This window comes from Comamonas nitrativorans (assembly GCF_042654765.1).
GTDB classification, from domain to species: Bacteria; Pseudomonadota; Gammaproteobacteria; order Burkholderiales; family Burkholderiaceae_C; genus Comamonas; species Comamonas nitrativorans.
This window is the reverse complement of record NZ_JBHSEW010000007.1, coordinates 112,708-169,232: the sequence shown is the minus strand read 5'-3', so window position 1 is coordinate 169,232 and position 56,525 is coordinate 112,708. Positions and strand designations below refer to the sequence as shown.

Genomic DNA, 56,525 nt, shown 5'->3' with positions numbered 1-56,525 from the left:
GCTGGACTTCCGCATGAGTACCACCTGCTTGTACTCCGACATCGTGCTGCCCACGGCCACCTGGTACGAGAAGAACGACCTGAACACGTCGGACATGCACCCCTTCATCCACCCTCTGTCCGCCGCCGTCGATCCGGCCTGGCAGGCACGCAGCGACTGGGAGATCTACAAGGGTTTCGCCAAGGCGTTCAGCGAAGTCTGCGTGGGCCACCTGGGCGTGGAGAAGGAAGTCGTCCTCACCCCCATCATGCACGACACGGCGGGCGAGCTGGCCCAGCCCTACAGCGTGAAGGACTGGAAGAAGGGCGAGATCGACCTGATCCCCGGCGTCACCGCCCCGCAGATCACCGTGGTCGAGCGCGACTACCCCAACACCTTCAAGCGCTTTACCGCCCTGGGGCCATTGCTGGACAAGGTGGGCAACGGCGGCAAGGGCATCGGCTGGAACACGCAGACCGAGGTGGAGCAGCTCGGCGACCTCAATGGCCGCGTGCGCGAAGAAGGCGTGACGCAGGGCAGGCCGCGCATCGTCAGCGACATCGACGCCACCGAGGTAGTGATGATGCTGGCCCCCGAAACCAACGGCCACGTCGCCTGCAAGGCCTGGGAAGCCCTGGGCAAGCAGACCGGGCGCGACCACGTGCACCTGGCGCTGCACCGCGAGGACGAGAAGATTCGCTTCCGCGACATCCAGGCGCAGCCGCGCAAGATCATTTCCTCGCCCACCTGGAGCGGGCTGGAGAGTGAGAAGGTCAGCTACAACGCCGGCTACACCAACGTGCATGAGCTGATTCCATGGCGCACGCTGACGGGCCGCCAGCAGTTCTACCAGGATCACCCCTGGATGCGTGACTTTGGCGAGGGGTTTGTCAGCTACCGCCCGCCGGTGCATCTGAAGGCGCTGCACGAGGTCGAGGGCAAGATGCCCAACGGCAACCCCGAGATTGCGCTGAACTTCATCACGCCGCACCAGAAATGGGGCATCCACAGCACGTACAGCGACAACCTGCACATGCTGACCCTGAACCGGGGCGGCCCGGTGATCTGGCTGTCCGAGGACGACGCCAAGCGCGGCGGCATCGTGGACAACGACTGGGTCGAGCTGTTCAACGCCAACGGCGCAATTGCCGCCCGTGCGGTGGTCAGCCAGCGCGTGAACAACGGCATGGTGCTGATGTACCACGCGCAGGAAAAGATCGTGAACACCCCCGGCTCGGAAATCACCGGCACGCGCGGCGGCATCCACAACTCGGTCACGCGGGTGGTGCTGAAGCCCACGCACATGATCGGTGGCTACGCGCAGTACAGCTACGGCTTCAACTACTACGGAACCATCGGCACCAACCGCGACGAGTTCGTGCTGGTGCGCAAGATGCGCCGCGTGGACTGGATGGATGCCGAAACCGAAGCGGCGGCCCAACACGCCTGAAGCGCCTGAGAAAGAAGGAGAACACAATGAAAATTCGTGCCCAAATCGGCATGGTGCTGAACCTGGACAAGTGCATCGGTTGCCACACCTGTTCCGTCACCTGCAAGAACGTCTGGACGAGCCGCCCCGGCGTGGAATACGCCTGGTTCAACAACGTCGAGACCAAGCCCGGCATCGGCTATCCCAAGGAATGGGAGAACCAGGACAAGTGGAACGGCGGCTGGACGCGCCACGCCGACGGCTCCATCGCCCCGCGCCAGGGCGGCAAGTGGAAGATGCTGATGAAGATCTTCGCCAACCCCAACCTGCCGCAGATCGACGACTACTACGAGCCGTTCACTTTCGACTACGACCACCTGCAATCGGCCCCCGAGATGAAGGCCGCGCCCACCGCCCGCCCGCGCAGCCTGATTACCGGCCAGCGCATGGAGAAGATCGAGTGGGGGCCGAACTGGGAAGAAATCCTGGGCGGCGAGTTCGCCAAACGCAGCATCGACGTGAACTTCGAGCAGGTGCAGAAGGAGATGTACGGCCAGTTCGAGAACACCTTCATGATGTACCTGCCGCGCCTGTGCGAGCATTGCCTGAACCCGGCGTGCGTGGCGTCTTGCCCCTCGGGCTCGATCTACAAGCGCGAGGAAGACGGCATCGTGCTGATCGACCAGGACAAATGCCGTGGCTGGCGCATGTGCGTGAGCGGTTGCCCGTACAAGAAGATCTACTACAACTGGCAGACCGGCAAGGCCGAGAAGTGCATCTTCTGCTACCCGCGTATCGAGGCCGGCCAGCCCACGGTGTGTTCCGAAACGTGCGTGGGCCGCATCCGTTACCTGGGCGTGCTGTTGTACGACGCCGACCGCATCCAGGAAGCGGCCAGCGTGGAGCGCGACCGCGATCTGTACCAGGCGCAGCTGGATATCTTCCTCGACCCCAACGACCCGGCGGTGATCGCCCAGGCCCGTGCTGACGGCATTGCCGACAACTGGATCGAAGCGGCGCAGAAAAGCCCGGTCTACAAAATGGCCGTCGATTGGAAGATCGCCCTGCCGCTGCACCCGGAATACCGCACCCTGCCCATGGTGTGGTACGTGCCGCCGCTGTCGCCCATCACCTCGGCGGCCAACGCCGGCCACCTGGGCGTGAATGGCGAGATTCCCGACGTGGGCCAGCTGCGCATCCCCGTGCAGTATCTGGCCAACCTGCTGACGGCGGGCGACACCGCCCCGGTCATCCGGGCGCTGGAGCGGATGCTGGCCATGCGGGCCTACCAGCGCGGCGTGCATGTGGACAAGGTGCAGAACCTGTCCGTGCTGAAACAGGTGGGCCTGACGGCGCACGACGTGCAGGACATGTACCAGGTGATGGCGATCGCCAACTACGAAGACCGCTTCGTCATCCCCAGCACGCACCGCGAGTACGCCGAAAACGCCTTCGACGTGCGCGGCGGTTGCGGCTTCTCGTTCGGTAACGGCTGCTCGGACGGCAGTACCCCGGTGAGCATCTTCGGCAGCAAGAAAAAACGCACCATCCCCATCAAGGCGACGGTGTAGGAAAGGAGCAGCACCATGTTGAAAACCACCTCCACCCCTGCCAGCCTGCGCGTCACCCTGCGCGTGCTGGCCCGGCTGCTGGACTACCCGGACACGCAGTTGCGCCCCCAGGTCGGGGAACTGCTGCAAGCCCTGGCGGAAGAAAAAGTCCTGACCCGCGAGCGCCAGGCCGAGCTGCACGCCCTGGGCCGCCAACTGGCGCAGCAGGACATCTATGCCCTGCAGGAGCGCTATGTGGAAACCTTCGACCGGGGGCGGCAGACCTCGCTGCACCTGTTCGAGCATATCCACGGTGATTCGCGCGAACGCGGCCCGGCGCTGCTGGACCTGGCGCAGACCTACGAAAAGGCCGGTCTGGTCTTTGACGCGGCCGAGCTGCCCGACCACCTGGGCGTGGTGCTGGAGTTCGCCTCCACCCAGCCCGCCGCACTGGCGCGGGAGTTTCTGGGCGAGATGACGCACATCCTGAACGCCCTGTTCACCGCCCTGCTGCAACGGCACAGCCCGTATGCCAGCGTGATCGCCGCCATCCTGGAAGCGGCTGGCGAAAAAGCGCAGGCCGTGCCCCTGGCTCCCGAGCCGGACATGGACGAGGCCTGGGCCGAGCCGGAAGCCTTCGACGGCTGCACCAACCTGGGGCAGAACCGCCCCATCCCGCAATCGGTGCGTAAAACACGTTCTCAATCTTCCCAAGGAGTTGCGCCATGACCGCCTGGCTTGATAACTTTTTGTTCGGCCTGTACCCCTACATCTGTCTGGCCGTGTTCTTCATCGGTAGCTGGATTCGCTTCGACCGCGACCAGTACACCTGGAAAAGCGACTCCTCGCAGCTCCTGCGCCGGGGCAGCCTGCGCTGGGGCAGCAACCTGTTCCACATCGGCGTGCTGTTCCTGTTCTTCGGCCACAGCGTGGGGATGCTCACCCCGCACTTCATGTACGAAGCTTTCATCAGCGCAGGCAACAAGCAGCTCATGGCCATGGTCAGCGGCGGCATCGCCGGGCTGATGGCCTTCGTCGGCGTCAGCCTGCTGCTGCACCGGCGGCTGACGGACGCACGCATCCGCGCCACCAGCAAGACCAGCGACATCCTGCTGCTGTGGATTTTGTGGGTGCAACTGGCGCTGGGGCTGGCAACGATTCCGCTGTCGGGCCAGCATCTGGATGGCTCGGTGATGATGCAACTGGCCGGCTGGGCGCAATCCATTGTCACCTTCCAGAGCAATGCCGTCGGGCTGCTGGCGGGGGTGAGCTGGGTGTTCAAGCTGCACATGGCGCTGGGCATGACGATCTTCCTGATCTTCCCTTTCACCCGGCTGGTACATGTGTGGAGCGGCTTTGGCACCCTGGCCTATATCGTGCGGCCCTACCAACTGGTGCGGGCAAGGCGGATGAATTTGCCGGCCGGCCACAACCACCCCCGCGTCTGAAGCTGCGAAGCAAGCGAAGAAGCCCCGCCCTTCACAGCGCATCCATCAGGGTGTGGTCCCCATAACAGGCAAGCCGCATCCCATCTGACTCGCCGTGGCTGTCCGAGCGGAGCGCCCAAAGGGCGCAAAGCGAGTTCCACGGCGTAAAAGCTGCGCAGCACGCTTTCTTTGCCTCCTTTCTTGCGCGTGCAAGAAAGGAGGTCGCCCGCCGGGGCGAGACCCGGCCAGCAGAACCAGAAATTCGCAAGACCGAATTTTCAACAAACACTCTGAAAAAGTAGCTGTTACCGTATATAAACAAACAACTTCAAATATAAAACCACCTAAAACCGTTTATTTACCAGCGGTAAAAGCTATCAATAAAGGATTTGTCATGCCAGAAGCCACCGCCACAGCAGAACCCGCAAAAATCAACGGCATCCCCCTCCACGCCCCCGGCGAACATCTCCCCCAGGAATTGCTGCGCCAACGCGCCTGCACCGAATTGCTGCGCCAGCAGGCCCAGCAGCAAGGCCTGCTGGCGCAGGACGACCCGCAGCCCCAGGACGGGGCCACCAGCGCCGCCGCCACCGCCGCCATCGAGCAGTTGCTGGAACAGGCGCTGACGGTGCCCGAACCTTCGGAAGACGCCTGCCGCCGCTACCACAGCGCCCACCCCACCATCGGGGCGCGGGGCGAGCGTGCCCATCTGCGCCACATCCTGTTTGCCGTCACGCCAGGGGTGAACGTCACCCTGCTGCGCCAGCGGGCCGAGGCGCTGCTGCTGGAGCTGCGCTGCGCCGACGAGGGCGGCCCGGCCTTTGCCGAAGCCGCCCGCAAGTGGTCGAACTGCCCCAGCGGCGCCGAAGGCGGCGACCTGGGCTGGCTGACCCGCGAGGACTGCGCCCCGGAATTTGCCCGCGACGTGTTCGAGGGCCAGGAAATCGGCGTGCTGGCCCGCCTGGTGCATAGCCGCTTCGGCCTGCACGTGGTGCAGGTCTGCGCCCGGCAGAAGCCCGAAACCAAACCCTTCGAGCAGGTGCATGAAGCCGTGGCCCAGCAACTGCGCCACCAGACCTGGCTGAACGCCCTGCGCCAGTACCTGCAACTGCTGGCCGGCGAGGCGGAAGTGGTCGGCATCGACCTGGACGCCGCCAGCAGCCCGCTGGTGCAATAAGCGGCAGGCGCGTATGCCCGACGACGAGCTGCTGGAGCGCCTCCAGCACTTCCACCACAACGCCTTTCCCCAGTACCGGGCGCAGTTCCAGGCGCTGGTGCAGGATGGCCAGCACCCGACCACGCTGTTCATCGGCTGCTCCGACTCGCGCCTGCTGCCCTATCTGCTCACGGGCGCGGGGCCGGGCGAGCTGTTCCTGGTGCGCAACGTCGGCGCGTTCGTGCCGCCCTACGACGGCTCGCACGGCCACCACGGCACCACGGCGGCCATCGAGTACGCCACCCTCACGCTGAACGTGCAGCGCATCGTCGTCTGCGGGCACAGCCATTGCGGCGCCGTGCAGGCGCTGTACCAGGGCGTGCCGGACGAGGCCGTCAACCTGCACCGCTGGCTCGACCTGGGCCGCCAGGCCGTGCTGCCCATGCAGCCCTGCCCCGAAGTGCTGCGCCGCACCGAGCAGCGGGCCGTCGTCCTGCAACTGGAACGCCTGCTCGACTACCCCATGGTGCGCCAGCGCGTGCAGCAGGGGCGGCTGACCCTGCACGGCTGGCACTATGTGATCGAGGAGGGGCAGGTCTACGTCTTCGATGTGGCCAGCGGCGGCTTCATTGCCGCCTCCCTGGCCGAACACAGCGGTACCATGCCGTGCCCGCCCTATCCCCCCTATGTCGAACACGACGGCCAGATTCCCGCCGTGTAAACCGCGCACCCACCCCCACTGCCATGAACACCACCACCATCGAACACTTCGACGACCTGCTGCGCATCGCCCGCGCCCAGCCCGAGCCGCAGCGCCTGCTGCTGGTCTTTGCCAGCGCGGGCCTGCCCGACCAGCCCAGCGCCCGCCAGCAGGCGCAGTTCACCCAGGCCCAGGGTGGCACGCTGGAGCCGCTGCTGTGCGTGGATAAAAAGCCGGAAGAAATTGCCTCTTTTGCCGCTCTGCTGGAAGAGTCCCAAGCCCTGGAAGCGCCCTTGTCCCAGCCCTGGACGCTGGTCTTCGTCGCCGCCCTGGGCGGGGTGCTGCACGAAGAGCCCAGCGATGCCCAGGTCGATGCGCAACTGCACCGCATGGTGGAGTCGATTCGCGGCGGCATGGTCAATGCCTACCTGCCCTTCAATCGCCAGGGCCAGCCGGTGCAGTTGCAGCCGGGTTAGTGAGGCCGTTTGACTCTGCCATCATGGCAAGCCTTACAGTTGCCGGATGACTGAAGGAAGCACTGCCATGAATACCGCTGCCAGCACGGTGGCCCGCCCCCCTGCCGCCGTCACCCTGCCGGTGCAGGGCATGACCTGCGCCTCGTGCGTGGGCCGGGTCGAGCGGGCCTTGAAGAAACTGCCCGGCGTCGCCAGCGTCCAGGTCAATCTGGCCACCGAAAGCGCCACCCTGCGCTTTGACGGTCCGCCCGACGTGGCAGTGGCCATCGCCACCATCGAAAAATCCGGCTACGCCGTGCCGCAAGCCAGCATCGAGCTGCAAGTGCAGGGCATGACCTGCGCCTCGTGCGTGGGCCGGGTCGAACGCGTGCTGCGCCGCGTCTCCGGCGTGCAGGACGTGGCGGTGAATCTGGCCACCGAACGCGCCCGCATCAAGATGCTGGCCGGCACGCCCGTGCAGGCATTGGTGGCCGCCGTCATGAAGGCCGGCTACGAAGCGGTTCCCGTCGTCCAGGAAGCCAGCGCCCAGGCCAGCGATGCCCAGGCCGAACGCCAGGCGGCAGAGCGCCAGCGCCTGCAACGCAGCCTGTGGCTGGCCCTGGTGCTGGCCCTGCCCGTGTTCATTCTGGAAATGGGCGGGCATCTGTTCCCGCCGCTGCACATGTGGATCGACGCCACCATCGGTATGCAGAACAGCTGGCTGCTGCAATGTGTCCTGACTAGTGCCGTGCTGCTGGGGCCGGGGCGGCAGTTCTACCGCCTGGGCGTGCCCGCCCTGCTGCGCGGTGCGCCGGACATGAACTCCCTAGTGGCGCTGGGCACGGCAGCGGCGTTTGCCTATTCCGTGGTCGCCACCTTCGCCCCCGGCCTGCTGCCTGCGGGCACCGTACACGTCTATTTCGAGGCGGCGGCGGTCATCGTCGCGCTGATTCTGCTGGGCCGCTTTCTGGAAGCGCGGGCCAGGGGCCAGACCTCCGAAGCCATCCGCCGTCTGGTGCAACTGCAGGCCAAGACCGCCCGCGTGCAGCGCGGCGATGGCGCATGGCAGGAGGTGGACATCGTCCAAGTCATGGCCGGCGACCGCGTGCAGGTGCGCCCCGGCGAGCGCATCCCCGTCGATGGCACGGTGCTGGAGGGCGAGAGCTTCGTCGATGAATCCATGATTAGCGGCGAACCCATTCCCGTCACCAAACGCGCCGGGGCCGAACTGGTCGGCGGCACGGTGAACCAGAACGGTGCCCTGGTCTTCGAAGCCACCAAGGTCGGCGGCGACACGCTGCTGGCGCAGATCATCCGCATGGTCGAGCAGGCGCAGGGCGCCAAGCTGCCCATCCAGGCGCTGGTCGACAAGGTGACAATGTGGTTCGTCCCGGCCGTCATGGCGGCGGCGGCGCTCACCTTTCTCGTCTGGTGGCTGTGGGGGCCGCAGCCTGCGCTCAACTTCGCGGTGGTGAATGCCGTGGCCGTTCTCATCATCGCCTGCCCCTGCGCCATGGGGCTGGCCACGCCCACCTCGATCATGGTCGGTACGGGCCGCGCGGCGCAACTGGGCGTGCTGCTGCGCAAGGGCGAGGCGCTGCAACAACTGAAGCACACCCGTGTCGTCGCCGTCGATAAAACCGGCACCCTGACCCTGGGGCGGCCCGAACTCACCGACCTGGCGCTGGCCCCCGGTTTCGACCGCGCCCCGGTGCTGGCCGCCATTGCGGCGGTGGAAGGGCAGTCCGAACACCCCATCGCCCGCGCCATCGTCCAGGCCGCCGAGCGCGAAGGGCTGGCGCTGCCCGAGGTCACGCAGTTCGACGCCATCACCGGCATGGGTGTTCGCGCCCAGGTGGGCGGCCAGCGTATCGAGATCGGCGCCGACCGCTTCATGCAGCAACTGGGCCTGGACGTGGCCCCCTTTGCCGCCGCTGCCGAGCAGCTCGGCCAGGAAGGCAAAACCCCGCTCTACGCGGCCATCGACGGCCAACTGGCCGCCATGCTGGCCGTGGCCGACCCGATCAAGCCCAGCACCCCGGCAGCGATTGCCGCGCTGCACCGGCTGGGGCTGAAGGTGGCGATGGTGACGGGCGACAACCGCCACACCGCCCAGGCCATCGCCCGGCAACTGGGCATCGACGAAGTGGTGGCCGAGGTGCTGCCCGGCGGCAAGGTCGATGCCGTGCAGCGCCTGCAAAAAAGCCACGGCACCCTGGCCTATGTGGGCGACGGCATCAACGACGCCCCGGCGCTGGCGCAGGCCGACGTGGGCATGGCCATCGGCACGGGCACCGACATCGCCATCGAGGCGGCGGACGTGGTCCTCATGTCCGGCGACCTGGGCGGCGTGCCCAAGGCGATTGCGCTGTCGCAGGCCACTATGGGCAACATTGCGCAAAACCTGTTCTGGGCCTTTGCCTACAACGTGGCGCTGATTCCGCTGGCCGCCGGGGTGCTGTACCCGGTCAATGGGACGCTGCTGTCGCCGATGTTTGCGGCGGGGGCGATGGCGTTGTCCAGTGTGTTTGTGGTGAGTAATGCCTTACGGTTGCGGCGGTTTCAGCCGAAGGGGTGATTGAAAAAGAGAGCTTTTTCCGCTTGTACTTATTGAATTTCAAGTAGTTTTTATCTTGAAATTGTTTATTTATCAGCGGTTTCAGCTATTTATTTAATGTTCTTTGGGTTTTGGGTTCTGCTGGCCGGGACTCGCCCCGGCAGGCGACATCCTTTCTTGCACGCGCAAGAAAGGACGCAAAGAAAGCGTGCTGCGCAGCTTGAATACCCGCCGTGGAACTCGCTTCGCGCCCTTTGGGCGCTGCGCTCGGACAGCCACGGCGAGTCAGACGGGAGGCGGCTTGCCTGTTCTGGGGGCTGCGCTCTGACGGATGCGCTGCGCTGTGGGGTGGGGGCTTCGCTTGCTGCGCAGCTTCAGCGGGGGTGGCTCAAAGTGTCAAGCGCCTTGACCATCGGGGGGGCCTTCTTCCTCGGGTTCTGGGCTGGCGACGCGAAATTCTTCTGCTGCCCAGGCGCCCAGGTCGATGCGCTTGCAGCGTTCGCTGCAAAAAGGCCGCCAGCGGTTGCCGGGCGCAAACAGGGCAGGGCCGCCGCAGGTCGGGCAGGCAACGGTCGGGGCGGTTTCAGCAGGCATGGTCAATCAGGGGGCGCGGTGCGGGGTCAGGCGCACAGCGTCAGCTCGAAGTGGGCGTTGTCGGTGCTGGGCACCAGGCTGTAGTGGTCCCCCTGCAGCTCGGCGTGTTGCAGCCGTACCGAGACGATCAGGCGGTTGCCGCTGATTTCCGGCACCAGGTGCAGGGCCGGGTCGATGCGCAGGCGCAGCAACTGGTAGGCCTTGGCCGACGGCAGAGCCTGCTGGAAGTGCCCGTGGGTGGCGGCCACCTTTTGCGGTGTGCCGGTATCGCGCAGCAGCCCCAGCAGCAGGAAGACGGCATCGGCCAGGGGCTTCAGGCACTGGCCCCAGCGGCGCAAGTCTTCCTGGCGCTGCTCGGTGGGCAGGTGCTGCCAGTGGAAGTAGGCCGGCAGGTCAAAGCCGTTGGTGCCCCCGGGAATTTCCAGGCGGCTGCGCAAGGCGTTGAGCAGCTCGCCCTCCAGCAGGATCTGTCCGGTTTTGCCCGACTGGGCGTGCAGACTGGCATAGCGCTGGTTGAGCTGGCCGATGATCTTTTCCAACATGTCCTGGGCGATGTCGGGGTTGTCGCGCAGGCCGTCGAGCAGGTTTTTCTGCCGCTCCAGGTCGCGCATCACGTCCGATTTCAGGTCGGCGCGAGAGGCGACTTCCAGAATCTCGAACATCGTTACCAGTGCGAAGTGGTGGTCGATGGCCGCCTCGCGCGTCATCAGCTCCAGCAAGCGGCGAAACAGTTGCTCCAGGCGCAGATAGGTGCGCACACGCTCGTTGAAGGGGTATTCGTACAGAATCACGCGGGTAGTTTTCCGGGGGTGAGGACAGGCACCGGCCGGTTTTTACCGGCAAGAGCATCAATCATAACGGCAACTTTTGTGAAATTGATAGCACTTGCGTCTGCAATTGCTCCAAAGTGATTCCATCGTTGCCGATGATCCAGTCGGCGGCCGCGCGGCGTTCCTCCCGGCTGGCCTGGCTGGCGATGATGCTGCGCACGGCGGTTTCGCTCAACTGGCTGCGCTCCATCACCCGGGCGACCTGGGTGGCCTCGCTGCAATCGACGACCAGAACGGCATCCACCTGATCGCGCCAGTAGGGCGACTCGACCAGCAGGGGAATGTCCAGCACCGCCACCTTGGCCCCCTGCGCCCGGGCCTGCGCCAATCGGGCGGCCATGGCCTGCTGCACCAGGGGATGGACGATGGCCTCCAGGCGCTGGCGTTCGTGCGGCTGGGCAAACACCAGCGCCCGCATGGCAGCGCGGTCCATGCCCCCATCGGGGGCGATCATCTGCGGGCCGAAAGCCTGCGCAATCGCCGGGATGGCCGCACCGCCCGGGGCCGTCACGCTGCGGGAAATGGCGTCGGCATCCAGCACCGTCGCCCCCAGGTCGGCCAGCATTCGGGCCACCGTGCTTTTGCCGCTGCCGATACCGCCGGTCAGGCCGAGTTTGAAAATATTTGTCATCACAGCCCCAGCAAGGCCAGGAAATTCTGCAGCATGGCCTGCGCCCCGAAGAACAGGGCGGCAAAACCGGCCCCGGCCAGGAAGGGGCCGAAGGGGATGTAGCCGCCAGGGCGCAGGCGGCTATTGATTTTCAAAGCGATGCCCACCACCGCCCCGATCACCGACGAGGCCAGCAGGATCGGCACCAGCGCCTGCCAGCCGAACCAGGCGCCCAAAGCCGCCAGCAGCTTGAAATCGCCATAGCCCATGCCTTCCTTGCCTGTGGCAAGCTTGAACACCCAGTAAATGCTCCACAGCACCAGATACCCGGCGGCCGCACCCCAGACGGCATCGGCCAGGGGAACCGCCGTCCAGCCCACCGCAGCGGCCAGCAGCCCGGCCCACAGCAGCGGCAGGGTCAGGCTGTCGGGCAGATAGGTGGTGTCCCAATCGATCAGGGCCAGGACGAGCAAAACGGCGCTGAAGCCGCACCAGGCCAGGCCGGTTGGCGTGGCCCCCCAATGGGCAATATTCCAGGCAAACAGCAGCGCGGTGGTAATTTCTACCAGCGGATAACGCACGCCGATGCCGTGCTGGCACTGACTACAGCGCCCACGCAGCGCCAGCCAGCTGAATACGGGAATGTTCTCGAACCAGCGGACGCCATGCCCGCATTGCGGGCAGCGCGAGCGTGGGCGGGAGAGGGTCAGCGCTGGTGCGGGTGGGACAAAATCCTCCTGCCCTGCCTGTGCCGCCATGTGCTCGGCACATTCTGCATCCCATTGCGCTTCCATGATTTTGGGCAGGCGGTGGATGACCACGTTCAGGAAGCTGCCGATCAATAAACCCAGAATACCGGCCAGCACCACGGCACCGGTGCCCAGCGAAGCAAAAAAATCCATCAGCCCACCACCTGACCGAGTTTGAAAATGGGCAGGTACATGGAAACCACGATGCCGCCGATCAGCGTCCCGAGAAACACGATGATGATTGGCTCCATCAGGCTGGACAGACCGGCCACCATTTCATCGACTTCGGCCTCGTAGAAATCCGCCGCCTTGCTGAGCATGTGGTCGATCGCGCCGGATTCCTCGCCGATGGCGCACATTTGCAGCACCATGCTGGGAAAGACATTGGCGTCGGTCATGGCCACGGCCAGACTGGTGCCGGTGGATACGGCGGTCTGGATTTTGTCGGTCGCTTCTTTGTACAGGATGTTGCCCGAGGCTCCGCCGACCGAATCCAGGGCTTCGACCAGCGGCACGCCAGCAGCGAACATGGTCGAGAGGGTGCGTGTCCAGCGGGCGACGCAGGATTTGTCGATCAAGGCGCCAAAGACCGGAGCCTTGAGCAGGGCGCGGTCCATGAAGTGCTGTACCTTGGGGCTGCGTTTCCAGGCCTGCAGAAAAAAGTAAATGCCGCCGCCGAGAATGCCGAAAATCAGCCACCAATAGGCGACGAAAAACTCGCTCATCCCGATCACGATCATGGTCGGGGCGGGCAGGTCGGCGCCAAACGAGCTGAAGACCTCTTTGAATGCCGGAATCACGAACAGCATGATCAGGGTGACGACGATAAACGCCACGATCATGACCGAAGTCGGGTACATCAGCGCCGATTTGATTTTTCCCTTGATCGCCTCGGTTTTCTCCATGTAAGTGGCCAGGCGATCGAGCAAGGATTCCAGAATACCCGCCGATTCACCTGCTTCGACCAGATTGCAATACAAATCGTTGAAATACATGGGATGACGCCGGAATGCCGTGTTCAGCGAGGTGCCGGTTTCCACATCCTGGCGAATTTCGTTGAGCAGCTTGGTCACGCTGGGATTGGGGTTGCCACGGCCCACAATGTCAAACGATTGGAGCAGGGGAACGCCGGCTTTCATCATGGTGGCCATCTGGCGGGTAAACAGCGCAATATCCTTGGGCTTTATCTTTTTGCCGGCGCTCATGCGGCGCTTCTTGATTTTGGTAATCAGAATGCCCTGGCGGCGCAAGGCATTTTGCGCGGTGGCCTCGCCGACGGCCCGCACTTCTCCCTGAACCACCCGTCCCAGCCGATCCTTGCCAACCCATTCGTAGACGAATTCTTTATTGTTTTTTGTGGCCGTTGCCATAAATTCCCCTCGGTTGTTGTTCGGTTTTTACAGGTTGGTGACGGCCAGCACTTCTTCGAGGGAGGTGACACCCTGCTTCACTTTGTGCAAGCCGGACTCGCGCAAGGATTTGACGCCTTCCTTGCGAGCCTGGTTGGCAATATCCAGGGCCGTCCCATCCTTGAGGATGATTTCCTGCATGGTTTCCGTAATCGGCATGACCTGGTAAATACCGACGCGGCCCTTGTAGCCGTTGTTGCAGTCGGCGCAGCCGACCGGCTTGTAGGGGGTCCAGCCTCCGTCCAGATCGTTTTCCTGAAAGCCTGCCTCCAGCAGTGCCTCATGCGGGATGTCGGCAGGTTCCTTGCATTTCGGGCACAGCCTGCGCCCCAGGCGCTGGGCGGTGATCAGAATGACGCTGGAGGCGATATTGAAAGGGGCAATGCCCATATTGCGCATTCGCGTCAAGGTGGTGGGGGCGTCGTTGGTGTGCAGGGTGGAAAGCACCAGGTGCCCGGTTTGTGCGGCCTTGATGGCGATGTCGGCGGTTTCCAGATCGCGGATTTCCCCGACCATGATGACGTCCGGGTCCTGGCGCAGAAAGGACTTGAGGGCTGCGGCAAAGGTCAGTCCGGCCTTTTCATTCACGTTCACCTGATTGACCCCGGGCATGTTGATTTCCGAAGGGTCTTCGGCCGTGGAGATATTCACGCCGGGCTGGTTCAGCAGGTTCAGGCAGCTGTACAGGGACACGGTTTTCCCCGAGCCGGTCGGGCCGGTGACCAGAATCATGCCGTAGGGGCGCTGAATGGCCTTGAGCAGGCGCTCTTTTTCTTCTGGCTCGTAGCCCAGGGCATCGATCCCCATTTTGGCGCTGCTCGGGTCCAGAATACGGATGACGATTTTTTCGCCGAACAGGGTGGGCAGGGTGGAAACACGAAAATCGATCACCCGTTCCGGGCCGATTTTCAATTTCATGCGCCCGTCCTGAGGAACCCGTTTTTCCGAAATATCCAGCCGGGAAATCACCTTGATGCGCGAGGCGAGCTTGTCCTTGATGGCGATCGGAGGGGCGGCGATTTCGCGCAGTTCGCCGTCGATGCGAAAGCGTACGCGGTAATGGTGTTCATAAGGTTCGAAGTGCAAGTCCGAAGCCCGCATGTTGAAGGCGTCGATCAGCATCTTGTGCAGGAACTTGACGACCGGGGCATCTTCGACGTCGGAGGCTTCGGAATCGTTCTTGTTGCTGGAATCATCGACATCCTTGATGTCGTCCAGGTCGAAATCTGCGGCACTGGTGAATGAATCCAGGGATTCCTTGGTGCTTTTGGTGAGTTTGTCCACCAATGGCAGCAGTTTGTCGTATTCGGCAATCAGCCAGTCCACCCCTAGCTGGGAGGTGAATTTGATTTTCTCTGCGGCTTCCTTGTTGGTGGGGTCGGCAGTGGCCACGACCAGGCGATTGCCGCGCTTGGCCAGCGGTAGAACCTTGTAGCTGGAACATAGTTTGTTATCCAGCAGGTCTTTCGGAATACGGCCGATGTCCAGCGCGTGGATATCGACCAGGGGGATACCGAAAATACTGGAAATATGGTGCGCCAGGTCGTAAGCAGACAGCCCGCCGGAGCCTACCAGCTGGGCAACGAAGTTGGTGTTGCTGGACAGAGCTTTGCGGGAGAGTTCCTCGCCGGCGGAGGCCGAGAGCTTGCCGGCGGCAATCAAGGCCCGGGCCAAACCGGCCAGGGGAGGGGTGCTAGGGACGGTCGTTGTCATTGTGGTGAAGGCAATCAGCCTGCTGGCGAGCAGACGGGAAAACTATCGTCGCCGTAGCATAGCGTTTGTCCAGCCCCTTGCAAGGATGGCCTGTGGCTTATTCCGACTATCCGGGCTTTTGCTCGTCCTGGGGCGCTTCCGGCGCTGCAAAACAGTCACGAAATGTAAATACCGTCGAGGTGAACAGCATGGCCGCCAGGGCCAGGGCCGCTGCCACCATCAGCGCCATGGCGATGTGCCCGACGACCAGGGAAAGCAGCCCGGTGGTCAGCGCCAGTGCGGCGCCTACGACCAGAAACATGACCATCCAGCCCAGGCCGTACATGAAAAATGCGCCGATATTGCGGCTGCAGGCCACGATGCTGAAAAACATGGCCTTGAGTGCCGGGGTGCCATGCCAATGCACCAATGCGGGCGCATGCCAGAAAAGGAAGGACAAAGGCAGGTAGAGCACGGTGGCCGTCCACATGGCCGCCTGGAAACTGGCGTCCTGGGCCAATTCCGGGGACAGCGGCGCCAGCCCCAGGTACACCCGGGCAAAGCCGCCGCCATCGACCAGGCTGGACAGGAACATCAACAGCCCGAACCCCAGGGCGTAGCAAATGCCCAGTACCGCCAGGGCGTGCAGGCGCTCGCGGCCGCCACGCAGAATGCGCCAGATGAGGGCCGGGGTCGGGGTGCGGTTGCCCCAGGTTTCGGCAGCGCCGACCATCATGACCAGGGAGGTGGTCGGCAGCAGCGCCAGGGCCAGGACGGTACCGACGATGGGCACCATGCTGACCAGCGACATCCCGGCCATGCACAGGAAGAACAAAGCGGCCAGCGCGATAGGCTGGCGCCAGAAGGTACGCACCCCCAGTTTGACCCATTCCAGGCCGGTGCTAGGTTTGACGAGTTGCAGCTTCATGCGGCGCTTTACTCCAGGCAGAAGGGCTGCGCTATGCGCTGGCGCAGCACCTGTTCAAAGTGGCGCGGGTCGTGGGGGGTGAGCAGGGACGCCTCGCGCGGCAGGTAGAAATCCCACAGGCGCGAGATCCAGAAGCGCAAGGCCCCGGCCCGCAGCAGCGCGGGCAGCAGGGCGCGTTCGGCGGCTTCGAGAGGACGCACGCTCTGGTAGGCGTCCAGCATCGCAGCGGCCAGGGCGGGGGTGTGGGCGCCGGTGCTGTGTTCGATGGCCCAGTCGTTCAGGCAGACCGCCAGGTCGAACAGCCATGTATCGACCCCGGCGAAGTAGAAGTCGAAAAAGCCGGTCAGCGCCTCGCCCTCGAACATCACGTTGTCGCGGAACAGGTCTGCGTGAATGGGGCCGCGCGGCAGGGCGGCATAGGCAGCGCTGGCGGCGACTTCGTTCTGGTGCGCCAGTTCCGCCTGCAGCAGTTGGGCTGCTTCTGCCGGGATGAAGGGCAATACCGTGGGCACGGTCGCATTCCACCAGGGCAGGCCGCGCAGATTGGGCTGGTGCAGCGCAAAGTCGCGCCCGGCCAGGTGCATCTGCGCCAACATGCGCCCCACGGCGGCGCAGTGCCGGGGCGTGGGCTGCAACTGGCTGGTGCCGCGCAGCTTTTGCACCACGGCGGCAGGCTTGCCGCAGACCGTGTGCAGGATGGCGCCGGTCGTGCGGTCGGCCTGCGGGTCGGGCACGGGGATGCCTTTGCGGGCCAGATGGCGCATCAGCTCCAGGTAGAACGGCAGTTGCTCGGCGGTCAGGCGCTCGAACAGGGTCAGCACCCAGTGGCCCTGGGTGGTGTCCAGAAAGTAGTTGGTGTTTTCAATGCCGCCCTGGATGCCGCGCAGGGCGGTGAGCTGGCCCAGGTCCAGGGACTGGAGCAGGGTGCGTGCGTCGTCTTCGCTAACTTGGGTAAAAACGGCCATGGTCAATAGGCGCTGGGGCTCTTGGCGCTGATAAGAAAAACCCCGCGTGCAAACCCTGGGGGGCGGCGGGGCGCAGGGGGGTGTCGGCAGGCTTAGAACTGGAGGGCTTTCCAGGTGCGGCGGCCATTGGTGCCGTCCTGGGCCGGGTCTTTGCCCGGCTTGGCCGGGGCCACCTCGTAGGCCGGCAGCTTGCCGGTTTTGGGCTGCACGGTGATGGTTTTGGTTTCGCCGCCGACACGCAGTTCGTCGATCTGGCTGCCTTTGTCTTCATGGCGGATGCGCTCGATGCGCTGGTTGTGGCGGTCGTTGGCGGGCGCGGCATCGGTGGCCGCAGGGCTGTCCGGGCCTGCGGCGGGAGCTTGGGCGCAAGCCAAGCTGCTGGCCAGCAGACCGGCAACAAGAAGGGGGAGGGAAGTGGCGGCACGCATCACGCCATTGTAGATGCCCCGCCAGCGCCCGGGTGCCGCAGCGCGGGCACAATCGTGGGCTATGACGAATCCCCCCACCTTGCTGCTGGTCGATGGTTCCAGCTACCTGTACCGTGCCTACCATGCCATGCCCGATCTGCGGGCCGTGCCGGGCGACCCCAGCAGCCCGGCCACGGGCGCCATCCGGGGCATGGTGAATATGCTGCAGGCGCTGGACAAGACGCCGGAAACGGCCCAGGCTGCCTACGCGGTCTGCGTGTTCGATGCCAGCGGCCCGACCTTCCGTGACGACTGGTATCCCGAATACAAGGCCAACCGTTCGCCCATGCCGGACGACCTGCGCAGCCAGATCGACCCCATCCACGAAGTGGTGCGGCTGCTGGGCTGGAAGGTGTTGAGCGTGCCCGGTGTCGAGGCCGACGACGTGATCGCCACCCTGGCTCGCATCGCCGCCAGCCAGGGGGTGCAGGTGGTGGTTTCCAGCGGCGACAAGGATTTGAGCCAGCTGGTCGACGAGCGCATCACCATCATCGACACCATGAGCGGCAAGCGCCGCGACGTGGCCGGGGTGGAGCAGGAGTTCGGCGTGCCGCCCGCGCTGATGGTCGATTACCAGGCGCTGGTGGGCGACGCGGTGGACAACGTGCCGGGCGTCGCCAAGGTCGGCCCGAAAACGGCGGTGAAGTGGTTGCACGAGTTCGGCAGCCTGGACGGCCTGATCGCCCAGGCGGACAGCATCAAGGGCGTGGCGGGCAACAACCTGCGCGAAGCCATTGCCAGCGGCCAGCTGGCCCTGAGCCGCAAGCTGGTCACGATGCAGGCCGATTGCGATCTGACCGCGTATGCGCCGGGGCTGCCCGATCTGGCAGACTTGCAAAAACAGGAGCTGGACGCGCAGAATCTACGCCATTTCTATGACAAATATGGCTTCAAAGGCTTGGCGAGAGCGCTGGCAGCTCCTGAAAAAGAAGCAAAAGCCCCAGACAACGGCAGTGGCGATCTGTTCAGCAGTTTTGACAGCGACGATGCCGCCAGCACCGAAGTGGCCGTGGCCGCCCAGCAGCGCGAGGTGGCCTACCACTGCATCCAGACCCAGGCGCAACTGGATGAATGGCTGGTCAAAATCGACGCTGCAGAACTCACGGCCATCGACACCGAAACCGACAGCCTCAACGCCTTGCAGGCGCAACTGATCGGTATCTCGCTGAGCGTGCAGCCCGGCGAGGCGGCCTACATCCCGCTGGGCCACGAAGGCATCGAGGGGGTGCAGCAACTGCCGCTGGCCGACGTGCTGGCCCGGCTCAAACCCTGGCTGGAGGATGCCGGCAAGCCCAAGCTGGGCCAGCACATCAAGTACGACCAGCACGTGCTGGCCAACCAGGGCATCACCGTGCGCGGCTACCGGCACGACACCATGCTGCAAAGCTACGTGCTGGAAGTGCATCGTCCGCACAGCCTGGAAAGCCTGGCCCTGCGCCACACGGGCCGCACCGGCCTGAGCTACGAAGACCTGTGCGGCAAGGGCAAGAACCAGATTTCCTTTGCCCAGGTGCCGCTGGACAAGGCCTGTGCCTACGCCTGCGAGGATGCCGACCAGACCCTGGACGTACACCGCGTGCTGTGGCCGCAAATCCAGGCCCAGGCGGGGTTGCTGCATATCTACCAACTGGAAATGCAGACCAGCGAGGCGCTTTTCCGCATGGAGCGCAACGGCGTCGCCATCGACGCGCAGGAACTGGCCCGCCAGAGCAACGACCTGGGCACGCGCATCGTGGCCCTGGAACAGGCGGCGTACGAGCTGGCCGGGCAGCCGTTCAACCTGTCCAGCCCCAAGCAATTGGGCGAAATTTTCTTCGACAAGCTGGGCCTGCCAGTGGTGAAGAAAACCCCGTCCGGTGCCCGCAGCACCGACGAGGAAGTGCTGGAAAAGCTGGCCCAGGACTACCCCCTGCCCGCCAAGCTGCTGGAGCATCGCAGCCTCTCCAAGCTGAAAAACACCTACACCGACAAGCTGGCGCACATGGCCCTGCCGCGCACCGGGCGCGTGCATACCCACTATGCGCAGGCGGTGGCCGTGACCGGGCGGCTGTCCAGCAACGAACCCAACCTGCAGAACATTCCCGTGCGCACGCCCGAGGGGCGGCGTATTCGCCAGGCCTTCATCGCCCCGCCGGGCCGGGTCATTGCCAGCGCCGACTACAGCCAGATCGAGCTGCGCATCATGGCCCACCTGAGCGGCGACGAAGCCCTGCTCCGTGCCTTTCACGACGGCCTGGACGTCCACCGCGCCACGGCGGCCGAAGTGTTCGGCGTGGCGCTCGATCAGGTCAGCAGCGAGCAGCGGCGCTTTGCCAAGGTCATCAACTTCGGCCTGATCTACGGTATGAGCAGCTACGGGCTGGCGAAAACCCTGGGGATCGACAACAGCGCTGCGGCCGCCTACATCGACCGCTACTTCCAGCGCTACCCTGGCGTGAAACGCTACATGGACGACACCGTGGCCCTGGCCCACAAGCAGAAATATGTCGAAACCGTGTTTGGCCGCCGCCTGCAACTGCCGGACATCAACGGCGGCAGCGGCCCGCGCAAGAAGGCGGCGGAACGCGCCGCCATCAACGCCCCCATGCAGGGCACGGCGGCCGACCTGATCAAGAAGGCCATGGTGGCCGTGCAGCAGCGGCTGGATGCGGTGCAGCCGGACGTGCTGCTCATCATGCAGGTGCATGACGAACTGGTGTTCGAACTGCCCGCCGACAAGGCCGACTGGCTGCGCCAGGAGGTGCCCGCCCTGATGGCCGGCGTGGCCGCATTGAAAGTGCCCCTGCTGGCCGAAGTGGGCGTGGGCGCGAACTGGGAACAGGCGCACTGATGCGGTGGTGGGCAGGGCACCGGGCCGGGGGGCGCGGGAGGGCAGCGGCGCGAAAGCCGGCCGGGCGAAAATGGCGGGAATCTGCACGGCAGGGGGCTTGACAGCTTGTGTAGGCTGGAAGGATGTGCGGCGACTGCGGCACATGTCGCCGTTGAATAATTTGAATAAGTGAACCTCATCATGGTATTGATCGCAATCATCCTGGCCACTCTGGCCGCCGGAATCGGCAGCGTCTGGGTGGCCAATGCGCTGCTGCACGTCGGCTTTGGCCGGGCCAGCGCGGGCCGGGCGCAGCAGGGGCTGCTCAGCCTGGCCGCCGGTGCCCTGCTGGCCACGGCCTTCATGCACCTGTTGCCCGAAGCCTTTGAAAGCGGGGCCGATGCGCAGCAGCTGTTCACCACCCTGCTGATCGGCATCGTGTTTTTCTTTCTGCTGACCAAGGCCGAGCTGTGGCACCACGGGCACGAACACAGCCACGACCCCCAGGTGCAGAACCTGCACCACGCCCACCATGGGCACGACCATGACCACGCGCACGGCCATACCCATACCCACCGCACCGGCTCGGGCTGGTCGCTGCTGACCGGCGACAGCGTGCATTGCTTTGGCGACGGGGTGCTGATCGCCTCGGCCTTCCTGGCCGATTTGCGCCTGGGGCTGATTGCCGCCGTCTCCGTGCTGGCGCACGAGGTGCCGCACCACATGGGCGACCTGGTGGTGATGAGCCGGGGCAGCCACCGCCGCGTCGCCATGCTCAAGGTTTCGCTGGCCGGGTCGATCACCGCCCTGGGCGGGCTGGCGGGGTATTTCCTGGTCGGGCAACTGCACGACTGGCTGCCCTTCTTCCTCACGGTGGCGTGCAGCAGCTTTATCTACGTGGCCCTGTCCGATCTGATTCCGCAACTGCAAAAGCACCTGAGCGCCCGGCAAACCCTGGCCCAGGTGCTGTGGCTGGCGCTGGGCATCGGGCTGGTGACCGTGGTCAGCGGTCTGGCCCATGACCTGGCCCACGAATCCCATGGCGCCGATGCCTCCCATGCCCACCATGCGCATGACCACGATCACGACCATGACCATGAGGCGCCGCCCCTTTCTCCGCATCACGATGAACCGACCGATTCCCACCGTGCCGACTGACGCCATTGAAGCCACCCCGCCGCCCACTTCCCGCATCGCCATGGCGCTGGCCCTGGCCGTCTGGCTGGGGCTGACCGCCGGGGGCGTGGCCTTGCTGCAGGGCAGCCCGCCCAGCACCGCCGTTCCCCTGCACCACCTGCGGGTGGAGCGGGGGCCGAAGCCGCCGCCCGTGCAGGAATTGCCCGCCCCCGCAGCGGCCCCCGCCGCCCAGCCGCACCCGGTCATCGCCGTGCCGGCCGATGCCGCCGTGCCCGCCGCCGTCTGTGCCCCCTGGCTGGAGCGCTGGCCTGCCCTGCAACGCAAGCTGTGCGAAGCGGCCCAGCTGGCGCCCAGCGGCGCCCTGTCGGTGCGCGGGGCGCCCATTGCCTGGCGCGATGTTGCCCCGCCGGACGCTGCCGGCGTGGCCCAGCGGGTGCTGGTGGTCGGGGCCATCCACGGCGACGAGCTGACCGCTGCCGCCCTGGCCCTGCACTGGGTGGCGCTGGCGCAGCAGGCCAGCAGCCAGCGGCCCGTGCATTGGCGCTTCATCCCCGTGCTGAATCCGGACGGCCTGTTGGCCCGCCCGGCCACGCGCACCAATGCCGCCGGGGTGGACTTGAACCGCAACTTCCCCACCCCGGACTGGGAGCGCGAAGCCGCCGCCTACTGGGAAAAACGCACCCGCCGCGACCCGCGCCGCTGGCCCGGCCCGGCGCCCCTGTCCGAGCCGGAATCGCAATTCCTGCACGCGCAGATGGCGCAGTTCGCCCCCGATCTGGTCGTCAGCATCCACGCGCCCTACGGGGTGCTGGACTTCGACGGGCCGCAGACGCCGCCGCAGAAGCTGGGCGGCCTGCACCTCGACCAGCTGGGCGTCTTCCCCGGCTCGCTGGGCAATTACGGCGGCCTGCAGCTGGGCGTACCCGTGGTCACGATCGAACTGCACCACGCCCTGCGGATGCCGGTGCGCACGGAGATTGCCGCCATGTGGCAGGACTTGCTGGCGTGGATGGACAAGCATCTGCCAGTGCAAAGCGATAAATAAAAAATAGCTGCTTGATGCGGGCGCAATGGCGATCTGCACCAGCCTGGCGCAGGGCGTGTACGCCCCATGCTTGTCGTTATGATGCGGCGGCTGAAAGCTTCCCTTCACACCACGTCGCATCATTCCATGGCCCGCTCCTTACTGGGTATCCAACCCGCCACTGCCATACCGCTTCGGGCGCAGACCGCCACCGCCCCCCGGCTTGCCGGGGCGCAACTGGAGGCGCGGCTGCGCAAGAAACGTTCCGCCGCCTATATCCGGGCCGTCACCCAGCTGGATGCGGGCGGGCATGTGCATTCCCCGGCCAGCGTGCAGGCGCTGATCGAAGCCATCCGCCAGGAGCTGCCGGACGTGCAGATCGACGCATTGCCGCTGGGCATCGTCTCGCGCTGCTACCTGGGGGCGCCCTACCAGGTGCATACGCTGGACTGCACGGGCAGCATCATCCAGCACTACAAAACCTTCGAGCCTTTGCCCAGCCTGCTGGAGCGGGCCCGCAGCGTCGCCCTGCACCCGGGGTATGCCTTTGTCGAGGTGTATTCCAACCGCCTGATCGCCGTCGGCGAATCGGGGCAGACCGCCTTCATCGACCTTTGAACCCCTCCTGCGAGACACCATGAGTACAGAACGCATCATCCAAGTGGCCGACCTCAGCCTGATCCTGGGTTCGCTGCGCAGCCTGCAAAGCGATATCGGCACCGTCTCCGGGCAGGTGGACGTGGTCGGCAGCAATCTGGCGCAGACCCGCGCCGAACTGTCGCGGCTGGAACAGGCATTCAATGAATTTGTGCAATCCGATCTGCGGGCCAAGGAGCTGGCGCTGGCAGAAACCCGGCAGGTCAAAATCCGCCAGGAAATCGAGAACAAATTCGGCCAGTACGCCATCGTGCGCCGCCAGGCCACCGGCATCCTGCAAGCCTCGGACATTCAGCTGGTGCGCCAGGAAACCATCCGCAACGCCACCGAGGAGCTGATGCTGTCCACCCCGCGCTACTGGCTGGCCCCGGCGCTGGTGGCATTGGCCGCCTGGCTGACGGACAACCGCGCCCTGGCCGAACGCGCTCTGGCCGAGGCCACGCGCCGCGACGACGAAAAAACCGCGCTGTTTTTCTCCCTGATCGGCCGCCGCGCCGGGCGCTCCGAGGTCAGCCGCATCTGGCTCGACCGCTATTTCGGCCTGCAGAATCCGTACAGCCTGGATCGGCAGACGGTGGTGATGATCGATGCCCTGGCCAACGGCGTTTTCAACACCGACGCCGCGCTGCTGTGCACCAAGCGCATCGGCGGCTGGATCGAGGAGCTGGCGCAACAGGCCGGTTTCGCCCAGACCCAGCGCGGGCAATGGGGCGATGCGCTGCGCTCCAAAACCCCCAACTTCAATCATGCGCAGCGCTATGGGCACCTGAGCCGGTTCAGCCCGGCGTGGAACGACCTGAACGCGGCGCTGAACGCCGTGAGCATGCAGTCCATCGTGCTGGAGCATTTCCAGGACATCTTTCAGGGCGAGATCAAGACGGCCAGCAGCGTCCTCATCGCCGTGGACAACCTGCTCACCAGCCTGGTGTCCCACTTCGACGATGAGGAGCTGCCGCTGCGCCGCACCGAGCAGCTCAACCAGCTCATCATCGAGGAAGCGGGCGACAAACGCGCCGCCCAGCAGCGGTTCGACCTGCAATCCAAGGCCCAGGAGGAGCGTGTGGACTTCACGCAACTGCTGACCAACGCGGCCATGCACCCGGAGCTTTCGCACGTCACCCGCGCCACCCAGCGGCTGGCGGTGGCGCATTCGCGCGACTGGATCGTGGATGCGCACAGCGACGTGACGGCGCAAATCCGCCAGCAGGCGCCGCAGACGATTCACCTGTCCATCGAAGACTGGCAAGGCCAGACGGCGCAGGGCGACAACGAGGCCGAACTGCAAGACAGCCTGCGCCAGCACATCGAGCGGCGCAAGCAGCAGGCGCTGGAACAGGCCAAGCTGGGGTTGAAGGACTGGGGGCTGATCGCCCTGGGCGTGGTGCTGCTGCTGATGAGTTTGGGCAACGGCATGATCGTCTTCGTCATGGGGCTGGCCGCGCTGGGCTGGGCCTTCCTCAACTACCGGCAGGTGCAGCAGCGGCGCAAGCAGATCGAACGCGACTTTGCCCTGCTGCAAGAGCAATCGGCCCAGGCGCTGCGGGCCTGCCTGGCCGAAACCGTGGAATGGCGGCGTGACTGGGCCATGCGCGATGCCGTGGCTGCCGAAGTGACCAGTCTGCTGGAAAGCATCAGCCCCGAGCAGCACCTGCTGGCCGGGCACAACACCGCCCGCCGCGTCATGCCCGCCGCTGCCGCACAGGCCGCTTGAATTTCGCCAGGAGCTTTTCCCCATGCCACGAGAAATCCTTTCCGCCGCGCCAGAAACCACCGCGCCCAGCGCCCCGCTCGGCCCCTCGCCCGCGCAGCAATCCGCTGCACCCCGCCAGCCACAGCAGCCGCCTGCGCCGCCCGCCAGCCGGGATGTGCTGGCCGGTGCCTTGCCCGCCTGGGATTTGCTGCCCGCCGCGCCGTTTGTGCGCCGTAGCCGCTGATCCGCCGATGTGGAAGCGGCTGTTTGCACGCGGCGGCCAGGCGCCTGCCGCTGGCGGCCAGGGCGCCCCGGCCAGCTACGCACAGTGGAGCCAGTGCCTGGATGCCCTGGCCCGTGGCGACGATGACGAAAACTGCCTGCAAACCCTGTATGCCGGTTCGCTGCACTGGTCGGCGGGCGTGGCGCCGCTATTCGTCCAGCGCCTGTCCGACGAGGTGCAGCGGCGGCTGAACGTCTGCGCCGACCGCCTGCAACGTGACCTGCACGGCAGCGGGCACCGTGGCGGGCAGGAGACGCTGGTGGTGCGGGCCATCGTGCAGGCCCGCACGCAGTTGCACTTCGTCCACCGCCTGTGCCTGCTGCCGGCGCTGCCGCCGGACACCCGCAGCCAGCTTGCCGCCGAAGTGCGCAAGTTCGCCGAGCGCTCGCAACACTCTTTGGAAGACAGCGCCCGCGCCGACCGCAGCGGGCAACGGGCGACCCTGCTGCGCAACAACCCGCTGACCCGTTACGACGCGCTGGCGCTGCCGCCGGACGTTCAGCCGCAGTCGGCGCCTGCATCCATGCCAGCGCAGTCCCCCCGTAAACGTAACATCCTTCTCTGATTACCGCCCATGAGCGACACCGTTGAATTCAAGGCCACCCTCAGCCGCTACCTGAAGGCCCGCATTCCCTTCATCTCCATCCGCAGCGCGGAACGCAGCCGGGTGCTGGAGCTGCTGCGCGAAGTCGGCGCCGAACTGCAAGCGCCGATCTACGTCCACACGCTTTCCCAGGGCACGCGGGAGCTGGGCACCAGCCGCACCGTCAATGACGACCGTTCCGTCACCGGCGCGGTGGACTTTGCCAGCCAGCAGTTTCCCCAGCGGCAGAACCTGAGCGTCGTGCTGACCGAGGTCTCCGACATCGAGGACGACACCCCCGCCGCGCGGCACCTGCTGGACGTGGTGATGCTGGCGGCGGAGAACAGCGGCTGCGTCGTCGTCATCACCACCAAGCCGGTGTTCGGCCAGTTGCAGCGGGCCGGCATGTCGCTGGTGCTGTCGGCGCCGACCGAGGACGAGATGCTGGCCATCGTCCAGGAAAACCTGGGCGCCTACCGGGCGCACATGCCCATCGAATGGGACGAGGCCGACGAACGCCGCGCCGCTGCGGCCTTGGCCGGCGTCTCGCGCATCGAGGCGGAAAACATCATCGCCACCCTGCTGGCCAATGGCCGCATCACCAAGGCCGACATGGTCGAGGTCATGCACGCCAAGGACCGCATCTTTGCCGACATCTCGGGCATCGAGCGGGTGAACGTGCGCGGCACCGAGCTGAACGTCGGCGGCCTGGGCGGGCTGAAAGCCTGGCTGGACAAGGAGCAGCCCCTGCTCACCGCCGACCTGCGCGAGCGCGGCATCCGCCCGCCGCGCGGCGTGCTGCTGGTGGGCGTGCCCGGCTGCGGCAAATCGCTCTCGGCCAAGGCCATTGCCGCCAATTGGGGGCTGCCGCTGTACCGGCTGGACTTGTCCACCATCCACGGCCAGTACCTGGGCCAGAGCGAAACGCGGCTGAAAGACGCCCTGGCCACCGCCGACCACGTCGCGCCCTGCGTGCTGTGGATCGACGAGATCGAAAAAGGCCTGGCCGGCGCAGGCAGCAGCAGCGATGGCGGCACCGCCACCCGGCTGGTCGGGCAGTTCCTCTACTGGCTGCAGGAGGCGCGTTCGCGCGTCTTCGTCGTGGCCACGGCCAACGACGTTTCGCGCCTGCCGCCCGAGCTGCTGCGCCGGGGGCGCTTCGACGAGCTGTTTTTCGTCGATCTGCCCACCGCGCCGGAGCGGCGCGAAATCATCGGCATCTATGCCCAGCGCGGCCTCAGGCAGGAGGTGCCCGAAGCCCTGTTGCAGGAGCTGGTGGAACTGTCCGACGGCTTTGCCGGTTCCGACCTCGAATCGGCGGTGCGTGAAGTGGTGAAAGAGGCGTACCTGAACGGCGATACCGCCGTCACGCCCGAGCTGTTCCGGCGCAGCTTCAACAACGTGGTGCCGCTGTCCAAAACCGCCCCCGAGCAGATCGAGGACATCCGCGCCTGGGGGCGCGAGCGGGCGGTGCCCGCCTCGGGCCAGCCCATCGGCGCCGCAGCCCCGCAGGGCCGCACGCGCCGGCAGGTGCTGGTGTGAACCGACTTGCAGACGGTTTTCGTCAATAAAAATAGCTTTTACCGCTGGAAATGCAATGGTTTCAGATGGAAAACCATCTGAAACCCAATAAATAAAAGCGGTAGAAGCTATTTTTTCAGGAGATTCTCCCAGCCGTGCGTTGCTCTGCTTACGGCATGGCTTCCAGCAGCAGCCTGGCGTCGTGCGCCAGTGCGGCGGCGCCCTGGCCGTAGCGGTGGTAGACGCGCAGCTTGCCCTGGGGGTCGTACATGTACATCCCGGCGGAGTGGTCCATGGTGTAGGTGCCGGGCGTGCTGCCGGGGACTTTCTTGTAGAACACCTTGAAGCTGCGGGCCACCTGCGCGATCTGCTCGGGCGTGCCGGTCAGGCCGACGAAGTCGGGCGAGAAATTATGGGTGTAGCTTTTCAAGATTTCCGGCGTGTCGCGCTCGGGATCGACGGTGACGAAAACGCCGACCAGGCGCTCGCCCAGCGGCCCCAGCAGGGCCTTGGCCTCGACCAGCTCTTGTAGCGTGGTGGGGCAGACGTCGGGGCACTGCACGTAGCCAAAGAAGACGACGACGACCTTGCCGGCAAAGTCCTTGATCGAGCGCTGGCGGCCTTCGGGGTCGAACAGCGGGAAGTCCTTGCCGTGTTCGGCGCCGGTCAGGTCCATGCCTTCCAGGGGCAGATCGCTTTTGGACTGGCAGCCGAAAAGGGGCAGGGTGGCCAAGGCGGCGGTGGCAGCCAGCGTCCACTGGCGGCGGTTGGGGTGGCGGTTCATGGTTCTCTCCCTGGCCCGGTTCCCTCAGGGGTGGAGAACGGGGCGGTTCAACGTAGGTCAGCGCGGCTTTTTTTCCATTGGCGGGCGCTGCGCGGTGCGGCCTTGAAGGCGTGACCGTAGACGATTTCAAAGCGCAGGCCCAATTGTCCATCAGGCAGGCGCAGGTGCTGCGCGATGGCTTGCAGCAACTGCTGGCGCCAGCCCGGGCCGCGCAGGGCGGCAAAGCGCTGGGGGTGCAGGTTGCGCCCCAGCTCGCGCAGCTCTTGCAGCAGGCGCTCGGGGGTGGCAAAGCTCAGGGTGATGGTTTCCATGTCCATCACCGGCTCGGCAAAGCCGGTCTGGATCAGCATGTCGCCCCAGTCGTGCATGTCGGTGAAGCTGTGCCCGGCGGGGGGCCAGCCCAGCGCGGCGTACAGGCTGCGCAGCGTCTGCACCGTGTCCGGCCCCAGGCAGGAGAACATGACGAAGCCGTCCACCGCCACCGCCGCGTGCCACTGGCGCAGCAGGGCCAGCGGGTCGGCCTGCTCGTGCAGCAGCATGTTGGCCCAGAGCATGTTGGCGCCCAGCTCGGGCGGGGTGGCGACCTGCACCTTGGCCTGGCGCCAGGGCTGCCACCAGGGGGCGGCGGCCCAGCGCTGGCGGGCGGCCTCCTGGGCGGCGGGCTGGCTTTCCACCACGTAGCACAGCGCCTGGGGGTAGCGTCCGGCAATCAGGTCGTGTGTCGCCACGCCGCCGCGCAGGGCGTGCCAGTGGCACCAGACGGCGGGGGGCTGAGCGATCCAGTCCAGGCGCTCCTGCATCCGCCGCCCGACTTCTTCGTGCAGCCAGGGGGAGAGCGCCGGGGCGCTGCGCTGCCAGCGCCGGGCGGCAAGGGGGTCGATGGTGGGGGGCAGGAAATCGGTGTCGGACATACAGCGCCGCGCAGTATATTGGCCCGATGCTTTCAAACGCGGCCCTGTGGCTATCTTCCCGCCTGCCCCAGCAATGCCTGGCCTGCCATGCCTGGGCGCGGGGCGGGCCGCTGTGCGCGGCGTGCCGGGCGCAGTTTGCGCCGGTGGCACAGCACCGCTGCACCGGCTGCGGCCTGCCTTTGCCGGATGGGGTGGCGGGGCAGCGCTGCGGCCAGTGCCTGCGCCAGCCGCCGCCGTGGCAGGCGTGCCATGTGTGGGTGGATTACGGCTACCCGTGGGCGGACATCCTGACGCGCTGGAAGCTGCACCCGCAGCCCGCCCTGGCACGGCCCATTGCGCAATGGCTGCGTGCCAGCCCGGCGCTGGCCGCTGCGGTGGCGCAGGCCGATGCGCTGGTGCCCGTTCCGCTGTCGGCGCAGCGGCTGCGGCAGCGCGGCTTCAACCAGGCGGCGCAACTGGCCCGCCTGCTGGCACCGCAAAAATGCTGGCTCACGGCCTTGCAGCGGCCCCGGGAAACGGCCAGCCAGCGCGGCCTGACGCGGGCGGCGCGGCTGCGCAACCTGCGCCGCGCCTTTACCGTGTCGGCGCCCGCGCTGGTGCAGGGGCGGCACATTCTGCTGGTGGACGACGTGCTGACCACCGGGGCCACTCTGCGCGGCGCCAGCCAGGCGCTGCTGCACGCCGGGGCCGCCACGGTCAGCGTGCTGGCCGTGGCCCGCACGCCGTCGGCATGACGGTGCGATGAACCGGCGCGAACAGGCGCACAATCGCGCCCCATGTTTCATATCGTGCTTGTCCACCCCGAGATTCCGCCCAACACGGGCAACGTCATCCGCCTGGCGGCCAACACCGGCTGCCGTCTGCATTTGATCGAGCCGCTGGGCTTTTCCATGGAAGACCGCCACATGCGCCGCGCCGGGCTGGATTACCACGAGTACGCCAGCGTGCGCCGCCATGCCGACTGGCAGGCGTTTCTGGAGATGCAGCAGCCCCCGCCCCAGCGCATGTTTGCCCTGACCACGCACGGCAGCAGCAGCGCATTCGGCTTGCAGTTCCAGCCGGGGGATTATTTTGTTTTCGGTTGCGAAACCAAAGGGTTGCCGCAGGCCATCCGCGAAGGCTTTTTTCCGCCTGCGCAGCGGCTGCGTCTGCCGATGCGCCCCGACCAGCGCAGCCTGAACCTGTCCAACGCCGTGGCCGTGACGGTGTTCGAGGCCTGGCGGCAGAACGGTTTTGACGGCGCGGTCTGATATTGAAAAGAGAGCTGTTTCTGCTGGTATTTATTGATTTTCAGATGATTTTCAATCTGAAATCCAATGATTTAGAGCGGTAAAGGCTACTGAATTTGATAATTGTTTGATCAATTGGGCTGGCGGCGCACAAAGAACAAGCCCGCGCCGATCAGCATCAGCAAGCCGCCGAACACCCGGTTCTGCCCGCGCTGGGCGCTGGCGCTGCGCATCCAGCGGCGCAGGGCGCTGGCGCCAAAGGCGTAGCCGTGCATCACCAGCACATCCACGCCGACGATGGTGGCCGCCATGATGAGCAATTGCAGCCACAGCGGCTGGCTGGCGCTGAGGAACTGCGGCAGCACCGCCACCATGAAGATGATGCCCTTGGGGTTGGTGGCGTTGGTGAGAAAGCCGATGAGCAGCCGCTTGCGCCACGGCAGGTGGGCCGCATCCCGCAGATGCGCCACATCCAGCGCATTGCCCGCGCTGCGCCACTGGCACCAGCCCAGGTAGATCAGGTAGCAGGCGCCCAGCACCTTGACCACGGTGAACGCCAGTTCAGAGGCCACCAGCACCGCGCCCACGCCGCCGCCGGCGATCAGCAGGATCAGCACCAGACCCGCCTCCAGCCCCCAGATCGTGGTCGAAGCCTGGCGCACGCCGTAGGCCAGGCCGTGGCTCATCGACAGCACCGCGCCCGAGCCGGGGGACACGGCGATAAAAATGCTGGCCATCAAGAACGCTATCCAGGTGTGAAATTCCATGCTGCTTCCCATCGCCGGGATGGCTGCCGTGGCGGCTGTCCGGCGCAAAAAAGGGAGCATCTTATGCCGTTGGCGGCAGTGCGCCGCATCGCGATGCGGGATGCCCCCCTGCGTAGCGGCGGCACGGCCCTTTTGGCCGCGCATTCGGCAACGACAATAAAGGCGTATTGCCGCCAGACCCCGATTGCCCATGTCCCGCTTCCTGCCTTCCCCCGCCCTCCAATCCGCCCAGCGCAGCCTGCGGCTGGCCGCCCACCGCGCCGGCGCCGTGTGGCTGGGCCTGCTTGCGCTGGGGATGGGCCTGGGGGTGCTGGTCACCAGCAACGGCCTGCCGTGGTGGCTGGCGCCGATCCTGTCCGGCGCGATTTATGCCGGGTCGGTGGAGTTCCTGCTGGTCGGCATGGTGGTGGCGTCGGCCCCGCTGTCGGCCATTGCGCTGACCACGCTGCTGGTGAATGCCCGGCATGTGTTCTACGGCCTGTCCTTCCCGTTGCAGCAGGTGCGCGGCTGGGGGCGCAAGCTCTACAGCATCTACGGGCTGACGGACGAGGCTTACGTTCTCATCGCCAACCTGCCGCAGCAGGCGCAGACCAGCCGCCAGATCATGGGGATACAACTGGGCCTGCACCTGTCCTGGGTCAGCGGCTCGGTGCTGGGCGCATTGGCTGGCCAGGCGTGGTTGAGCGATCTGGCCGGGCTGGATTTTGTCCTGACCGCCCTGTTCATCGTGCTGGCCATCGACGCCTACCGCACCCGGCCCGACAAGACCATCGCCCTGGCCGCCCTCGGCGCCGGTGGCGCAGCCGCCGTGCTGGCCGGCGATGCGATGCTGCTGGTGGCCATGGCCGCCTTTGTCGTCTTCTGCCTGGCGCGGTACGCCGTGGCGGTCGCTCAAAAGAAAGAAAGGAACGCACCGTGACCATCGACTGGCACTACGTGGCACTGGCGATCGGCTGTGCTGCCGCCATCACCTTTGCGCTGCGGGCACTGCCCTTCGCCATTCGGGAAACGATCAAGGATTCCCCCCTGCTGGCCAGCCTGAACGCCTGGATGCCCCTGGGCGTGACGGTGATCCTGGTGGTCTACTGCCTGCGCATGATCGACCTGCACGACACCCCCCTGGCCACGGCCAAACTGGCAGGCATCGCCGCCACGGTGGCCGTGCATCTGTGGCGGGGCAACCTGTTTCTCAGCCTGTTTGTCGGCACCGGGGTGTGCGTGGTGCTGGCGAATGGGTGGCTGGCCGGGGTTCTATAGATGTCGTTCTGTGTCGGGGCGACAGGTGGCCAGGGCATCCAGCGTGCGCTGGTAATGCGGCGTGCGCACGTCCAGCATCCCCAGCACGGTGTGAAAGTAGGCATCGTGCGTCAGCGGCTGGGCCAGCCGGGCGCGGTTGCATGCTTCGCGCCAGCCGGTGCGCTCTTGCAGCGTGCCGGGCCACAGCACCCAGGGCACGTGCTTTTGCGCCTGCGGGGCGATGCGGTAGGGCAGGCCGTGCAGGTACAGGCCGTTTTCGCCCAGCGATTCGCCGTGGTCGCCGACGTAGAGCATGGCGGGGGCAAAGTCCTGTTCCTGGGTGCGCAGCCAGTCGATGGTCTGGGCCAGGAAGGCGTCGGTTTCCACCAGGCTGTTGTCGTACACGTTCACCAAGTCCTGCTGGCTGCAATCGGAGGTGACGTGGGTGGCGCATTCGGGCGTGAAATGCTTGCTGTCCGGGGCCGATCGGCGGTAGTACGCCGGGCCGTGGCTGCCCATTGGGTGCAGCACCAGCACCACGCCCTGCTGGCGCTGTGCGGCGGGGATGGCGGCCAGTTGGCCGTCCAGTTCCCCGAGCATCAGGCGGTCCAGGCATTCGCCATCGTGGCACCACTGCTGGCGCTGCGCGGGCGTGGCGATGGCCTGGGCGTCGGCGCTGGGGATGCGCTCGCACACGCCCTTGCAGCCCGATTGGTTGTCCAGCCAGCGCACGCCCAGGCCCGCCGCCTGCACGATGTCCAGCAGATTGCCGTATTCGGCCTTGCGCCCTTCGTACCCCTCCTTGCCCAGCGGCGAGAACATGCACGGCACCGAGGCAATGGTGTTGGTGCCGCACGACTGCACCTGCGCCCAGCTCAGTACCTGCCGCTGCGCCAGTTGCGGCGTGGTGGCGCGGGCGTAGCCGTTCAGGCCGAAGTGGTCGCCGCGTGCCGTCTCGCCCACCACCAGCACCAGCAGCGGCGGTTTGTGCCGGCCCGCTGCCTGCGCGGCGTAGCTGGCCCCCAGGGCGGCGCCTGCCGTCACCGGCTGAAAAGGTTTTTTCGGTTTGAAGATGGGTTTGAGCGTGACGTTGGCCCACGACACCACGGTCGCCAGGGGGTTGACCATGAACCGGATTTCCGTGTGGTTGCGCAGCAGCGGGGCCAGATCGCGGTACAGGCGCAGGCTGCCGCCGACCAGCACGATCAGCGCCGCCAGCAGCCACAGGGCCGAGCGCAGCCAGCCCCGGCGCTGGTGGGGCATCTGCACGCCCCGGTACAGCCAGACGATGGGCAGCCCGGCCAGCAACAGCACCTGTACCAGCAGCGCAGGGGTGACCAGCGCCCAGGCTTCCGTCCAGTTGGTATGCAGGCTGTTGGCCAGCATCGAGCTGTCCATGACGATGCCGTAGCTGCGCATGAAGTGCTGCACGCTGGCGGCCAGCAGCAGGTGCAGGCTCCACGCCGGGCGGCGCAGCCCGGGCCATGACCAGAACATCAGCCACACGAAGGTGGCCCCGGCAATCAGGCCGCCCAGGGTCAGGCGTTTGAGCGCCCAGGGGTCGGCAAAGTCTTCCAGCGCAGACAGCTTGTGCCATAGCGTCAGGTTCAGCGGCCCGGCGCACCACAGCGCCAGCAGCAGCGCCACGGTGCGCGGGGGCAGTGACAGGAGGGACGGGCGGCACAGTCGGCCCGCCAGGGCGGGAATCAGTGCGGGGAATTTGGCAGCAGCAACAGCAATCATGGGGCGCGACTGTGCGCGGGCGCTCTGAACGCCTGCTGAACCCGATGTTCAGCCAGCGTTCAGCCTGGGCGTGCAGCATGGCCGCCCCCTACACTGCTTTCACCATGCACATCCTGCTTCTAGAAGACGACCGCGCCCTGGCTGCTGCCGTGCTGGCGTATCTGCACACCAAGCACTACCAGGTGGATTGGGCCGACAGCCTGGCCCAGGCCCGTCCCCTGGTCAGCGTGAATCATTACTGGGCCGTGCTGCTGGATTTGAACCTGCCCGATGGCGACGGCCTGGCGCTGTTGCCGCAACTGCGCACCGCCCCGGACAGCCCGACGGTGATTGCCGTCACGGCCCGCGATCAGGTCAGCGACCGCATCCGGGGGCTGGATGCGGGGGCGGACGACTATCTGGTCAAACCCTACGACCCCGAGGAACTGCTGGCCCGGCTCCGCGCCATCGAACGGCGGCGCAGCCAGCAGGCCGGCGCCCAGGTGGTACGCGGCAGCGTGCAGATCGACCTGGCGCGGGAAGTGGTGCTGGTGGCGGGCCTGCCCGTCGTCCTCACGCCCAAGGAATGGGCCTTGCTGCGCGTGCTGGCCAGCCGCCCGGCGCAGATTTTTACCCGCGAGCGCCTGCAGGAAGCCCTCTACCAATGGGATGCCAGCAGCGACAGCAACACGCTGGAGGTGTTCATCAGCCGCCTGCGCCGCAAGCTGGGCAGCCACCTCATCCAGACCGTGCGCGGCACTGGCTACCGGCTGGAGGCGGCATGAGCAGCCAAACCTCGCTGGCCACCCGCCTGGCCCGCCCGCTGGTGGCAGCGGTGGCGCTGGTCTGGAGCGTCAGCACCGCCCTGGTCGCCTGGTATGTGGATACGCAAATCCAGCACAACTTCGATACCGAACTGGTGGAAAGCGCCCACCGCCAGCTCTACCCCGCGCTGCTCGATGCCGCCACCCCGGCCCCCGCGCACGGCGTGCGCATCCTGGGCGAAGTGCCCGGCTCCGACTACACCGAGCCGCTGTCGCTGCAACTGCGCGATGCCCGGGGCGACCTGCTGCTGCGCTCCAGCGCCGCCCCCGACCATGCCTTTGCCGCGCCCCTGCAAGAAGGCTTTTACGACACGCGCCGCCACCGCATCTACACCTTGCACGAACCGGCCAGCGGCCTGTGGCTGCAACTGGCCGACCCGCTGGAAGAACGCGCCCAGGCACGCTGGCGCACCGCCAGCGGCCTGATCGCCGTGCTGCTGCTCATGCTGCCGGTGCTGCTGTGGCTGATTCACTGGATTGCCCGGCGCGAACTGCACTCCCTGCGCTGGCTGCAAGCGCAGATTCAGCAGCGCAGCGGCGACCATTTGCAGCCCTTGGCCCTGGCCGATCTGCCGCGCGAGCTGCACCAGGTCGGCCAGGACGTGAACCAGCTGTTGCACCGCCTGCACCTGGCCCTGGACGTGGAACGCGCCCTGGCCGCCAATGCCGCGCACGAACTGCGCACGCCCCTGGCCTCGGTACGGCTGCGCCTGCATACCGCCATCGAACAGGCCGAGGCTTCAGGCAGCGGGCACATCGCACTGGCGCAAATCCAGCCCATCCTGCAAGCCCTGCACACCTTGAGCCACCGCACCGAACGGCTGCTGCAACTGTCCCGCGCCGAAGCCGCCGCCCAGCAGCGCACGGCGGTGGACTTGGGGCAACTGTGTACCACCCTGGCGCAGGAATTCTGGCAACAGCCCCAGGCGCAAAAACGCCTGGATTGGGAGCCACCGGACGCTGCCGTCACGGTACTGGGCGACATCGACACCCTGGCCATCGCCCTGCGCAACCTGATCGACAACGCCCTCACCTACAGCAGCGGCCCGGTGGAGCTGGCCGTGCAGGCGCAGCCCCCGGCCATCATCGTGCGCGACAGCGGCCCCGGCATCGCCGTCGCCGACCTGCCCACGGTGCAGCAGCGCCACGTGCGGGCCGATGCCGCACGCCTGGGCTATGGGCTGGGCCTGTCCATCGTCGGCAGCATTGCCCGCCAGCACGGGGCCGACTTCACCCTGACCAGCCCGGTGCCGGGGTGCAGCAACGGGGTGCAGGCCATGCTGGTATTTCCGGGCGGGGTGTCTCCGTAAGCAATCGCTTGCCGTTGTGCCCCTGCGGCCCGTGCTACGCTGGCGGACTATGTTTCAACCCAGCCAAGCCGATGTGCGCCGCTTCTTTTGCGGCGTGCGCTCCAAAATGCTCGCCAACGCGCCGATGGAAGCCATCGAGACGCTGGCCAGCCTGTGGATCGAGGAGCATCCCGAATACTTTGCCGATCTGGCCGACGTGGATGCGGCGATTGCCCGCAACTACGACCTGACGCCCGAGCGCACCAACCCCTTTCTGCACCTGTCCATGCACCTGTCGATCAGCGAGCAGTGCAGCATCGACCAGCCGCGCGGCATCCGCCAGGCGGTGGAGCTGCTCTCCAGGCGCCTGGACGGCGGCCTGCACGACGCCCACCATGCGGCGATGGAGTGCCTGGGCCAGATGCTGGCCGACAGCCAGCGCAGCGGCCTGCCGCCCGACGGCGCGGCCTACGTCGCTGCCGTGCAACGCCGCGCCACGCGCGATTGATGGTTTTTCACTTTTCTTGACTTTTTGCCCTATGAAATTCCAAGGTTCCGACAACTACATCGCCACCCCCGACCTGATGCTGGCCGTGAATGCCGCCATCCAGTTGCAGCGCCCCTTGCTGGTCAAGGGCGAACCTGGCACCGGCAAGACCATGCTGGCCGAGGAGGCTGCCGAGGCGCTGGGGATGCCGCTGCTGCAGTGGCACATCAAATCCACCACCAAGGCGCAGCAGGGGCTGTACGAATACGACGCGGTGAACCGCCTGCGCGACAGCCAACTGGGCGATGCCCGTTCGCAAAACATCGAGAACTACATCGTGGAAGGCGTGCTGTGGCAGGCGTTCACTGCCGAGCAGCCGGTGGCGCTCTTGATCGACGAGATCGACAAGGCGGACATCGAGTTTCCCAACGACCTGCTGCGCGAACTCGACCGCATGGAGTTCTACTGCTACGAAACGCGCCAGCTCATCCGCGCCAAGCACCGGCCCCTGGTGTTCATCACCTCGAACAACGAGAAGGAGTTGCCGGATGCGTTTTTGCGCCGCTGCTTCTTCCACTACATCAAGTTCCCCGAGGCGGACACCATGCGCCAGATCGTGGACGTGCATTTCCCCGGCCTCAAGGGCGAACTGCTCAGTGCCGCGATGCAGGTGTTCTACGAAATCCGCAAGCTGCCGGGGCTGAAGAAAAAGCCCTCGACCAGTGAACTGATCGACTGGCTCAAGCTCCTACTGGCCGAAGAAATCCCGGCCGAGGCGCTGCACAGCAAGGACAACAAGATCAGCGTGCCGCCGCTGGTCGGGGCGCTCTTGAAGAACGAGCAGGACATCAGCCTGTTTGAAAAGCTGGTGTTCATGAACCAGCGCAACCGCTAAAGGAAAACCGCCATGGCCTTTGTCCAGCCCGTCACCCTGCGCCGCAACGGCGTGCGCCTGGAGCCTTTGGGGCTGGAGCATGAGGCAGGGCTGCGTGCCGCCGCTGCCGACGGGCAATTGTGGAAGCTGCGCGTCACCAGCGTGCCCGAGCCGCACGACACCCGCGCCTACATCGAAACCGCGCTGCAGATGCGCCAGGAGGGCAGCCGCTTTGCCTTTGCCGTCATCGACGAGGCAACGGGCCGCGTGCTGGGCACCACCAGCTACCACGACATCCTGGCGCCCGTGCGCCGCGTGGAAATCGGCTACACCTGGTACGCCCGCAGCGTGCAGCGCAGCCACGTCAATACCACCTGCAAGCTGCTTTTGCTGGGCCATGCTTTCGATGCGCTGGACTGCCACGTCGTGGGCTGGCGCACCGACAGCTACAACTTCGCCAGCCAGCGGGCCATCGAGCGCCTGGGGGCGAAGAAGGACGGCGTCATCCGGGGCAATGCGCTGCGCCGTGACGGCACCATCCGCGATACCGTGATGTACAGCCTGCGCCAGGGCGAGTGGCCGGATGTCCGCGCCCATCTGCTCCATCTTCTGGAGCTGCATACGCCCGCCCAATAAGCCTTCGAGGCCCATTCATGCTGATTGACTTTTTCTACACCCTGCGTGCCGCCAAGCTGCCGGTTTCGGTCAAGGAATTTTTGGCCCTGCTCGAAGCCCTGCAGGCGGGCGTGGTCGGCCCCAAAAGCCAGGACGGCTGGAGCCTGGACGATTTCTACTACCTGGCCCGCACCATTCTGGTGAAGGACGAAAAGCATTTCGACAAGTTCGACCGCGCCTTTGCGGCCTACTTCAAGGGCGTGGAAATGCTCACCGACCTGACCCAGGAAATCCCCCAGGACTGGCTGCGCAAGCTGCTGGAGCGCGAACTGTCCCCGGAAGAAAAAGCCGCCATCGAGGCCATGGGTTGGGACGAACTGATGGAGACGCTGAAAAAACGCCTGGAAGAACAAAAAGAGCGCCACCAGGGTGGCAACAAATGGATCGGCACCGGCGGCACCAGCCCCTTTGGCCACGGCGGCTACAACCCGGCGGGCATCCGCATCGGCGGGCCGGGCAAGAACCGCAGCGCGGTGAAGGTGTGGGAGCAACGCGCCTATCGCGACTACGACGACACGCAGGAACTGGGCACGCGCAACATCAAGGTGGCGCTGCGCCGCCTGCGCAAATTCGCCCGCCAGGGCGGCGAGCTGGAGCTGGACATGCCCGGCACCATCCGCAACACGGCGGCCAATGCCGGGTGGCTGGACATCCAGATGATTCCCGAGCGGCACAACAACGTGAAGGTGCTGCTGCTGATGGACGTGGGCGGCACCATGGACGACCACATCCAGCGCGTGGAAGAGCTGTTTAGCGCCGCCAAGGCCGAGTTCAAGCACCTGGAGTTCTATTACTTCCACAACTGCGTGTACGACTTCGTCTGGAAGAACAACCACCGCCGCTTTGCCGAGAAGTTCGACACCTGGGACATCATCCGCAAGTACAACCAGGACTACAAACTGATCTTCGTCGGCGATGCCACCATGAGCCCCTACGAAATCCTGCAACCCGGCGGCAGCGTGGAATACATGAACGAGGAACCCGGTGCGGTCTGGCTGCAGCGCCTGACCGATGCCTTCGTCCAGCATGCCTGGATCAACCCCGAACCCGAAGGCGTGTGGCAGTACCGCCAGAGCATCGACATCATCCACCAGCTCGTGGGCGGCAGGATGTACCCGCTCACGGTGCAGGGGCTGGAGGCGTGCATGCGCCAACTCTCGAAGTGAGGGCTTAGAACGTGTTCACGATCTCCACGCGGGTGTGCAGTCGCGGTCTCGGGCGCTCTGCGTCGTTGCAAATCCTCGCCATAGCACCGCTATGGCTGCGGTTTTCGCCTAGCAGCCCATCCCGATCCGCATCCTGCACCCCTTCGCGCCGAGATCGTGAACACGTTCTTATGCGTTTTTTCTCCCACCTGGGCCTGCTGTTGGCGACGGTGCTGCTGGCCGGTTGCGGCCTGTTGACCAAGCCCACGGCTACGGCCACGGGCCAGCCCAATTTCGAATTGCAGATCCACGCCCGGCCCAAGGAGGCGCAAGACCTGCTTGCAGCGCACCTGGAGCTGAACCGCTACCGTGAACTGGAAGGGCTGCGCCGCCAGGAGCTGACGCGCCTGATCAGCGTGGCCGATACCGACATCCGCAAACTGCTGGCCACCCTGGGCTACTTTGCCCCCACGGTGGAGCTGGAGCTGCACAACCCGCCCAGGGATTCTTCCGACCTGCCCGTGGTGCGCATCGAGGTGGATGCGGGCGAGCAGGCCACCGTCACTGCCGTGGACGTGCAGGTCACCAGCCCCCAGGACGGCGAGAAAGCCGGCAGCTGGCAGCGCCAGGCGGTGCAGCGCAACTGGCCGCTGGAAGTGGGCCAGCCCTTCAGCCAGGATGCCTGGGCCGGCGCCAAGGCCGAGGGCCTGCGCAGCCTGCAGGCGCAGCGCTACCCCACGGCGCAATTGCTCACCAGCCGCGCTGATATCGACGCCGACACGCAGCAGGCCGCATTGCAGGCCCATTACGCCACCGGCCCGCTGGTGCGCTTCGGCCCCCTGGAGATCGAAGGCGGGCAGCGCTACGATGCTGCGGGCGTCACCCGTGCCGCCCGCCTGCCGGTGGGGCAGGAGTACCGCCAATCGACCCTGCTGGACGTGCAGCAGCGCATGGCCGCCACGGGGCTGTACGACTCGGTCTTTCTGACCTTGCAGACCGAGCAGATGCCCGAAGGCCAGGCCGAGGTGCAAGTGCCCGTGCTGGCCCAGGTGCGCGAGGCGCCCTTGCAGAAATGGGTCTACGGCGTGGGCCTGAGTACCGATACCGGGCCGCGCCTGTCGATCGACCATACGCACAACCGCGTCCCCGGCCTGGGCTGGCAGGCGCAAAGCAAGCTGCAACTCAACCGCAAGAACCCGTTGCTCTCCACCCGCCTGTATTCCCTGCCCGACGACAGCGGCTGGAACTGGTTCACCAGCGCCGAGCTGGAGCGTGCCGAGCTGGCCGACTACCAGGCCAACAGCATTGCCCTGAGTGCCGGGCGCGGCAAGAACGAGGACAAGATCGACCGCCAGTATTTCCTGCGCTACGACCTGGCCAACCCGCAGGGCGACGACGCCCCGCCGAAAAGCTCGGCCATTTCCGCCAACTACAGCTGGACGGGGCGCTACTTCAACAACCCGACCAACCCCACGCGCGGCTACGGCCTGGCGTTCGAGCTGGGCGTGGGCACCACCCTGACGCCGCAGCGCACCCCCTTCACCCGGGCGCTGGGGCGCTGGCAATACTTCCAGCCCATGGGCGAGCGCGATGCCGCCACCAAGCGCCGCTCCCGCCTGGCGCTGCGGGCGCAGGCCGGGGCGGTGACGGCCCGCAAGGGCGCGGACATTCCGCTGACCCTGCTGTTCCTCTCGGGCGGCGACACCACCGTGCGCGGCTACAGCTACCAGAGCATCGGCGCCCGCACCGACAACGCGCAGCGCATTGGCGGGCGCTACATGCTGGCGGGCAGCGTGGAATGGCAGCGCCCCATCGTCCTGGCGGGCAACCGCAATGATTGGGAGCACACCGTGTTCATGGACGCGGGCAGCGTCAGCGACGAGCCGGCGCAGGGGATGCAGGTCTTTGTCGGCGCCGGTTCCGGCATCCGCTGGAACAGCCCCGTCGGCCCCCTGCAGGCCGATCTGGCCTATGGTTTCAAAACCCAAAAAATCCGCCTGCACCTGCGGCTGGGCTTTACCTTCTGATTGCCATGCACGAGCGCCAAGAACCTGGGCTGGACACCCCCGCCGTCACCGCCGTTTCTACGGAAAAATCCGCCGCACCGCCGCGCCGCCGCTGGCTGCGCCGCCTGCTGGCCGCCTGCGTCCTGCTGACGGTGCTGCTTGGCACCGGCCTGGCCAGCCTGTGGTGGTGGAGTGGGCGCGACCAGTCCCTGCCGCAGACCCTGGCGCTGGCCCAGCGCTGGCTGCCCCAGGGCTATGCGCTGGAGGTGGCAGGGGCCAGGGGCAGCCTGCGCTTCGGGGGGGAAATCGCCGATCTGCGCCTGTCCACCGAGCGCTTCAAGCTCGAAATCAAAGAGCTGACGCTCGCCTGGAACCTGGGCCAGTTGCTGCGCCGCCAGTTGCAGGTCGAGCAACTGCACCTGGCCGCCGTCCACTACCGCGCCAACCCCGACGCGCCCCCGGACGACAGCCCCGCCGAACCGCTGCACAGCCTGCTACTGCCGCTGCGCATCGAACTGCCCCTGGGCATCGACCTGCTGACCTGGGGCGACGGCCCCGAGGCCGAACTGCGCGACCTGAACGCCACCTACGCCTACGACGGCCAGCAGCACCGGCTGCAACTGCTGGGCCTGAACTACGGCCCGCAGCAGGCGCAACTGCAAGCCCAGGCGCAATTGCAGGGCGCAGCGCCCATGCAACTGGACGCCAGCGTGCAAGCCACCCTGGCCCCGGCGCTGGAACTGGCGCAGCCGCTGCAACTACAGGCCACCGCCCAGCTCGCGGGCACCCTGGCCGGCCCGGATGCCCGACTGCAATTGACGGTGGATGCTCGCAGCGACGGCCCTGCGGCCAACCCGCTGGCCGCCCACGTGGCCGCCACCCTGGCCCCCTGGCAGCCGCAGCCGCTGCCCCGGGCCGAAGTGGACTTGCAGCACGTCGATCTGGCCCTGTTCGCGCCCCAACTGCCGCCCACCGACCTGAATGGGCAGCTGCGCATCGACACCAATGCCCAGGGCGTGTGGGGCGTGCAGGCCGATTTCAGCAATCCCCTGGCCGGTGCCTGGGACAAGGCCGCCCTGCCACTGCAACGGCTCACGGCCCAGGCCAGCCTGGACGGCAGCGTCTGGACGCTGGGCCAGCTGCAATGGCAACTGCCCGGCCAGAACGGCAAGTCGGACGGCGGACAGCTCCAGGCCCAGGGCCGCTTCGACACGCAGACGCAGGCGCTCGATGCCCAGGTGCAACTGGACGCCCTCAACCCCGCGCGGGTGCTGGCCAGCCTGCCCCGGCAGGCGCTGGGCGGCACGTTCACTGCCCGGGCCACGGCCGATCAGGCCATCGACTTCACCCTGGACATTGCCGACACCGCCGCCAAAGGCAAGGCCCGGCCCGCCACACCGGGCCTGGAACGCGCCCAGGCCCAGGGCCGCTGGCAGGCGCCGCATCTTGACGTGCGCGACCTTGCCATCCAGGCCTGGGGCGCCCAGCTGCACAGCCCCGCCCTGGCCTGGGACAACGCCAGCCAGCAGCTCGCCAGCGCCAAAACCACGCGCCTGACCCTGCCAGGGGCCACTGCGGAACTGACCGGCACCCTGGGCCAGCACGACGGCCAAGGGCAGTTGCACGCCACGCTGGCCGATGCCGCCAGCCTGATGGCCTGGCTGGGCCGCCTGCCCGGTCTGGCCGATGCCGCCTTGCCCCTGCAAGGCCGGGCCGATGCGCAACTGCACTGGGAAGGCGGCTGGGGCAGCGTGTTGCCCCCGGCACCCGCGACAGCGCAGGAATCAGAAAAATCCATAGCTGCTACCGCACTGAAAATAAAGCTTTCAGCAACAATACCCCATATTGTTTATGCACCACCTGCGCAAGCAGCTACTGAAATAAACGATCTGACTCTGCAACTGGACGGCCCGCTGGACAAGCTCCAGGTCAGTTTGACCGCCCGGGCCCGCCAGGGCGAGCAGCAGGCGCAGATCGACACCCGCCTGCAAGCGGGCTGGACGCCCCAGTCCTGGCACGCCCGCTGGGAAGCCCTTGCCCTGCGTGCCCGCCCGGCGGCAGACAGCGGCGACTGGCGGCTGGCCCTGGCCGAACCCGTCACCGTCCAGCAGCAGGGCGGGCGCATCCAGGCCAGTGCGGGCCGCTTGACCCTGACGCCTCCGGCCGGTGCCCAGGAAGCCGCCGCCAGCGTTGCCAGCGCCGACATCCAGTGGGAGCCGCTGACCCTGGGCGCCGACACCCTCGCGCTGCGCAGCCAGGGCCGCATCACCGGCATCCCCCTGGCCTGGGCCGACCTGTTCACCCCGGACGACCCGGTGCTGGCCCGCGCCGGCGTCAGCGGCGATCTGGTGCTGCAAGGGCAGTGGAACATCGACACCAGCGCCCGCAAGCCGCAAATGCACATCCTGCTGGAGCGCGAGAGCGGCGACCTGCGCATTGCCGTTGCCGACGAGGATGCCGCCGCCGTCACCATAGTGCGCAGCAGCGGCGCTGTCGACACCCGCCAGACCCAGCGCCAGCCCAACCGGGGGCGGCGCGTGCGCCTGCAGCACTTCCAGGCGCAGCTGGGGCTGGAAGATGGCAACCAGCTGCGTGCCCAGGTGCTGTGGGCCTCCGAACGCGCCGGCACCATCCACGCCGACGTGCGCAGCCCCTTGCAGCACGGTGCCCAGGGCTGGCGCTGGCCCGCGCAGGCGCCCCTGAGCGGATCGGTGCAGCTGCTGCTGCCCAACGTCGGCGTCTGGGCCTCTTTCGCCCCGCCGGGGTGGCGCGTGGCCGGCAGCTTTGGCGGCGACGTCATCCTGGGCGGCACGCGCAGCGCCCCGACCTGGAAGGGGACGTTGCAGGCCGAGGAACTGAGCCTTGCCTCCCTGCTCGACGGGGTGGATCTGAAAAACGGCCAGTTGCTGGCCCGCTTTGCCGGCAACCGGCTGGATATCGAACGGCTTTATCTGGAGGGCGGCGGCAACGGCCAGGCCCGCGTCCTGGGGCAAAGCGGCAACCGCACCCCGCCGCCGCAGGCGGGCGGCAAGCTGCGTGGCAGCGGCTTTGTCGTCTACGACCCGGCAGCGGGCGGCAACGGCCTGCACATGGACATCCAGGCCCAGTTCGAAGACCTGCAGGTACTCAGCCGGGCCGACCGGCAGATGGGCCTGAGCGGCACCCTGCGAGCGCAGATGCAGGATGCGCAACTGCGCCTGCGCGGGGCGCTGACCGTCAACCGTGCCGCCCTGCTGCTGGCCGACGAATCGGCCCCCGGCCTGGACGATGACGTCCACGTCACCTCTGCCGCCCAGCGCCAGCAGGATGCCGAACGCCAGGCGCAGGAAGCCCGCAAGGCCGCCCGCGAGCCGGCTCCGGAAGGCTCGGTTCGCGCCGCGCTCAAGCCGGACATCCACCTTACCCTGGACCTCGGCCCCGACTTCGCCCTGCAGGGCTACGGCCTGACCACGCGCCTGAACGGCCAGCTCACCGTGCGCGGCGGCCCGCGCGTCACCGGCGAAATCCACACCGACCGGGGTCGCTACCGCGCCTGGGGCCAGGCGCTGGACATCGAGCAGGGCACCATCCGCTTCAACGGCCCCTACGACAACCCCAGCCTGGACATCATCGCCCTGCGCCCGAACATTGCCGTGCAGGCCGGGGTCAAGGTGGCCGGCAGCGCCAGCGCCCCGCGCGTGCAGCTCTACTCCGACCCGGTGATGCCCGATGCGGAAAAACTCTCCTGGGTCGTCATGGGCCGCGACCCGGCCAGCGGCGGGGCCGAAACCGCCTTGCTCCAGCAAGCGGCGCTGGCGCTGCTGAGCGGCGGTGGCAGCGGCGGCGACCTGGCCGGCAACATCGGCCTGGACGAACTGGGCTTCAAAGGCCCGGGCAACGGCGCCGAAGGCGCAGCGCTGACGCTGGGCAAGCGCATCTCGCAAGACCTGTACCTGTCCTACGAGCAAAGCCTGAACGGCGCCATGGGCACGCTGTTCATCTTCTACGACCTGACCAAGCGCCTGACCCTGCGCGGCCAGACCGGCGAGCAGACGGCCATGGACCTGATCTACACCCGGCGCAAGGATTGAGAACGTAAACACGTTCTGCCCCGTGCAGGCAAAGCAGAGGGCAAGGGCCGCTTACAATCGCAGCCCTTGCCCTCTGTAGTTCAATGGATAGAACGGGCCCCTCCTAAGGGTCAGATGCAGGTTCGATTCCTGCCGGAGGGACCACCGCTTCAAAGACGATGCACGACGAAGCGGAACTCCGGGTCCTCCGGGAAGCTGCGAATTTCAAACCCCAGGCGGCGCATCAGCTTGAGCATGTTGGGGTTGTTGGTCAGCACCAGTCCCTCGATCTGCTCCAGTCCCTTGTCCCGCGCCACTTCCATGATGCTGAGCATCAGGCGGGCACCCAGCCCTTGCCCGGCCATGTCGTCGGCCACCACCAGGGCGAACTCGCAGGTGCTGCGGTCGGGATTGGTGACGTAGCGCGACACGCCCAGCAGGCGTTCCTTGACCTGCACTTCCCCTTCTTCATCGACGATGCGCTCCTGCTGGACGGCGACCAGGGCCATTTCGCGGTCGTAGTCGATCAGGGTGAAGCGGGCCAGCATGGCCGGGGGCAGCTCGGCCAGCTGCGAGACGAAGCGGAAGTAGCGGCTTTGCGGCGAGAGGCTTTTCACCAGGGTCTGGAGCATCTGCGCATCGTCGGGCCGGATCGGGCGCACCAGGTATTCGCCGCCGTCGCGCAGGGGCCAGATCTGCTCGTAGCGTGCGGGGTAGGGCAGGATGGACAGGTGGCCGTATCTGCCCAGGCTCAGTGACTGGGCCTGCTCGGCCACCACCATGCGGGCATCGACCGCCACGGCGCCGGATTCATCGACGATCAGGGGGTTGATGTCCATCTCGCGCAACTGGGGCAGGGCGCAGACCATTTCCGAGACCCGCAGCAGCACATGCTCCAGCGCTTCCATCTTCACCGGGGTGGCGCCGCGCCATTCGCCCAGGGTTTCGAACACGCGCGAGCGCTCCATCAGGCGGCGGGCCAGGAACTGGTTGAGCGGCGGCAGCTCCATGGCGCGGTCGTCGATCAGCTCGATCATGGTGCCGCCGGCGCCAAAGGTGATGACGGGGCCGAACGGGTCGTCGCTGACCAGACCGATGTAGATTTCCCGCCCCCGGCGCGAACGCGCCATGTTCTGCACGGTGATGCCGTTGATGCGGGCGTCGGGCTTGATGCGCTTGACGCGCTGCATCATGTCGTTGAAGGCGTTGCGCACCGCTTCGCCGTTGTGCAGGTTCAGCGCCACGCCGCCCACGTCGGATTTGTGCGCGATGTCCGGCGAGTCGATCTTCAGCGCCACCGGAAAGCCCTGCTGGGTGGCGATCATCATCGCCTCGTGGGCGTTGCGGGCCAGCAGGGTGCGCGTGACCGGGATGTGGAAGGCCGCCAGCAGCGTCTTGGATTCCATCTCGGTGAGGACCTGGCGGCGCTCGGCCAGTACGCTTTCGATCACCAGCCGGGCACCGGCGATATCGGGTTTGGCCAGGGTGGTCAGCGGCGGCGGGGTCTGTTGCAGCAGTTGCTGGTTCTGCGTGAAGTTGGCGATGTTGCCAAAGGCGCCGACTGCCGCTTCGGGAGTGCGGAAGGTGGGAATCAGCGCCTTGCGCAGCACTTCCCGGGCGGCGCCGACGGTGGTGTCGCCCATCCAGCAGGTGAGCAGCGGCTTGGCGGCGCGGCGCTTGGCTTCGGCCACGGCCTGGGCCACGGCGGTGCCGTCCACGCCGATGCGCGGCGAGAAGATGACCAGCACCCCGCCGACCTGCGGGTCGTTCAGCGCGGCTTCGATGGCTTGCTGGAAATGCTCGGGCTGGGCCGATTCGGAAACGTCGATCAAATCGCTCAAGGCCGCCAGGGGCGGCAGCTTCGGAGCCAGTTGCGCGGCCGTTTCCGGATTCAGGCGGCCCAGCTCCAGGTGCAGTTCATTGACCCAGTCGGCAGCCAGCACGCCGGGGCCGCCGCCGTTGGCGACGATGGCCAGGCGCTTGCTGGCCGGGCGGTAGCGCGAGGCCAGGCATTTGGCGGCGGAAAACAGCTCGACGAAGGAATTGACCCGCACGGCGCCTGCGCGGCGCAGCACGGCGTCGAACACATCGTCGCTGCCGACGATGGCGGCGCTGTGCGTCAGCGCCGCCGCCGAGCCGGCGGGCTTGCGCCCGGCCTTCAGCACGACCACGGGCTTGGCAATCGCCGCCGAGCGCAGGGCGCTCATGAATCTGCGGGCGTCCTGAATGCCTTCCATATAGACCACGATGCTTTGCGTGCGTCCGTCGTTGGCCAGGAAGTCCAGCGCCTCGGGCAGGCCCAGGCTGGTGTGCGGCCCCAGGGAGATGACCGAGGAGAAGCCCACGGCGTTGCTGGCGGCCCAGTCCAGGATGGAGGCGGTCAGGGCGCCGGACTGGCTCACCAGCGCCAGCGACCCCTCTTGCGCCAGCGGTCCCATCACCCCGGCATTCAGGTGCAGGCTGGGGCGCTGCAGGCCCAGGGAATTGGGGCCGAGCAAATGCACGCCGGCGTGTTCGGCAGCCTGGCGCAAGGCGTTGGCATGGTTGGCATCCACGCCGCTGGACAGAATCAGGGCGGCGCTGCAGCGGATGCGTCCGACCAGTTCCAGGGCGGCCAACTGCTCATCCTCCGGCAGGGCGATCACAACCAGATCGGCCTTGGCCTGGGCCAGGTCTTCCAGGGTGCCGGTGATCTTGGTGTTGATGAACGTCAGCGTCCCGGTAAAGCGCTGGGCCCGCAGCATCTGGTGCAGCGCCTGGCCGTAGGGCGTGAGGGTGTCGGGGGCATCGGTGTCCCCGGCCAGCACGATGATGGATTGCGGGGCAAACAGGGGGGTCAGGTAATGCTTGTCCATAAAAAAACGGCCTTAGTTCAGCAAGAGCAACCTGCACTGTAGCGCCTGCGCAAGACAGTTCCGACAAGCCAGAGTCTGGCAGTCTGCTATGCGTCGGCGCCCGGCCAGTCCAGGGACACCCGGCAGCCGCCTCCCGGCTGGGCGGTGATGCCGGCCTGGGCGCCGTGGCGCATGGCCAGCACCTGTACCAGGGCCAGCCCGCAGCCCAGGCCGGGAAACTGGCTTTCGCGGTGCAGGCGGGCAAAGGGCTGGAAGAGCTGCCCCGCCTGCGCCGGGTCGAAGCCGACACCGTTGTCCTGCACGCTCAGGCGCCAGCGGCCAGCCGCCAAGGGTTCGGCCTGCACGCGCACCAGCGGCGCGGGGGCGGAAAACTTGCAGGCGTTGGCCAGCAATTGCTGTAGCACCTGGGTCAGCGCCCGGCTATCGGCCTGCAGCCAGACGGGCTGCGAGGGCAGGTCGATTCCGGCCTGAGGGCATTGCAGCAGCAGCGTCGGCAGCAACTGCCGGCACAAGGCCACCGCGTCCACCGCCTGCGGGGTCAGAGTGGCGCGGGATGCGCGGGACAGTTCGGCCAGCGCCTGCACCATCTGGCCCATGCGCTGGGCGCCCTGCTGCATGAACTGGGCAAATTCCAGCGCATCGGCCGCCGCCTCCTGCGCATGGGGCGCGGCAGCCGCCAGTTCCTGCACCGATTCGACCAGCAAGGGCGCAAACGACTGGATATGGCGCAGCGGCGCAGGCAGGTCGTGGGCGATGGCCCGCAGCAGAGCTTCGTGCTGCTGGCGCAGCAGGGCCAGTTCCTGCGCTGCGGGGAGGGCGGTCATGGCGTTTATGCCTTGGGTTGCTTGGCCGGGCGGTGCCAGTTGTCTTTCACGATCTGCTTGCCCCGCGCCACGGCCAGAGACTGCGCGGGCGTGCTTTTGGTGATGGTCGAGCCGCCGCCGACGGTGCCGCCCGCGCCGATCGTCACCGGCGCCACCAGCACGCAGTTGCTGCCGATATGCACGTCGGCCTCGATCACCGTGCGGTGCTTGTTCGCGCCGTCGTAGTTGGCGGTGATGCTGCCCGCGCCGTAATTGACGCGCTCGCCCACGGTGGCATCGCCCAGGTAGGCCAGATGGTTGGCCTTGGCCCCGGCGGCCAGGGTGGAGTTTTTCACCTCGACGAAGTTGCCGATATGCACCTCCTGCCCCAACTGGGCGCCGGGGCGCAGGCGGGCAAAGGGGCCGATCAGGGCGCCCGCGCCGACGCTGGCACCGGCCTGCTCCCCGTCGATATGGGTAAAGGGATGAATCACCGCATCCGCTGCGATCACGGCGTTGCTGATGTGGCAATAGGCGCCGATGCGGGCGCCGGCGCCGATCGTCACCTTGCCGGTGAAGATGCAGCCCAGGTCAATCTCCACATCCTGCCCGCAGTGCAGTTGCGCGGGCGTGCCGTTGGCATGGTCGCGCAGGTCGAAGCGGGCCGGGTCGGCCAGGCGCACGCCTTGTTCCATCAGCGCCTGTGCCTGGCGTAACTGGTGGGCACGCTCCAGCTCGGCCAGCTGCTGCGGGCTGTTCACCCCGGCCACCTGCACGGCATCGGCAATGCAGTGCGCGGCCACCGGCACGCCCTGGGCCACGGCCATGCCGACCACGTCGGTGAGGTAATACTCGCCCTGGGCGTTGTCGCAGGTCAGCCCTTCCAACCAGGGGCGCAGCAGGCGGGCAGGCACGGCCATGATGCCGCTGTAGACCTCGTCGATGGCCCGCTCGGCAGCGCTGGCGTCCTTGTGTTCCACGATGCGCTGCACGCCGCCATTTGTGTCGCCATTCGCGCCGCGCACGATGCGGCCATAGCCCGTCGGGTCGGGCAGGCGCACGGTCAGCAGCGCCAGCCGGTCGCCCCCCGCCGCCGCGACCAGCGCCTGCAAGGTGGCGGCCTGGGTCAGCGGCACGTCGCCGGACAGCACCACCACCACGCCATCGTCGGCCAGCACCGGCAGCGCCTGCTGCACGGCATGGCCGGTGCCCAGTTGCGGCTCCTGGCGCACGAATTTCAAGTCGAACTGGCCCGCAGCGTTGGCGGCATCGGCGGTGGCCGCTTCCACTTCGGCAGCGCCGTGCCCCGTAATCACCACTGCCGAACGCGCCTGCAACTGCCCGGCCACGGCCAGCACATGGCCCAGCAGCGGGCGGCCCGCCAGTTTTTGCAGCACCTTGGGCGTGCGGCTTTTCATGCGCGTGCCCTTGCCGGCGGCCATGATGACGATATCGAGAGGCCATGCGTTTGCAGACATACCAGACTCCACCAACAATATAAAAAGTAGCTGTTTCCGCTGGATATACAAGGATTTCAGCTATGAAACAGTCTGAAAACCAGCAATGACCAGCGCAAGCAGCTCCTGTTTTCGGAACAGTGCCGTTTCAGCGCAACGTCACCCGCGCAAACTTGCGCTTGCCCACTTGCAGCACGAAGCTGCCGGCGTCCAGCTTCAAGCCCTTGTCGCTGACCACGCTGCCGTCGATGCGCACGCCGCCGCCGTCGATCAGGCGGTTGGCTTCGCTGGTGGACGGCGCCAGATTGGCCTGCTTGAGCAGGGCGCCGATGCCCAGCGGGGCGCCGTCGATGGCGATCTCGGGGATGTCGTCGGGAATGCCGCCCTTGCTGCGGTTGGTGAAATCCTGTTCGGCCGCATCCGCCGCCGCTGCGCTGTGAAAGCGCGTGGTGATTTCCTTGGCCAGTGCCACCTTGGCATCCTTGGGGTTGCGCCCGGCGGCAATCTCGGCCTTCAGCGCGGCGATGTCCTCCAGGCTCTGGAAGGACAGCAGGGTGTACCAGTCCCACATCAGGTCGTCGGAAATCGACAGAATCTTGGCGAACATGGTGTTCGCATCCTCGGTGATGCCCACGTAGTTGTTCTTGGACTTGGACATCTTGTGGACCCCGTCCAGCCCCACCAGCAGCGGCATGGTGAGTACGCACTGCGGCTCCTGCCCGTATTCCTGCTGCAAATGGCGGCCCATCATCAGGTTGAACTTCTGGTCGGTGCCGCCCAGCTCCAGGTCGGCCTTCAGCGCCACCGAATCGTTGCCCTGCAGCAGCGGGTACAGGAACTCGTGCAGGCTGATCGAACTGCCCTCGGTAAAGCGCTGGTGGAAGTCGTTGCGCTCCATCATGCGGGCCACGGTGTATTTGGCCGCCAGCTCGATCATGCCGCGGGCGCCCAGGGCGTCGCTCCACTCGCTGTTGTAGCGCACCTCGGTTTTCGCGGGGTCGAGTACCTTGGCCGCCTGGGTGTAATACGTCTGGGCATTGGCCTTGATCTGTTCGGCTGTCAGCGGCGGGCGCGTGCTGTTGCGCCCGGACGGGTCGCCGATCAGCGTGGTGAAGTCGCCGATCAGGAAAATCACCGTGTGCCCCAGGTCCTGCAACTGGCGCATCTTGTTCAGCACCACGGTGTGGCCCAGGTGGATGTCCGGCGCCGTGGGGTCCAGCCCCAGCTTGATGCGCAGGGGCGTACCCGTGGCTTCGGCGCGGGCCAGTTTCTTCACCCATTCGTCCTGGGGCAGCAGCTCGTCGACCCCGCGCAGGCTGACCGCCAGGGCACGCTGCACGGCATCGGTGACAGGGTGGTGAAAATTCGTAACAGCGGCTTGATTCATAAGGGTTTTTTTGTAGCGCAAGAGGGGGTGGTCGGGTATAATCGCCCGATTTTCGCCAGGGGCGTCGAGGGCTGATTTTAGTCAGCCTATTTTTTGACCCAGTGCAAAGCTTCGGTTTTTACCCGTTTGCACAATGCCCTGGCGCAACGTCGCGTTTCCCTCTCCCGCTTTTTCCCGACTGGAAGCCCGTTTTGACTACCCGCTTTTTTTCTGCCGGCAACGCTTTGCTCGCACGACTGGCTCAGTCTCTCCAACGTCACCCCAAACGCATCACGGCGGCCATCGCCGGTCTTCTGCTGACCGCTGGCGGCGGGGCCTTTGCCGTGGCCTCGCTCGGCCCGGATGCCGACAGCCTGCCCATCCACACGGTCGTCACCCCGGTGGAATCGCTGGTGCATGGCAGCACGTTGGCCGAGCTGACCGACGACACCCGTTTTTCCCTCTACCGCAGCGAATACACGCGCAACACCGACACCGCCGAGTCGCTTTTGCAGCGCCTGGGCATTGCCGACCCGCAAGCCGTCAGCTTCCTGCGCAGCAACCCCCAGGCCAGCGAAAACGTCCTGGGCCGCACCGGCCGTCTGGTCACGGCGCAGGCCGGCAATGACCACCAGCTGGAAAAACTCGTCGTGCGCTGGGTGGTGGAGGGCAACAACACCGACTTCCAGCGCCTGACGCTGCAGCGCAATGCCGAAGGCTCGTTCGACGTGGCCATCGACAGCGCCCCGCTGGAAGTGCGCACGCGCATGGCGGGGGGCACCATTCGCAGCACCCTGTTTGCCGCCACCGATGCCGCCGGCATCCCCGACCACGTGGCCACGCAGATTGCCGACATCTTCCCGGACATCAACTTCCACCGCCTGTTCAAGGGCGACCGCTTCACCTTCGTGTATGAAACGCTGGAGGCCGATGGCGAACTGCTGCGCTCCAACCGCATCCTGTCGGCGCAGTTCATCAACCGGGGCAAGACCTACGAGGCGATGTGGTTCCAGGAACCCGGCCAGCGCGGCTCCTACTACGCCATGGACGGCTCCAGCCTGCGCCGCGCCTACCTGCAGGCCCCGCTGGAGTTCACCCGCATCAGCAGCAATTTCAGCAACCGCTTCCACCCCATTCTGAAAACCTGGCGCAAGCACCTGGGCACCGATTACGCCGCCCCCACCGGCACCAAGGTGCGTACCGTGGGCGATGGCGTGGTCGAATTTGCCGGCTGGCAGAACGGCTTCGGCAACGTGGTCTACGTCAAGCACACCAATGCCAGCCATGTCACCGTCTACGGCCACCTGAGCCGCATCGACGTGCAGAAAGGCCAGCGCCTGGAACAAGGCGACGGCATCGGTGCCGTCGGCTCCACCGGCTGGTCCACCGGCCCTCACCTGCACTTCGAGTTCCGTGTGAACGGCGTCCACCAGGACCCGCAAACCATTGTCGCGGGCAGTGCCGCCAATCCGATTTCGGAAAAGGTCAAGCAAGCCTTCCACGCCCAGGCCGGCCAGATGCGCGACCTGCTGGCTTCTGCCGCACTGGTCTACAACACCACAGCGCAGTAAGAGCGTTTTTTCCTCACCTGCAAGAGCCTCGTCCGAGGCTCTTGTCGTATCTGCGGCCTTTATGTCTACCGAGCCTTTTTCCCCTTGCTTCATCGGCCTGATGTCCGGCACCTCGCTGGATGGCGTGGATGGCGTCCTGGCCCATTTCCCGGCAGCCCCGGCAGCGCCGGATGCTGCGCCCCTGCAGGTACTGGCCCATGCCAGCCGCCCCATGCCCCAGGCGCTGCGCTCCGAACTGCTGGCGCTGAACAGCCGCCATGGCAGCGATGAACTGCACCGCGCCGCGCTGGCCGGCAATGCCTTGAGCCGGGAATATGCCCAGGTGGTGCAGCAGCTGCTGGCCGACAGCGGCATGGCGGCGCAGGCCGTTGCCGCCATCGGCGCCCACGGCCAGACGGTGCGCCACCAGCCGGGGCTGCACGATGGCATCGGCTACACCGTGCAATTGCTCAACCCCGCGCTGCTGGCCGAGCGCACCGGCATCGCCGTCGTGGCCGACCTGCGCAGCCGGGACGTGGCGGCGGGTGGGCAAGGCGCCCCCCTGGTGCCGGCGTTTCACCAGCAGGTGTTTGCGCCGCCGGGGCCGGAAGTGGGGCTGGTGCTGAACATCGGCGGCATTGCCAACGTCAGCGTACTGCCGCCCCCGGGCAGCGCCGCGCCGGTGACGGGCTGGGACTGCGGTCCGGGCAATGCCCTGATGGATGCCTGGTGCCAGCGCCATACCGGCCAGCCCTACGATGCCGATGGCGCCTGGGCGGCCACGGGGCAGGTGCTGGCGCCGCTGCTGGCGCAATTGCTGCGCGAGCCTTTTTTGCAGTTACCGCCGCCGAAAAGCACGGGGCGGGATTTGTTCCACTGGGCCTGGCTGGATCAGCAACTGGGCCGCTTTGCTGCGGCCGCGCCGGTCGATGTGCAGGCCACGCTCACCGCCTTTACCGCCCAGGCGTGTGCAGACAGCCTGCGGCCCTTTGCGCAGCAGGCCCGCACCCTGCTGGTGTGCGGCGGCGGGGCGCTGAATGCCGCTTTGATGGCCCAGTTGCAGCAGCGCCTGCCGCAACTGACCGTGGTTTCTACCGGCAGCCGGGGGCTGCCGCCGTTGCAGGTGGAGGCTGCCGCCTTTGCCTGGCTGGCCCGCCAGTGCCTGCTGGGGCGGGCGGGGAATCTGCCCGCCGTCACCGGTGCGGCCGGGCCACGGGTGCTGGGGGCGATTTACGCTGCATAAAAAAGAGCTTCTTGCGCTGACTATGTAACGATTTCAGGTAATAAACAACCTGAAATTCAATATTGGCGAGCGCAAGCAGCTCTTTTTATTGATGTGAAATTGTCCGCAGTTCAGGCCGAGAAGCTGGAGCCGCAGCCGCAGGTGGTTTCGGCATTCGGATTGCGGATGACGAACTGCGCCCCCTGCAGGTCTTCCTTGTAGTCGATCTCGGCGCCCACCAGGTACTGGTAGCTCATCGCGTCGATGAGCAGGGAGACGCCGTTTTTCGTCATCACGGTATCGTCCTCGTTGGTTTCTTCCTCGAAGGTGAAACCGTACTGGAAGCCCGAGCAGCCGCCGCCCTGCACGAACACGCGCAGCTTCAGGTCGGGGTTGCCTTCTTCCGCAATCAGGTCGGCCACCTTGGCGGCGGCGCTCTCGGTAAAAATAATCGGCTCGGGCAGGTCGGCCTCGGTGCTCATACGGGATGCTCCCAAAAGAAAGAATGCAAAGGGAGCAGATGGTAGCGCAGCGCCGCCGCGCAAGGGCCGGGCATAAAAAATGTCCGCTGTCAAGTCGTTAGTGCGGACATGCAACGGTACGAAAGGTCTTGTGGGGCAATAGGTTAGGCCAGATTTCGGCCTCGGTGTGCTCTTACCGCGTTTTGAGCTAGGTGCCGCATAGGCGCTTCGCGGAAGCAAGCCTAGGAGCGGCGGAGCGGGCAAGGTCGCACCGCCATCATAGCCCGGCCTATCGCAAGCCACCGCTCAAAGCGAAAGCGCAGCCCTTGGGCTGCGCTTTCATCGTGGGCGGATGGTAGAGGCGTCCGCATCGTCAACTCGGCTTCGGCGGGGCGGCCTTGCCTGCCCCTCCTTTTCTGAATCCCCGATCCCCCGCCATGAACGCTTCCAGCATGTGCGGGATCAGCGTCGCCGCATCGACTGCCTCGCCATACGCCTGCGCGTGCAGCGCGGCGTAGCGGTCGAGGTCGGTTTTAAGACTGGCCGGGCAGGCAAAGGTGAGCTTGACGCTTTCGGTCTTGGGCAGCGGCCCCAGCCGCAGCTTCTTGGTTGTGCTCATCGTGAAGTCCCCCGATTGAAGAACAGCGGCTGGTACGGCCGCAACACCAAGTCGCGGTTGACGATGATCCGCACCGGCAGGCCGGGCCGTTGGGTCAAGGTGGGCTGGATGTTGAGGTTGCGCCGGGTCACTTCCTGGCCGATTTGATTCACCGTGTCCTGCAAACTGTCACGCCCGGCGATGATGACGCGATCGCCATCTTGTCGATTCTCCGGCGCGGCCAGTTCGGCGCCGACGCCCAGCAGGGTCGTCAGCGCCGCACCGGCAAAGATGCGGCCCCAGTGGTAGTCCACATCGTCTTCCAGGCCGGCATAGCCGGCCGGATCTGCGCCGGCCAGATTGTCGAGCGTCAACGAAGACGTGTCCGGCAGAATGATCCGATTCCAGACGACTTGAACGCGGCTCTGCCCGTAACTGACCTGGCTGTTGTATTTGCCCAGGATGCGCGAACCCTGCGGGATCAGCAGGAAACGCCCGGTGGCCGTGTCATAGACCGGCTCTGTCACAGTGGCGATCACGTCGCCGGGCAAGTCCGACTTGATGCCCGTCACCAGCGCTCCGGCAACCACCGTTCCGGCCATGACCTGATACGGCGAAGCCGGCAGGGTCAGGTTGCCGGAATTGCGGGTTTCCGTAGAGCCGCCTTTCAGGAAAGCCTCCTTCTGGTCTTGCCGGTTCTGCACGGCGGTCGGATCGGCAGGCTGGGCCGCCGTCGAGGCCGGCCCGGCGGCCATCGGGTCGAACGCCGCATTGGCGGCGAAGCCCGGCGCGGTGGCGGCCTGCGACTGCGCGACCGGCGCGGCCGCCTGCGCACCCGAGCGGAAGAACACGGACGATGCTGCGGCAGCTTCGGCTTCCTTGCGCAGCGCATCGTTCGGGTCGTGGCCGGGAGCCGCGTAGGCGGCTGTCACCGGCTGCTGCGACTTCACGATGGCCGGGCCGAGGTCGCCCGGCAGCGGCGGCCCCAGCTCGGGTACATCGTGCGGCAAGGCT

Annotated in this window: 50 protein-coding genes and 1 tRNA gene (2 of these 51 only partly in view); 31 read left to right on the top strand and 20 right to left on the bottom strand. The window is 66.4% G+C overall.

Annotation, left to right across the window (positions count from 1 at the left end; genetic code table 11):
- The 8 genes from ACFO3A_RS09660 to ACFO3A_RS09625 all read left to right on the top strand — a co-directional run.
- On the top strand, positions 1-1,429 hold the end of the coding sequence (locus tag ACFO3A_RS09660) for a nitrate reductase subunit alpha (RefSeq protein WP_377725921.1). The gene continues 2,360 nt to the left of window position 1, outside the view; the window shows 1,429 of its 3,789 coding nt (coding positions 2,361-3,789); its start codon lies beyond the left edge, outside the window; the stop codon is at positions 1,427-1,429.
- A 26-nt stretch (positions 1,430-1,455) separates the two neighbouring features.
- Positions 1,456-2,979, top strand: a complete 1,524-nt coding sequence (narH, locus tag ACFO3A_RS09655; protein ID WP_377725920.1) for a nitrate reductase subunit beta — start codon at positions 1,456-1,458, stop codon at positions 2,977-2,979.
- 15 nt (positions 2,980-2,994) lie between these two features.
- Positions 2,995-3,687 (top strand): nitrate reductase molybdenum cofactor assembly chaperone, encoded by a 693-nt coding sequence (gene narJ / locus ACFO3A_RS09650; protein WP_377725919.1) that lies wholly within the window; start codon positions 2,995-2,997, stop codon positions 3,685-3,687.
- Positions 3,684-4,406 carry a respiratory nitrate reductase subunit gamma gene (gene narI, locus ACFO3A_RS09645; protein WP_377725918.1) on the top strand — a complete coding sequence of 241 codons (723 nt, stop codon included), beginning with the start codon at positions 3,684-3,686 and terminating at the stop codon, positions 4,404-4,406. Before narJ ends, narI begins: the two co-directional genes overlap by 4 nt.
- A 373-nt stretch (positions 4,407-4,779) precedes the next feature.
- The gene (locus ACFO3A_RS09640) at positions 4,780-5,562 is read left to right on the top strand and encodes a peptidylprolyl isomerase (protein ID WP_377725915.1); all 783 of its coding nucleotides are present in this window, start codon (positions 4,780-4,782) and stop codon (positions 5,560-5,562) included.
- Between the two features lie 13 nt (positions 5,563-5,575).
- On the top strand, positions 5,576-6,262 hold the full coding sequence (locus ACFO3A_RS09635) for a carbonic anhydrase (RefSeq protein ID WP_377725913.1): 687 nt from the start codon (positions 5,576-5,578) through the stop codon (positions 6,260-6,262).
- Positions 6,263-6,285: 23 nt separating this feature from the next.
- Positions 6,286-6,717, top strand: a complete 432-nt coding sequence (locus ACFO3A_RS09630; protein ID WP_377725911.1) for a ribonucleotide reductase subunit alpha — start codon at positions 6,286-6,288, stop codon at positions 6,715-6,717.
- 67 nt (positions 6,718-6,784) lie between these two features.
- Positions 6,785-9,274, top strand: a complete 2,490-nt coding sequence (locus ACFO3A_RS09625; RefSeq protein ID WP_377725909.1) for a heavy metal translocating P-type ATPase — start codon at positions 6,785-6,787, stop codon at positions 9,272-9,274.
- 375 nt (positions 9,275-9,649) lie between these two features.
- On the opposite strand, the gene ACFO3A_RS09620 is transcribed toward ACFO3A_RS09625, so the two are convergent.
- The 9 genes from ACFO3A_RS09620 to ACFO3A_RS09580 all read right to left on the bottom strand — a co-directional run bounded on the left by ACFO3A_RS09620 (position 9,650) and on the right by ACFO3A_RS09580 (position 17,458).
- On the bottom strand, positions 9,650-9,847 hold the full coding sequence (locus ACFO3A_RS09620) for a DNA gyrase inhibitor YacG (RefSeq protein ID WP_377725908.1): 198 nt from the start codon (positions 9,845-9,847) through the stop codon (positions 9,650-9,652).
- 26 nt (positions 9,848-9,873) lie between these two features.
- Positions 9,874-10,638: a cell division protein ZapD gene (gene zapD / locus ACFO3A_RS09615; RefSeq protein WP_377725906.1), complete on the bottom strand. Its 765-nt coding sequence runs from the start codon at positions 10,636-10,638 to the stop codon at positions 9,874-9,876.
- A 61-nt stretch (positions 10,639-10,699) separates the two neighbouring features.
- Entirely contained in the window at positions 10,700-11,308 is a 609-nt protein-coding gene (coaE, locus tag ACFO3A_RS09610) for a dephospho-CoA kinase (RefSeq protein WP_377725904.1), read from the bottom strand.
- Complete coding sequence (locus ACFO3A_RS09605; RefSeq protein WP_377725902.1) at positions 11,308-12,189, bottom strand: prepilin peptidase; 882 nt, start codon at positions 12,187-12,189, stop codon at positions 11,308-11,310. The genes coaE and ACFO3A_RS09605 overlap by 1 nt, the downstream gene beginning before the upstream one ends.
- The gene (locus ACFO3A_RS09600; RefSeq protein ID WP_377725901.1) at positions 12,189-13,406 is read right to left on the bottom strand and encodes a type II secretion system F family protein; all 1,218 of its coding nucleotides are present in this window, start codon (positions 13,404-13,406) and stop codon (positions 12,189-12,191) included. Before ACFO3A_RS09600 ends, ACFO3A_RS09605 begins: the two co-directional genes overlap by 1 nt.
- Before the next feature lie 27 nt (positions 13,407-13,433).
- Positions 13,434-15,158, bottom strand: coding sequence for a type IV-A pilus assembly ATPase PilB (gene pilB, locus ACFO3A_RS09595; RefSeq protein WP_377725900.1), 1,725 nt, complete (start codon positions 15,156-15,158; stop codon positions 13,434-13,436).
- 106 nt (positions 15,159-15,264) lie between these two features.
- The gene (locus ACFO3A_RS09590; RefSeq protein WP_377725898.1) at positions 15,265-16,065 is read right to left on the bottom strand and encodes a BPSS1780 family membrane protein; all 801 of its coding nucleotides are present in this window, start codon (positions 16,063-16,065) and stop codon (positions 15,265-15,267) included.
- Between the two features lie 8 nt (positions 16,066-16,073).
- Positions 16,074-17,030, bottom strand: coding sequence for a homoserine kinase (locus ACFO3A_RS09585; RefSeq protein WP_377725896.1), 957 nt, complete (start codon positions 17,028-17,030; stop codon positions 16,074-16,076).
- A 92-nt stretch (positions 17,031-17,122) separates the two neighbouring features.
- Positions 17,123-17,458: a hypothetical protein gene (locus tag ACFO3A_RS09580; RefSeq protein WP_377725894.1), complete on the bottom strand. Its 336-nt coding sequence runs from the start codon at positions 17,456-17,458 to the stop codon at positions 17,123-17,125.
- 61 nt (positions 17,459-17,519) lie between these two features.
- Here ACFO3A_RS09580 and polA point away from each other — a divergent pair, with 61 nt between their 5' ends.
- From polA to ACFO3A_RS09540, 8 genes are all read left to right on the top strand, one after another.
- A complete protein-coding gene (polA, locus tag ACFO3A_RS09575) occupies positions 17,520-20,327 on the top strand; it encodes a DNA polymerase I (RefSeq protein ID WP_377725892.1) in 2,808 nt (935 codons plus the stop codon).
- 180 nt (positions 20,328-20,507) lie between these two features.
- A complete protein-coding gene (locus tag ACFO3A_RS09570) occupies positions 20,508-21,464 on the top strand; it encodes a ZIP family metal transporter (protein ID WP_377725890.1) in 957 nt (318 codons plus the stop codon).
- On the top strand, positions 21,433-22,488 hold the full coding sequence (locus ACFO3A_RS09565; protein WP_377725888.1) for a M14 family zinc carboxypeptidase: 1,056 nt from the start codon (positions 21,433-21,435) through the stop codon (positions 22,486-22,488). Before ACFO3A_RS09570 ends, ACFO3A_RS09565 begins: the two co-directional genes overlap by 32 nt.
- 126 nt (positions 22,489-22,614) lie before the next feature.
- Positions 22,615-23,085 carry a hypothetical protein gene (locus ACFO3A_RS09560; RefSeq protein WP_377725887.1) on the top strand — a complete coding sequence of 157 codons (471 nt, stop codon included), beginning with the start codon at positions 22,615-22,617 and terminating at the stop codon, positions 23,083-23,085.
- A gap of 19 nt (positions 23,086-23,104) precedes the next feature.
- Complete coding sequence (locus tag ACFO3A_RS09555; protein WP_377725886.1) at positions 23,105-24,835, top strand: hypothetical protein; 1,731 nt, start codon at positions 23,105-23,107, stop codon at positions 24,833-24,835.
- Between the two features lie 22 nt (positions 24,836-24,857).
- Entirely contained in the window at positions 24,858-25,058 is a 201-nt protein-coding gene (locus ACFO3A_RS09550; protein WP_377725884.1) for a hypothetical protein, read from the top strand.
- 7 nt (positions 25,059-25,065) lie between these two features.
- A complete protein-coding gene (locus ACFO3A_RS09545) occupies positions 25,066-25,662 on the top strand; it encodes a hypothetical protein (protein ID WP_377725882.1) in 597 nt (198 codons plus the stop codon).
- Positions 25,663-25,671: 9 nt separating this feature from the next.
- A complete protein-coding gene (locus ACFO3A_RS09540; protein ID WP_377725880.1) occupies positions 25,672-27,222 on the top strand; it encodes an AAA family ATPase in 1,551 nt (516 codons plus the stop codon).
- A gap of 148 nt (positions 27,223-27,370) precedes the next feature.
- Here ACFO3A_RS09540 and ACFO3A_RS09535 read toward each other — a convergent pair whose 3' ends face one another.
- Positions 27,371-27,985: an SCO family protein gene (locus ACFO3A_RS09535; protein ID WP_377725879.1), complete on the bottom strand. Its 615-nt coding sequence runs from the start codon at positions 27,983-27,985 to the stop codon at positions 27,371-27,373.
- Positions 27,986-28,032: 47 nt separating this feature from the next.
- Complete coding sequence (locus ACFO3A_RS09530) at positions 28,033-28,896, bottom strand: class I SAM-dependent methyltransferase (RefSeq protein WP_377725877.1); 864 nt, start codon at positions 28,894-28,896, stop codon at positions 28,033-28,035.
- A gap of 26 nt (positions 28,897-28,922) precedes the next feature.
- Here ACFO3A_RS09530 and ACFO3A_RS09525 point away from each other — a divergent pair, with 26 nt between their 5' ends.
- On the top strand, positions 28,923-29,630 hold the full coding sequence (locus tag ACFO3A_RS09525; RefSeq protein ID WP_377725875.1) for a double zinc ribbon domain-containing protein: 708 nt from the start codon (positions 28,923-28,925) through the stop codon (positions 29,628-29,630).
- Positions 29,631-29,672: 42 nt separating this feature from the next.
- Entirely contained in the window at positions 29,673-30,146 is a 474-nt protein-coding gene (gene trmL, locus ACFO3A_RS09520; protein ID WP_377725874.1) for a tRNA (uridine(34)/cytosine(34)/5-carboxymethylaminomethyluridine(34)-2'-O)-methyltransferase TrmL, read from the top strand.
- A gap of 110 nt (positions 30,147-30,256) precedes the next feature.
- Here trmL and ACFO3A_RS09515 read toward each other — a convergent pair whose 3' ends face one another.
- A complete protein-coding gene (locus ACFO3A_RS09515; RefSeq protein WP_377725873.1) occupies positions 30,257-30,892 on the bottom strand; it encodes a LysE family transporter in 636 nt (211 codons plus the stop codon).
- A gap of 190 nt (positions 30,893-31,082) precedes the next feature.
- On the opposite strand from ACFO3A_RS09515, the gene ACFO3A_RS09510 reads away from it, so the two are divergent.
- Complete coding sequence (locus tag ACFO3A_RS09510; RefSeq protein ID WP_377725871.1) at positions 31,083-31,811, top strand: AzlC family ABC transporter permease; 729 nt, start codon at positions 31,083-31,085, stop codon at positions 31,809-31,811.
- Complete coding sequence (locus tag ACFO3A_RS09505) at positions 31,808-32,149, top strand: branched-chain amino acid transporter permease (protein WP_377725869.1); 342 nt, start codon at positions 31,808-31,810, stop codon at positions 32,147-32,149. The genes ACFO3A_RS09510 and ACFO3A_RS09505 overlap by 4 nt, the downstream gene beginning before the upstream one ends.
- Here ACFO3A_RS09505 and ACFO3A_RS09500 read toward each other — a convergent pair.
- The gene (locus ACFO3A_RS09500) at positions 32,144-33,871 is read right to left on the bottom strand and encodes a phosphoethanolamine transferase (RefSeq protein WP_377725867.1); all 1,728 of its coding nucleotides are present in this window, start codon (positions 33,869-33,871) and stop codon (positions 32,144-32,146) included. The genes ACFO3A_RS09505 and ACFO3A_RS09500 overlap by 6 nt on opposite strands.
- Positions 33,872-33,975: 104 nt before the next feature.
- Here ACFO3A_RS09500 and ACFO3A_RS09495 point away from each other — a divergent pair, with 104 nt between their 5' ends.
- From ACFO3A_RS09495 to ACFO3A_RS09455, 9 genes are all read left to right on the top strand, one after another.
- Positions 33,976-34,635 carry a response regulator gene (locus ACFO3A_RS09495; protein ID WP_377725967.1) on the top strand — a complete coding sequence of 220 codons (660 nt, stop codon included), beginning with the start codon at positions 33,976-33,978 and terminating at the stop codon, positions 34,633-34,635.
- Positions 34,632-35,984, top strand: a complete 1,353-nt coding sequence (locus ACFO3A_RS09490) for an ATP-binding protein (RefSeq protein WP_377725866.1) — start codon at positions 34,632-34,634, stop codon at positions 35,982-35,984. Before ACFO3A_RS09495 ends, ACFO3A_RS09490 begins: the two co-directional genes overlap by 4 nt.
- Positions 35,985-36,033: 49 nt before the next feature.
- A complete protein-coding gene (locus tag ACFO3A_RS09485; protein WP_377725865.1) occupies positions 36,034-36,471 on the top strand; it encodes a DUF1841 family protein in 438 nt (145 codons plus the stop codon).
- Between the two features lie 31 nt (positions 36,472-36,502).
- Entirely contained in the window at positions 36,503-37,345 is an 843-nt protein-coding gene (locus ACFO3A_RS09480) for an AAA family ATPase (RefSeq protein ID WP_377725864.1), read from the top strand.
- Between the two features lie 12 nt (positions 37,346-37,357).
- Positions 37,358-37,960 (top strand): GNAT family N-acetyltransferase, encoded by a 603-nt coding sequence (locus ACFO3A_RS09475; RefSeq protein ID WP_377725863.1) that lies wholly within the window; start codon positions 37,358-37,360, stop codon positions 37,958-37,960.
- A gap of 17 nt (positions 37,961-37,977) precedes the next feature.
- Positions 37,978-39,165, top strand: coding sequence for a vWA domain-containing protein (locus ACFO3A_RS09470; RefSeq protein WP_377725862.1), 1,188 nt, complete (start codon positions 37,978-37,980; stop codon positions 39,163-39,165).
- A gap of 170 nt (positions 39,166-39,335) precedes the next feature.
- Complete coding sequence (locus ACFO3A_RS09465) at positions 39,336-41,171, top strand: autotransporter assembly complex protein TamA (RefSeq protein WP_377725861.1); 1,836 nt, start codon at positions 39,336-39,338, stop codon at positions 41,169-41,171.
- A 5-nt stretch (positions 41,172-41,176) separates the two neighbouring features.
- Positions 41,177-45,220, top strand: a complete 4,044-nt coding sequence (locus ACFO3A_RS09460) for a translocation/assembly module TamB domain-containing protein (protein ID WP_377725860.1) — start codon at positions 41,177-41,179, stop codon at positions 45,218-45,220.
- A gap of 69 nt (positions 45,221-45,289) precedes the next feature.
- Positions 45,290-45,364 (top strand) — tRNA-Arg (locus tag ACFO3A_RS09455).
- A 5-nt stretch (positions 45,365-45,369) separates the two neighbouring features.
- On the opposite strand, the gene ACFO3A_RS09450 is transcribed toward ACFO3A_RS09455, so the two are convergent.
- The 4 genes from ACFO3A_RS09450 to tyrS all read right to left on the bottom strand — a co-directional run bounded on the left by ACFO3A_RS09450 (position 45,370) and on the right by tyrS (position 51,701).
- Complete coding sequence (locus ACFO3A_RS09450) at positions 45,370-48,054, bottom strand: bifunctional acetate--CoA ligase family protein/GNAT family N-acetyltransferase (RefSeq protein ID WP_377725859.1); 2,685 nt, start codon at positions 48,052-48,054, stop codon at positions 45,370-45,372.
- Between the two features lie 86 nt (positions 48,055-48,140).
- Positions 48,141-48,878 (bottom strand): sensor histidine kinase, encoded by a 738-nt coding sequence (locus tag ACFO3A_RS09445; protein ID WP_377725858.1) that lies wholly within the window; start codon positions 48,876-48,878, stop codon positions 48,141-48,143.
- A gap of 5 nt (positions 48,879-48,883) precedes the next feature.
- Positions 48,884-50,335, bottom strand: coding sequence for a bifunctional UDP-N-acetylglucosamine diphosphorylase/glucosamine-1-phosphate N-acetyltransferase GlmU (gene glmU, locus ACFO3A_RS09440; RefSeq protein WP_377725856.1), 1,452 nt, complete (start codon positions 50,333-50,335; stop codon positions 48,884-48,886).
- Positions 50,336-50,462: 127 nt separating this feature from the next.
- Positions 50,463-51,701 carry a tyrosine--tRNA ligase gene (gene tyrS, locus ACFO3A_RS09435; protein WP_377725855.1) on the bottom strand — a complete coding sequence of 413 codons (1,239 nt, stop codon included), beginning with the start codon at positions 51,699-51,701 and terminating at the stop codon, positions 50,463-50,465.
- 191 nt (positions 51,702-51,892) lie between these two features.
- Between tyrS and ACFO3A_RS09430 the strand changes: the two genes are divergently transcribed.
- Together ACFO3A_RS09430 and ACFO3A_RS09425 are read left to right on the top strand one after the other, a co-directional pair.
- Positions 51,893-53,251 (top strand): M23 family metallopeptidase, encoded by a 1,359-nt coding sequence (locus ACFO3A_RS09430; protein ID WP_377725854.1) that lies wholly within the window; start codon positions 51,893-51,895, stop codon positions 53,249-53,251.
- A 61-nt stretch (positions 53,252-53,312) separates the two neighbouring features.
- Positions 53,313-54,473: an anhydro-N-acetylmuramic acid kinase gene (locus ACFO3A_RS09425; protein ID WP_377725852.1), complete on the top strand. Its 1,161-nt coding sequence runs from the start codon at positions 53,313-53,315 to the stop codon at positions 54,471-54,473.
- 110 nt (positions 54,474-54,583) lie between these two features.
- On the opposite strand, the gene erpA is transcribed toward ACFO3A_RS09425, so the two are convergent.
- The 3 genes from erpA to ACFO3A_RS09410 form a co-directional block, all read right to left on the bottom strand.
- Positions 54,584-54,934, bottom strand: a complete 351-nt coding sequence (gene erpA, locus ACFO3A_RS09420; protein WP_377725850.1) for an iron-sulfur cluster insertion protein ErpA — start codon at positions 54,932-54,934, stop codon at positions 54,584-54,586.
- Between the two features lie 352 nt (positions 54,935-55,286).
- Positions 55,287-55,532, bottom strand: coding sequence for a DUF2274 domain-containing protein (locus ACFO3A_RS09415; protein ID WP_011716368.1), 246 nt, complete (start codon positions 55,530-55,532; stop codon positions 55,287-55,289).
- Positions 55,529-56,525, bottom strand: the 3' portion of a protein-coding gene (locus ACFO3A_RS09410; protein ID WP_011716367.1) for a TraB/TrbI/VirB10 family type IV secretion system protein. The gene runs 284 nt beyond the window's last position; only the last 997 of its 1,281 coding nucleotides appear in the window; the start codon falls outside the window, past its right edge; its stop codon occupies positions 55,529-55,531. Before ACFO3A_RS09410 ends, ACFO3A_RS09415 begins: the two co-directional genes overlap by 4 nt.

Excerpts from the sequence above, each read along its gene's own strand:
- ACFO3A_RS09500 (WP_377725867.1), bottom strand. The coding sequence starts at position 33,871 with ATGATTGCTGTTGCTGCTGCCAAATTCCCCGCACTGATTCCCGCCCTG.
- ACFO3A_RS09495 (WP_377725967.1), top strand. The coding sequence starts at position 33,976 with ATGCACATCCTGCTTCTAGAAGACGACCGCGCCCTGGCTGCTGCCGTG.
- narI (WP_377725918.1), top strand. The coding sequence starts at position 3,684 with ATGACCGCCTGGCTTGATAACTTTTTGTTCGGCCTGTACCCCTACATC.
- ACFO3A_RS09460 (WP_377725860.1), top strand. The coding sequence starts at position 41,177 with ATGCACGAGCGCCAAGAACCTGGGCTGGACACCCCCGCCGTCACCGCC.
- ACFO3A_RS09580 (WP_377725894.1), bottom strand. The coding sequence starts at position 17,458 with ATGCGTGCCGCCACTTCCCTCCCCCTTCTTGTTGCCGGTCTGCTGGCC.
- ACFO3A_RS09515 (WP_377725873.1), bottom strand. The coding sequence starts at position 30,892 with ATGGAATTTCACACCTGGATAGCGTTCTTGATGGCCAGCATTTTTATC.
- trmL (WP_377725874.1), top strand. The coding sequence starts at position 29,673 with ATGTTTCATATCGTGCTTGTCCACCCCGAGATTCCGCCCAACACGGGC.
- ACFO3A_RS09630 (WP_377725911.1), top strand. The coding sequence starts at position 6,286 with ATGAACACCACCACCATCGAACACTTCGACGACCTGCTGCGCATCGCC.
- ACFO3A_RS09450 (WP_377725859.1), bottom strand. The coding sequence starts at position 48,054 with ATGGACAAGCATTACCTGACCCCCCTGTTTGCCCCGCAATCCATCATC.
- ACFO3A_RS09470 (WP_377725862.1), top strand. The coding sequence starts at position 37,978 with ATGCTGATTGACTTTTTCTACACCCTGCGTGCCGCCAAGCTGCCGGTT.
- ACFO3A_RS09570 (WP_377725890.1), top strand. The coding sequence starts at position 20,508 with ATGGTATTGATCGCAATCATCCTGGCCACTCTGGCCGCCGGAATCGGC.
- ACFO3A_RS09545 (WP_377725882.1), top strand. The coding sequence starts at position 25,066 with ATGTGGAAGCGGCTGTTTGCACGCGGCGGCCAGGCGCCTGCCGCTGGC.
- glmU (WP_377725856.1), bottom strand. The coding sequence starts at position 50,335 with ATGTCTGCAAACGCATGGCCTCTCGATATCGTCATCATGGCCGCCGGC.
- ACFO3A_RS09530 (WP_377725877.1), bottom strand. The coding sequence starts at position 28,896 with ATGTCCGACACCGATTTCCTGCCCCCCACCATCGACCCCCTTGCCGCC.
- ACFO3A_RS09620 (WP_377725908.1), bottom strand. The coding sequence starts at position 9,847 with ATGCCTGCTGAAACCGCCCCGACCGTTGCCTGCCCGACCTGCGGCGGC.
- tyrS (WP_377725855.1), bottom strand. The coding sequence starts at position 51,701 with ATGAATCAAGCCGCTGTTACGAATTTTCACCACCCTGTCACCGATGCC.
- ACFO3A_RS09555 (WP_377725886.1), top strand. The coding sequence starts at position 23,105 with ATGAGTACAGAACGCATCATCCAAGTGGCCGACCTCAGCCTGATCCTG.
- ACFO3A_RS09560 (WP_377725887.1), top strand. The coding sequence starts at position 22,615 with ATGGCCCGCTCCTTACTGGGTATCCAACCCGCCACTGCCATACCGCTT.
- ACFO3A_RS09585 (WP_377725896.1), bottom strand. The coding sequence starts at position 17,030 with ATGGCCGTTTTTACCCAAGTTAGCGAAGACGACGCACGCACCCTGCTC.
- erpA (WP_377725850.1), bottom strand. The coding sequence starts at position 54,934 with ATGAGCACCGAGGCCGACCTGCCCGAGCCGATTATTTTTACCGAGAGC.
- ACFO3A_RS09605 (WP_377725902.1), bottom strand. The coding sequence starts at position 12,189 with ATGGATTTTTTTGCTTCGCTGGGCACCGGTGCCGTGGTGCTGGCCGGT.
- ACFO3A_RS09445 (WP_377725858.1), bottom strand. The coding sequence starts at position 48,878 with ATGACCGCCCTCCCCGCAGCGCAGGAACTGGCCCTGCTGCGCCAGCAG.
- ACFO3A_RS09415 (WP_011716368.1), bottom strand. The coding sequence starts at position 55,532 with ATGAGCACAACCAAGAAGCTGCGGCTGGGGCCGCTGCCCAAGACCGAA.
- ACFO3A_RS09640 (WP_377725915.1), top strand. The coding sequence starts at position 4,780 with ATGCCAGAAGCCACCGCCACAGCAGAACCCGCAAAAATCAACGGCATC.
- ACFO3A_RS09525 (WP_377725875.1), top strand. The coding sequence starts at position 28,923 with ATGCTTTCAAACGCGGCCCTGTGGCTATCTTCCCGCCTGCCCCAGCAA.
- coaE (WP_377725904.1), bottom strand. The coding sequence starts at position 11,308 with ATGACAAATATTTTCAAACTCGGCCTGACCGGCGGTATCGGCAGCGGC.
- narH (WP_377725920.1), top strand. The coding sequence starts at position 1,456 with ATGAAAATTCGTGCCCAAATCGGCATGGTGCTGAACCTGGACAAGTGC.
- ACFO3A_RS09465 (WP_377725861.1), top strand. The coding sequence starts at position 39,336 with ATGCGTTTTTTCTCCCACCTGGGCCTGCTGTTGGCGACGGTGCTGCTG.
- ACFO3A_RS09510 (WP_377725871.1), top strand. The coding sequence starts at position 31,083 with ATGTCCCGCTTCCTGCCTTCCCCCGCCCTCCAATCCGCCCAGCGCAGC.
- ACFO3A_RS09475 (WP_377725863.1), top strand. The coding sequence starts at position 37,358 with ATGGCCTTTGTCCAGCCCGTCACCCTGCGCCGCAACGGCGTGCGCCTG.
- ACFO3A_RS09535 (WP_377725879.1), bottom strand. The coding sequence starts at position 27,985 with ATGAACCGCCACCCCAACCGCCGCCAGTGGACGCTGGCTGCCACCGCC.
- ACFO3A_RS09625 (WP_377725909.1), top strand. The coding sequence starts at position 6,785 with ATGAATACCGCTGCCAGCACGGTGGCCCGCCCCCCTGCCGCCGTCACC.
- ACFO3A_RS09540 (WP_377725880.1), top strand. The coding sequence starts at position 25,672 with ATGAGCGACACCGTTGAATTCAAGGCCACCCTCAGCCGCTACCTGAAG.
- ACFO3A_RS09550 (WP_377725884.1), top strand. The coding sequence starts at position 24,858 with ATGCCACGAGAAATCCTTTCCGCCGCGCCAGAAACCACCGCGCCCAGC.
- ACFO3A_RS09490 (WP_377725866.1), top strand. The coding sequence starts at position 34,632 with ATGAGCAGCCAAACCTCGCTGGCCACCCGCCTGGCCCGCCCGCTGGTG.
- ACFO3A_RS09480 (WP_377725864.1), top strand. The coding sequence starts at position 36,503 with ATGAAATTCCAAGGTTCCGACAACTACATCGCCACCCCCGACCTGATG.
- pilB (WP_377725900.1), bottom strand. The coding sequence starts at position 15,158 with ATGACAACGACCGTCCCTAGCACCCCTCCCCTGGCCGGTTTGGCCCGG.
- ACFO3A_RS09590 (WP_377725898.1), bottom strand. The coding sequence starts at position 16,065 with ATGAAGCTGCAACTCGTCAAACCTAGCACCGGCCTGGAATGGGTCAAA.
- narJ (WP_377725919.1), top strand. The coding sequence starts at position 2,995 with ATGTTGAAAACCACCTCCACCCCTGCCAGCCTGCGCGTCACCCTGCGC.
- ACFO3A_RS09425 (WP_377725852.1), top strand. The coding sequence starts at position 53,313 with ATGTCTACCGAGCCTTTTTCCCCTTGCTTCATCGGCCTGATGTCCGGC.
- ACFO3A_RS09600 (WP_377725901.1), bottom strand. The coding sequence starts at position 13,406 with ATGGCAACGGCCACAAAAAACAATAAAGAATTCGTCTACGAATGGGTT.
- polA (WP_377725892.1), top strand. The coding sequence starts at position 17,520 with ATGACGAATCCCCCCACCTTGCTGCTGGTCGATGGTTCCAGCTACCTG.
- ACFO3A_RS09565 (WP_377725888.1), top strand. The coding sequence starts at position 21,433 with ATGAACCGACCGATTCCCACCGTGCCGACTGACGCCATTGAAGCCACC.
- ACFO3A_RS09635 (WP_377725913.1), top strand. The coding sequence starts at position 5,576 with ATGCCCGACGACGAGCTGCTGGAGCGCCTCCAGCACTTCCACCACAAC.
- ACFO3A_RS09485 (WP_377725865.1), top strand. The coding sequence starts at position 36,034 with ATGTTTCAACCCAGCCAAGCCGATGTGCGCCGCTTCTTTTGCGGCGTG.